The sequence below is a fragment of the Bartonella sp. LJL80 genome (assembly GCF_054871565.1).
The window spans coordinates 56,704-114,374 of the sequence record NZ_JBTXLM010000006.1 but is presented as its reverse complement, the minus strand read 5'-3'; the positions used below and the strand labels follow the sequence as shown (position 1 = coordinate 114,374).

Below are 57,671 nucleotides of genomic sequence, written 5' to 3'. Positions count from 1 at the left end.
AACGGCAAAAGCAGCGTCATGCCAACAATGGTTGTAAAAGCCCCAAATGCCGAGACAGCTAAATTACGGCGCCAATGGTCAGACGTTTCGTCCCGACCTTGCGTCATTTACGCTTTAAATGACACACCTGCGTTTTGCGGCCGGTCAACTTTCCATGCTTGTCTCTCTCATGCACCCACCGGCAACCTTCTTTTTTAGGTTTTCCCTCGTGCAGATAAATACGTGCCTTTTTATCTTTATTGTATGTGCGGTTTGAAAAATCGTGGCCGCCTACCCGCACATTATTGCCCAACCTCACCTCGGAAAAACTGGCAGTCGGTTGCAGAACGAATGCGGCTAAGCCAAATAACAATGCTATGCGGATCATTTCGATTTTACCCTAAGATTGAACGATGGAAACACTTAACATGAGAAACCCGGACAGCACATCTTAATTTCTGGTCTATAGGCTTCAAATAACTGTTTCTTGACAAATGCGTAGTGTGCTTGCCAAATCAATTTGTCTTAGGGTGGATAGAGCCAATTCGCCTATTATATAACCTGCATGTGACCACAGCTTAGAAAGCTTCGATTCTTTGGATATTTTTCGGATTATTATCATTCTGGCAGTTATTTTTGCGGCAGCATCGATGCTGGCAGTCTATGCTTATGGTCGTTTTGCAAAAAGTGCCCGTGGCGACGAATCCTATGCGCTGGATGTGGCAACCTCACAGACACCCCTTGATCAAAAGCTGACAGTGCTTGCGCAAAGACAAAACGGCCTCGGAATTGATCAGGACGGCCTATCCCTTATTATCAGTAATCTTGATGCTTTCGCAGCCCGCGCGGTCAGCACGGCTATGGCCGGGCGTAGTCTCGATCTGATGTATTACATTTGGGATGACGATCTAACGGGGCGTTTATTACTCAATGAAGTTGTCGAAGCGGCAGACCGCGGCGTGAGAGTACGCATGTTGCTGGATGATATCAACGCGCAAGGGAGGGATCCTGCCTACGTGGCGCTGGACAAGCATGCCAATATTGAAGTTCGTATGTTTAATCCCGGGCGCGCGCGCAACGGCGGTCTAAGGCGTGGCCTTGAAATGATGCTTCGTGCACTGACTGTCACACGTCGCATGCACAATAAAGCCTTTATCGTCGATGGAAGAGTGGCTTTCGTTGGTGGACGCAATATAGCCGATGCTTATTTCGACGCAGGTGAAGCTTCAAACTTTCGTGATCTGGATGTCATGTTGGTCGGGCCTTCAGTCAAAAAAGTCGAAATCATCTTCGACAATTTTTGGAACAGTGCTGTTGCCCTACCGATCCATGCTTTGACCGTCCCCAAAAAGGCACGCGACCTTGACCATTGGAAAGGTGTTTTGCATGAATTTCGCAATTCTGAAAAAGCCAAACCTTATCTTGACTATATCCACAAACACATAAGTTTTGAGCATTTCATCAAACCAGAACGGCGGCTATTTCCCGCATTGAAAATTGACGTTCTTTCCGATCCCCCTGAAAAAGCACTAGGCAGAAAACCCGAAAACTGGCTGATGGCGTATTTTGCGCCGCTTATCTATGGTGCGCAAACGCAGGTGCAAATCACATCGCCCTATTTTGTACCAGGAAAAACCGGAACACAGCACCTTTGCGCATTAGTGGATAGGGGCGCAGAAGTGCGCATTTTGACAAACTCTTTGGCCGCAACCGATGTTGCTGCTGTGCATGGCGGATATGCCCCTTATCGCAAGCCGTTGCTCAAAGGTGGTGCCAAACTGTTTGAACTGAAGCCGGATGGCGGAACGCATCGTCTCCGTCTTTTTGGTTCGGGGCGCGCAAGCCTGCATACCAAAGCATTTTTGATCGACAGAAAAACCGCTTTTGTGGGATCTTTCAATTTCGATCCCCGTTCCGCATCATTGAATACTGAAATGGGCATTCTTTTCGATTGTCCGCAGATTGCCAGCCGGATGGACATGCTTTTTGCCGAGGAAACAACAGGCGAGATGAGCTATGAAGTCCGCCTTTCCGACAAAGGGGCTATACAATGGGATTACATTGAAAATGAAGAGCCTTTGATCGCAAAAAAAGAGCCCGAAAGCCCCCTGTGGCGCCGCGCGTTTGCAAAAATTATCAGTTGGCTGCCGATAGAATCACAACTATAATTGGTCGCAATTCATCTTAATTGCCTAGTGTTTATAAAAAATCTCACTGCAATCCAGCCGTTACAGAACCGATAAACGGTGCACGGATCAAAAATGTGATCGGACGGCTCTTTTCAATTCCTTGAGGGCGTGGTACGAACCACCGCCAATCCATAAGACGTATTTCAAGTTCACTGCTGCATTTACCGCTGCAGTGGTTTTGTTTTTTTAAAGGACATTGGCCATGGCAAAAATCATTGAAACAGCAACCGGTTTGTTAGCGCTCACTTTCGATGACGTGCTTCTACAGCCCGCTCACTCTGAAGTTATGCCTGGGCAAGTTGATCTCAAAACGCGTATCGCCGCAGATATTGAATTGAATTTGCCATTACTTTCAGCGGCTATGGATACGGTGACTGAATCCCGACTGGCGATTGCTATGGCGCAAGCAGGCGGTATCGGTGTTATTCATCGTAACATGACGCCTTCAGAACAGGCCGAAGAAGTGCGGCAAGTCAAGAAATTCGAGTCCGGTATGGTTGTCAATCCTGTCACAATTGGCCCAGAGGCTGCATTGGAAGACGCTAAAGCCTTGATGGTGGCGCACGGTATTTCTGGCATTCCTGTCGTTGAAAATGGCGAAAAGGGACCGGGCCGGTTGGTTGGTATACTGACCAACCGCGATGTGCGTTTCGCGTCTGATCCCAAACAAAAGATATATGAATTGATGACGCGTGAAAATCTCGTTACTGTGCGGGAAAACGTACAGCAAGAAGAAGCCAAAAGGCTCTTGCACCAACATCGCATCGAGAAACTGCTCGTGATCGATGATCAAGGTCGTTGTGTCGGCCTGATTACCGTCAAGGACATCGAAAAGTCCCGTTTGAATCCAAACGCATCGAAGGATGCGCAAGGCCGTTTACGGGCCGCCGCCGCAAGTACCGTTGGTGATGATGGTATAGAACGGGCTGAACGGCTTATTGATGCGGGCGTTGACATCCTTGTCATTGATACAGCGCACGGGCATTCGCAACGCGTCCTCGATGCTGTAAAACGCATCAAGAAGATGGCGGGTTCTACAGCAGTCATTGCGGGCAATGTTGCAACTGGCGATGCAACACAAGCATTGATTGATAGTGGCGCGGATGCTGTCAAAGTCGGCATTGGACCAGGCTCTATTTGTACAACACGCATCGTAGCAGGTGTTGGTGTTCCACAGCTATCTGCCATTATGGGGGCGGTGGAAGTCGCCGATAAGGCAGGAATTCCGATTATTGCAGATGGTGGAATTAAGTATTCAGGTGATTTTGCAAAGGCATTGGCCGCCGGTGCCAGAGCTGCGATGGTCGGCTCGCTTCTGGCAGGAACAGAAGAAAGCCCTGGCGAAGTTTATCTTTATCAAGGCCGGTCTTTCAAGGCCTATCGCGGAATGGGATCGGTCGGTGCAATGGCACGTGGGTCGGCCGACCGCTATTTTCAGGCAGAAGTGCGCGATGAATTGAAACTTGTTCCGGAAGGTATCGAAGGTCAGGTCGCTTATAAGGGGCCGATTTCCGCTGTGTTGCATCAATTAGCCGGTGGGCTTCGCGCTTCCATGGGCTATGTCGGTGCCAAAACGCTTGATGAATTCCGTGAAAAAGCTACATTTGTGCGCATCACAAATGCCGGTCTTCATGAAAGCCACACCCACAATGTGGCCATTACGCGAGAAAGCCCGAATTATCCGGGTTCGCTTTAAATATTTAGCGCTCTGCTGACAGAAACTGACAGCAGGGCCGTTTAGATGGTCATATCAGAACCATGAAGGAGATTCTTATGACTGATTTGACACTCTATACCCATCCGCGTTCCCGTGGCCGCACGGTACGCTGGATGCTTGAGGAATGCGGTGCTGATTACGATGTGCGTTACCTGACATATAATGGCACGATGAAAGCGCCCGAATATCTCAAGATTAACCCCATGGGTAAAGTACCTGCTTTGGTCCATGGTCACCACGTGATCACCGAAACATCGGCCATTATTACCTATCTTGCAGACATTTATCCAGATGCGGAATTAGCTCCGCAAAATCGTGCAGATTATTATCGCTGGTTGTTTTTTATTTCGGGCCCCTTGGAAGCAGCCTTAATGGATGCGGCATTGAAAATCGACGTACCAGCTGAAATGCAATTGACATTGGGTTATGGCTCCTTGGGACTGGCAATAAAGACGCTTGAAAACTGGTTGCAAGACCGCCGTTTCATCGCCGGAGACACTTTTAGTGCCGCAGACATCTATGCTGTCGCCGCCCTTCATTATGGGACGAAATCCGGCCTTCTCCAAAGCGCTATTTTTGACAGCTACTGTCGGGAGCATTTGGAGCGTGCGGCGTTTCTCAAAGCCTCTCAAATCGATGATGCCAAGCTGGAAGAAATGACCGAGTGAATTGACCCGTTCTGAACGCTTATTGCAATTGATTGCCATTTTACGGCGTCATCGCTATCCGGTGAGCGGGCGCGAGTTGAGTCAGGAACTTGATATCAGCCTGCGCACGCTTTACCGTGATATCGCGACGTTGCAGTTGCAAGGTGCAGAGATAGATGGCGAGGCCGGTGTGGGCTATGTACTCAAGCCTGGTTTCATGCTGCCGCCGCTCATGTTTTCCATTGAGGAGTTAGAGGCTTTAGTTCTCGGCTCGCGCTTTGTTGCAAGCCGTACCGACAGTCCCTTAGCCAATGCTGCCTATTCTGCTTTGGCAAAAATCACCGCGGTACTCCCGACAGATTTAAAACGTGTATGCGATGATACCGCGCTGCTTATGGCACCTTCTGCCATAGAGTTGAAAAGTCAGCATCTACCCGATTTACGGCTGGCGATAAGGAGCGAGGTCAAGATTATGATGGACTATCAAGATCTCCGTGAAAACATCACAACGCGAAAGATATGGCCTTTTGGCATAGCCTTCTTTGATCATGTCCGGGTGGTATTGGCTTATTGCGAAAAGCGGCAAGCCTACCGGCATTTCCGCCTCGACCGCATTTTGAAGATGGATCTGACCGATGAGCGTTATCCGCGCCGTCGAAGGGCACTCTTGAAAGATTGGCGTGACGAACTATCCCACGCAAATGATCCTGCTCCTACTGCCAAGAATTGACATTCCAATGAGGTAAACATTGTCCCTGTTATACAGGAGATACATATGTTCAAACCGTCAACGATCATTCTTTATGTTGAAGATGTCGAAAAAAGCACCGAATTCTACCAAAACTTTCTTGCTCGTGCTCCAGTGGAGCGATTTGAGGGATTTTCTGTCTTTGCGCTTACAGATGACTTTTCATTAGGCTTGCAAGACCGGTATTCCATTGACCCACAGCCAACAATGCATAATGGCGGAACGGAAATCAGCATGAGCTATGCAACGAATACAGAGGTGGATGACCTCTACCGCCAATGTTGTCACGATAATACCACAATTGCTTTGCCACCCACAAAACTTGAATTTGGTTACACTTTCGTAGCCCTTGACCCGGATGGCCATCGGCTTCGTGTATGCGCGACCGACACCACCAATGTGAAATAAATGAAAATAATTATTGCAAAACAATAATTATTTATTGTATTAAAGTCTTCCTCAACAGGAGACAACATATGATGAATACATCCCCTTCAACGGCGTCAATCAAATGGTCACTCAGACTGATTGACGCCATTCTATTCTTTTACCTGCTCTTTTTAGTTGGCTACTGGCTTTTGACGCCGCTAAACCAGATAGCGCTGGACTGGTTTCCACAGTCCATAATTGCATTCGGAGATGCCCAACCCGTTGTCATTAAAGGCAATGAAAGCCTGGTGCGCATGATTGGCTTTTGTATTGGCTTTATCATGGCGTTGCCGATCTTCTTTGGATTATCGCAACTGCGGAAAATGTTCCAACTCTACGCGCAAGGGCAGCTATTTACCTTGAAACATTGCGACATCGTCAAAAACATTTCATGGTGCTTTATTGTTTACGGGTTGCTGATACTATTGCAGGATTCCGTCATGAGTATCGGATTGACAATCCTTAACCCTGCGGGTGAACGTATCATGTCTTTGGGTTTCGGCTCTTCATCCATTTTCGCTATTTTGATAGGTGTGGTGCTGCTTCCGCTTTCCCACGTTATGAAAGTGGCCTATCAAATGGCTGAAGAGCAGGAGTTTATAGTTTAAATGCCGATTATTGTCAGATTAGACGTCGTCATGGCGCAAAACAAAATGCGATCGAACGAATTGGCAAAAACGATCGGAATCACTGAGGCTAACCTTTCGCTTTTAAAATCAGGAAAGGTCAAAGCTATCCGCTTTTCAACGTTAGAAGCCATTTGTAAAGCGCTTGACTGCCAACCCGGGGATTTGCTGGAATACCAGCCAGAATAGAAAGAAACCGGAATCATTCTGATTCCGGTTTCTTTCCTATTGATAGATATTAGAAAAGCGGTTTAATTTTTTCCGCCCTTACGTCCGGCTTCCGAGGCACGTTGGCGATCGTTAGCGAAATTGCCCTTGCCCGATTTCTGCCCGCTGCCTGCGGACATAGAGTGGTCGCCGCTTTTGGATCCAGTTGTTTTCCCATTGTTCTGAGTGGCCATGTTTTTTCTCCTTTGTTGGTTAACTGGCTTGTGCCAGTGGAAGAAAAACGACCTCCCCGAATAGTGGTTCCAACAAATGTTAAAAATTATGCAATATGGTGTTCAGCCTGCTGCAAAATTGGGCAGGATAGCGTTTTTAAGAGATCCGCAAACATTTTAAAATCTTCGCCCCGTCTGCTGCGTCTGCGCCAAAACAACCTGATATCACGACAGGGTGAGGGTGCACTAAAGGCAATGATGTCGATATTATCGTGGCGGCCTTCTGTACTTACAGCAATCTGCGGTAAAACCGTCGTGCCGATACCGTTGGCGACCAGTTGCATCAATGTTGTCAAGGAAGAGGCTGTAATATCATGGCGATACTGTTTTGTATGGCAGGCTTGCAGCGTTTGATCGCGCAGGCAATGCCCCTCCTCCAAGAGCAACAAACGCTGCGTGTCAATATCATGTTGATCGACAGTTCCGTAATGTGCGCGTGCATCGCCTTTTGGCACAGCAAGATAAAAGGCGTCCTGAAATAAGGCTTCCGACACAAACTCATCGGCTGACACCGGCGCAGCCGCAACCACCGCGTCCAGAACACCACTTCTTAAAAGCTCGGCCAAACGGTCTGTTTTTGCTTCCTGTATCTCAAGCGACAAAGCCGGATAGGCTTGACGCACTGCAGGAAGAACAACAGGCAATAGATAAGGAGCAAGTGTCGGGATAATGCCGAGCTTCAAAGGATAGCTCAACGGAGCGTCATAAGCCGTTACGATATCTCCCAACGCGCCCATACGCTCCAGTATATCGTTTATATGGGGAAGAAAATTTCGCCCCAACGGCGTTAGAATAATGCGTTTTGACGTTCTCTCAAACAGAGGTGCCCCGGCGGTTTTTTCCATCTCGCTAATTTGAACCGACAGTGCCGGTTGTGAAATACCCAATTTATCAGAGGCTTCACCAAAATGGCCTACATTCGCGAGCACTTGAAAATAGCGGAGTTGTCTGACGGTAAACATGATAGGTTTTTCTTATCGCATATAAAATAAAATGCAATTGGATATTATATTCAAGCCGAGCTATTCATAAATTGTTCCGTGAGGAAACAGGCTGGCCGCCTTGCCGGAAGGTTGGTCTGCCATCAATCGAGATTGGGGGCTCATCAATTCAGCATTTTGCACGATAGGTTCTATCGGATTGTGCCTAGACGAATTGATGGGCGCTCAATCTGGAAATAAAACCAAGAATTCTATTTTTGATCATAATCGGAATGTTTACCACCGAAAATGATCTGTGGAAGCCGAAGTGTCCCCGCAATTTCGGCTTCCAACCTTGGTTTGTTTTTCTATCCGATCGCTATTAGACTTCCCGCATAACCAAAACAGGCACTTTCGCCTTTAAAATAATCGATTGACTGACAGAGCCGAAAAATAATTTTCGCAGCTTGGAATGGCTGAAAGCGCCCATAACCAACATATCGATGTTTTGATCGACCACTTCCTCTTGCAACATTTGCTCGGGATTTTTGTCAGTTGTATAGGATAACACATCAAACCCGGCTGATCGCAGTTTCGCAATCGAACGTTCAAAGCTTCCCTGTGTTTCCTTTGAAACCCTGCCTGCCATTGCAACAATACATGTCGCATCAGAAAAAAGATGATGGCCGCAAATATAATCGATAGCGCGCTGGATAAGGAGGCCGCCATCAAAGGCTATCATCACTCTGCGTATCGGTCTTAATATTTGCGAGGCGACAAGAATAGGTTTTTCTGACGAGCGCACTACGCTTTCGAAATTCGTTCCGAGGCGTTTCACGTCCGCAGATGTGTCTTCTCCACGTTTGCCCATAATGATAATGGAAGATTTTGCCGCATAAACGTCGAGTGCATCGAGCAATGTGTCGTGCCGCAGACGCGTTTCAACTTCAACAACACCATGTCGTTCCATATAACCTTTGGCTTCATCCAGTATCATCTGGCCAAGCTTTTGTGCCAATCGCGCTTTGGCCAAATCGATATCTTTCAGTTCCTTTATCAATTCGCTACGCATCGCAACATTGATGCCCGCTTCTGCGTCTTCAGGAAGAACGATCTGATCTTCCGACTTGTCCAACACATGCAGAAGGCATACCGGTGCATCCATTGCCTTTGCCGCCCAAACCGCCAACTCGCACACGGTTTTTCCATAGATGGATGAGTCAATAAGGGCTAATACGGGTTTTTTCATATCGTGCTCCCGAATGCGCCATATGCGCTAAATCAGACGCTATGCCTTATAACGGGCGCAGTCAATGCAGCCCGACGCCGCACCCACACCAACACATACTGTCATCGTATTTTGCATGAAAACCGACGCATGCCGACGGCGTGTGTATGGAGTTCAGCCTATAACCTCGTGCCCTTCAGCGGATTACCAAAACGGGTATGGGTGCTTTTGCAATAATTTCGCGTGTCGTTGAACCAACGATCCAACGGCGCAACGTCGAATGACCAAAAGCACCCATGATAAGCAGCTCAAAATCTTTTGCCATCAAATAGTCGGTAATTGCATCTGAAGCTTTGCCGTTGACCAATTTTGCGGTTGCATTTCTACCGCAAAGCCGCAACGCCTCTGCCACCCGCTCTGTTTGTGCCCGATGAGCCGCATTGTCTTCACCCACCATAAGTATCGTATATAGAGCATCTTTGAATATGTCCGCTTGCTTTACATACGCAACTATATTGTCCGCATTCTGCGAACCATCATAAGCGATAAGTATATTATTGATGGGTTTTACTTCGCGAGAGGCAATGAGAACCGGCTTGTTGTTCTGTTGCAGCACCTCCTCAAAATGGCGTCCCAGCGAGGTTTGCTTCGCTTCACTATATGTGCCGCGTTTTCCAAGAATGATAATATCAGCGCTGGTGACGTTGTCCTGCAATGCATCGAGCAATGTACCATGTTGCAAAAGGGGTGTTACGTTCATCACGTCATGATCGTGCAACTTCTGCACGGTTCGAGACAATAGAGAACGTGCATTCGCCAGTTCATTCCGCGCAGTATTTTCGTCTTGCCGGCTCAGTTCGTCCAGAAGGGTGCTGCGCGCACCGAGACCGATTGCTCCGCTCAAATCCTGCGGAACAGAAACAGCATTTCTTTCCAAGACATGTAAAAGCGTCACTTGGATGGACGTCTGTCGAGAAAGCGAAATAAGCAATGCGCAGACACTTGATGAATAGGCTGAATCATCGACCAATGCGAGGACAGTTTTCATAGGAATGCCTTTCAATGGTTGGATAATTTATCGAGTGCATCAGGCTTTTCATGCAGAGCCAGACGATCAACAATAGTTTCGCTGGCTTCGTTCAATCCGATGACTTCAACATCCGCACCTTCACGCCGAAATTTCAATACGATCATATCCAGCGCTGCCACGCTTGAGACATCCCAAATATGCGCCGCACTGACATCAATGACTACCTTATCCAATACTTCACGAAAATCGAAACTTTTATTGAAGGCTTCAACCGAAGCAAAAAATAGCTGCCCCTCAACCCTATAACGACGGCAGTTGCCATCTGGCGACAATGTTGATGTCACACGAAAAAGCTGGGCTATCTTCCAAGCAAAGAAAAATGCCGAGAGCAGCACGCCGGCTAGAACTCCAATAGCAAGATTATGTGTTGCAACCACACAGGCAACAACCACAAGCATTACCAGTGATGAGGATTTGGGATGTGTTCCAAGGTTTTTAATCGATGACCAGGAAAACGTACCGATTGAAACCATAATCATGATAGCAACAAGCGCCGCCATGGGGATTTTACTGACCCAATCATTCAATGCCAGCATCAAGACGAGCAGGACACAACCTGCCATAAAAGTCGAAAGGCGACCGCGACCACCGGACTTTATATTTATCATTGATTGCCCGATCATCGCACAGCCGGCCATGCCACCGAAAAAACCTGTTATGGAATTTGCAATTCCCTGACCAATACATTCACGGTTTTTATTGCTGTTTGTATCTGTCAGATCGTCAATCAATGTTGCCGTCATGAGCGATTCCAAAAGGCCTACCGCCGCAACTGCTATCGAATAGGGGAAAATTATCTTCAACGTTTCAAACGTCAACGGCACGTGCGGGATAAAAAACTCCGGTAGACGATTGGGCAGTTCCCCCATATCGCCCACTGTGCGTAGCCCTAAATTGAAGTAGATGGCAACAGGCGTTAAAACCAATATACAGATGAGAGGAGAAGGGACCGCACGAGTAATAAAAGGAAACAGATAGATAATGGCCAGTCCCGCCGCCACCATAGCATAAGTGAGCAAGGGTACGTTCGCACCTGTCAATTCCGGCAATTGCGCCATGAAGATCAAAATCGCCAAAGCATTGACAAAGCCCGTCATAACCGACCGGGATACGAACCGCATCAAAGCGCCAACCTTGATCATGCCGAGGATCATCTGCAAGATACCGGCCAATATGGTTGCAGCCAGCAAATAGTCCAAACCATGCTCGCGGACCAACGTACCCATCAAGACAGCGGTCGCTGCCGTTGCTGCAGAAATCATTCCCGTACGCCCACCGGCAAAGGAAATTACAATGGCAATCAAAACGGAAGCGTAAAGCCCAACTTTTGGATCCACACCGGCTATAATTGAAAAACCGATTGCTTCAGGGATCAATGCAAGTGCCACGACGATACCTGATAGAATATCGCCACGTATATTGCCAAACCACTCCTGGCGGAGCGTTGCAAAATTCAAAGTTTTCAAGTTAGATTCTTTCTATCGGGATACAGAACAACAGAATTGAAGATGTTTGTTATTTCATGTGTTTGGTTGCCGGGGGATAGGCGCCCGGAAGAGCCACCTGCATGAACAGGTCCGATGACAAAGCTTTTTAGCCACAAACCAATGCAGATTTCAACCCGCTTTTTCCTCGATCAGATGAAAGTGAAATTGATTTTAATGCGACACGAGATTGAAAGAACGAAAATTGGAGTACCGTTATAACTTTTTCTTATTAAAAATAGAAAAAATTAAAATTAGAAATTATCTAAACTTGCTCTATCTTACATTAAGTGCAACAATTTGTACGTGCAACAACAAATAGACGCAACTATGGAGAACGTCATGACAGAGCGGGTAACTTTAACAACCACCGCCGGCGCCCCGGTACCAGATAATCAGAACACCATCACAGCTGGACCACGCGGACCGGTTTTGCTGCAAGACTATCAGCTTCTGGAAAAGCTTGCACATCAAAATCGCGAACGTATTCCAGAACGAACCGTACATGCAAAAGGCTGGGGTGCCCATGGCGTTCTAACCATCACCGGTGATATATCGCGCTATACGAAAGCAGCGATTTTCCAACCCGGCATAAAGACACCGATGCTGGCACGGTTTTCAACCGTGGCAGGTGAGATGGGCGCCGCAGACGCTGAGCGTGACGTGCGCGGTTTCGCGTTGAAATTCTATACACCTGAAGGCAATTGGGACTTGGTCGGCAACAACACGCCGGTGTTTTTTGTCCGTGATCCTTATAAATTTCCGGATTTCATCCACACACAGAAGCGTCATCCACGGACGCATATGCGTTCCAACACAGCGATGTGGGACTTCTGGTCGCTTTCGCCCGAAAGCCTGCATCAGGTAACAATTTTGATGTCCGACCGCGGGCTCCCTGTCGATCCGATGCATATGAATGGCTACGGTTCACACACTTATTCCCTTTGGAATGATGCAGGTGAGCGTTTCTGGGTCAAGTTCCACTTCAAAACAATGCAGGGGCATAAGCATTTTACCAATGCCGAAGCAACTGAAGTCGTTGGAAAATCGCGTGAGAGCTATCAAGAAGCGCTGTTTGGTACGATCGAGAATAAGCAGTTTCCACGTTGGAAGGTGCAAATCCAGATTATGCCGGAAGCCGATGCAGAAAAGACATCTTACAATCCGTTTGACCTAACCAAAGTTTGGCCGCATGCAGACTATCCTCCGATTGATATTGGCATCATGGAACTGAACCGAAATGCGGATGACTATTTTGCCGAAATCGAGCAAGCTGCTTTCTCGCCATCAAACATTATTCCCGGCATCAGCTATTCGCCCGATAAAATGTTGCAGGCTCGTTTATTTTCCTATGCCGATGCCCATCGTCATCGGCTAGGTACACATTATGAACAGATTCCGGTCAACAAACCGCAATGTCCAGTTCATCATTATCATCGCGATGGCCAGATGAATACATATGGCGGTATCGCTACCAGTAATCCTGATGCGTATTACGAGCCAAACTCCTTTAATGGACCGGTTGAAGATCATACAGCCCAAGAACCTGCACTGAAAATATCAGGTGACGCAGCACGTTATGATCATCGTGAGGGTAATGACGACTATGGGCAGGTTACCGCCCTGTTCAATCTTTTCAGTCAGGATGAGAAGAATCGTCTGTTCTCTAACGTTGCAGATGCAATGGCAGGAGTTCCCGAGTTCATTATTGAACGCCAACTTGGCCATTTCGAGAAAGTTCACCCAGATTATGCCGCCGGCGTGCGTGCGGCTATAAATCTTAAAAACGCCTAGAGGCGCAAAGCGGGCTTTAGGGCCCGCTTTTTCTTCTTCCATAGATTCCAATACCTGTTTTATTGCTATTTTCTCCATGCCATCAGACCGGCGAAAAGCGCTCAAACCACATGAATATGATCAAACAAATAAATATGCTGCTACCAACGGCTTTCTTTGCAGCATAATGTATTCACCTGCTTTTTTCTGTGACACAAATTTACAGGATAAAACACGAAGACATGTGAATCATAGCAGCGAGCTGACCAGCATCGCCAAGGCATGGATCTATGTTAAGGTTACAACCTACACAGGCGAAAGATAAAAGCAGGCGCGACCTTATGCTGCGCCGATGCGCAACAGATCATGAAAGTGGACGATACCTACCGGGCGAGAATTTTCCACAACCAATAATGCACCGATTTTGTGATCATTGATAAATGCTGTCGCAGCACCAGCCATCATATCCGGACCTACTGTCTTAGGATTTTTTGTCATAACTTCATCAACCGTCATACCGGATAGGTCACGGCTTATATTGCGCGCCAAATCACCATCCGTGATAATGCCAATAAGGTTTCCATTCTCTGCGACGACAGCGACGCAGCCAAAATGCTTTTCGACCAGAACACGCATAGCGTCAGCCATGTTTGTGCCGCTCGCCACAATCGGAACACTTTCGCCATGATGCATGATATCGCGGATGTATTTCAGACTGGCACCTAAAGAGCCGCCCGGATGATAAACTTTGAAATCACTTGCGGTGAAACCACGCATTTCCAAAAGAGCAACAGCCAGAGCATCCCCCATTGCCAATTGCATAGCAGTGGATGTCGTGGGGGCAAGACCATGCGGGCAAGCCTCTTCAACTTTCGGTAAGAGTAGCAATATGTTCGCTGCACTGCCCAATGAGGACTGCGCACCTGAAGTCAAGGCGATTAATGGAATACGAAAACGCGCAGCGTGATTGAGAATCCCGCCAAGTTCGGCCGTTTCACCTGACCAAGACAATGCCAAGATGACATCATCTGTACCGATCATGCCAAGATCGCCATGATTGGCTTCTGCTGCATGGACGAAGAACGCAGATGTTCCGGTAGAGGCCAGTGTTGCGGCAATTTTCGTGCCGATATGGCCGCTTTTACCAAGCCCTGTGACAATGACGCGGCCTTTGGCTTGCAGTATTTGATCAACGGCCTGAGAGAATGGCTCTGCCAGATTGCTTTCAAGTGCCGAGACAAGTGCCGACATACCGTCTATCTCGATGGACACGGTGCGAAGCGCCGAGGAAACGGCTTTATCCATTGAAGAATTTATGTTGCTAAGCGTTTTCATGACCCGAATTGATAAATCAAATCGGGTCATAGGTCTATATCAGTTTTGTACTTTCACCGTTTGTAAAAGCTTGGCCAAAGGTGCAGCAACCTTGTCATGCATATCCGCACGCGAAAGAGCAAAAGCCACATTGGCTTCAATGAAGCCGGTTTTTGAGCCACAATCGAAAGTCTGCCCCTCGAAACGGAAGCCATAAAACTTCTGTTGATCGGCCAATCGAAGCATACCGTCGGTTAACTGTATTTCGTTGCCCGCGCCTTTTTCCTGACGCGCCAGAATATCGAATATTTCTGGCTGAAGAATGTAGCGACCGTTAATGTAAAGATTGGAAGGTGCAGTGCCTTTTGCGGGTTTTTCAACCATCTGGGTGATTTCAAAACCATGCGCGACATCACTGCCTTTGCCAACAATACCATATTTATGGGCCTCTTCGGGATCACATTCCTGAACAGCAATAATGTTGCCGCCATTTGTCGCCTCATAAAGGCGCACCATCTCGGCCAAACAGCCCTTACGGGATTGCATCACCATATCCGGCAATAGAAGTGCGAAAGGCTCATCGCCTACAAGCTCGCGCGCGCACCATACCGCATGGCCAAGTCCCATTGGCTGCTGCTGTCTTGTAAAGGATGTCGAGCCCGGTTGTGGCTGCAAATCCTGCAGGTGCTCTAATTCTTCCTTTTTTCCACGCTCAGCCAATGTCGTATAAAGCTCGACTTGGGCGTCGAAATAATCTTCAATGACTGCTTTATTGCGCCCTGTCACAAAGATCAGATGCTCAATACCTGCCTCACGGGCTTCATCGACGACATATTGGATGACCGGCTTATCTACGACAGTCAGCATTTCCTTTGGTACTGTCTTGGTCGCGGGAAGAAAACGGGTTCCAAGCCCCGCTACGGGAAATACTGCTTTCCGGATTTTACGCAAGTCCACTCTCCTGATGTTGCTCGTATTGTTTATATAGCGTTACAATCTGCTTTAACATCCTGCTGCGTCAAAATGTGACGAATAGACTTAATTTTTCATCATCTTTTTTCGCAAAATGCAATCTTGTGTGAATGCAATAGAAAAGCTGCCATAAATCGTAAATATATAGAAAATGCACTTAGTTTTCCGGAAAAATACCGACATCCTGTGAAATGCAACGAATTCATAACCATATAGGGAACATATTCATCGGGTAAATCTTTGAACAAGCAAGGATGCGGAGATCGTGAATGGAAAGACAATTGAAGCAAGCAACAGATAATAAGCATATGCCTATATCAAGACGCTTTGCCTTGTTGGGTACGGCCAGCCTATTCTTTTCGTCGTCGCTCTTTTCCAGTTCCCTTGCTTATGCGGATAGCGGGTTCACGCGTTGGATTGCACAATTCCGCAAAACAGCGTTGAATGCCGGTATCTCGGGCACCACTTTTGACAAAGCCTTCAAAGGCGTCAATGCACCAGACCCTGAAGTGTTGCAAAAGGCCGCCTATCAACCGGAGTTCACTGACCCAACCTGGAATTATTTTGATAACCGCGTGCAAGAAAACGCTATCGCCACAGGACGGGCACATGCTAAAAAATGGGGTAAATGGCTAGCGGCCATAGAGAAGCGTTTCGGTGTTGACCGTAATGTGCTTCTTGCAATCTGGTCGATGGAATCGAATTACGGCGAAGCCATGAAACGCGATGATGTCATGCGTGATGCCATCCGCTCTCTGGCGACACTCGCATATGGCGATAAGCGACGGGCGAAATACGCCCAAAGGCAGCTAATTGCAGCGATGAAAATACTGCAAACGGGTGATATTGATCGTTCACACCTTACCGGTTCTTGGGCGGGTGCGCTTGGACACACTCAGTTTATTCCAACAAGCTATCTGGCTTATGCGGTCGATATGGACGGCGATGGACGGCGTGATATCTGGACATCGGTACCAGACGCCTTGGCAACTGCAGCCAATCTTTTACAAAAAAATGGCTGGCAGACTGGCCGGACATGGGGTTACGAAGTGGTGCTGCCAGCAAGTGGGAAATTCCCTGCCGGTTCGCTTTCCCTCTCAGAGTGGTCGAAGTTGGGACTTCGCCGCGCCAATGGCAAACCTTTTACTTACCCCTCCGATAAAGCGACTTTGAAACTGCCCGACGGAAGGCAGGGGCCGGCTTTCTTGGTGACCAAGAATTTCTTCGTTATCAAACGTTACAATAACGCCGACCGGTATGCGTTCGCTGTTGGGTTGCTTGCCGACCGAATAGCCGGTTATCCCGGCTTGGTGCAAGACTGGAGCAGGCCTTTTACGCCTATTACCATGCAGGAACGCCAAGAACTTCAATCGCATTTGATGGAGCTAGGCTATTATAACGGTAAGATTGATGGTAAGATTGGCGAAGCCTCTAAAACAGCCATTGAAGCCTTTCAGAAGCGTAATGGGTTGCAACCTGACGGACACCCCAGCCGCGAGGTTCTCTCCATCCTGAGAGGTCGTTGAATTCGGAGTCCTTTGGATTATGCCTAAAGCCGTTCGGCTCATTATATTGGCTCTGCCGATCTTTGCTCTGGTTGCATTACAACCGGAGGCAGGAGAAGCGCGCAATCTTTTCGACATCCTTTTCGGACGAAAACAAGTCGAGCCGCCCCCCCCTCCTGTCCCCAAAAAACGTGTCATTAAGAAGAAACCAAAAGTTGCTGCACAGCCAAAGAGCAATCCTAAAGCCGCCGATGCAAAACGTGTGTTGGTGCTAGGAGATTTCGTCGGCAGTGCCGTTGTTGACGGTTTGAACCAAATTTATGCCAATAATACCGATGTCGTTATCACAAGCGCAACCAATGGCTCGTCAGGATTGGTGCGGACCGACTTCTATAATTGGCAAACAAGTCTCGCCAAAATAGTGGCGAAAGAAAAACCTGATATCGTTATTGTTTCATTAGGCGCCAATGATAACCAGATCATGAAAATCGGCGAAGCGTCCTATAGTTTGGATCAAAAAGAATGGAATGACAACTATCGCCAACGTGTTGCGAGCTTCGCAACGGCTTTGAAAGATACCGGCAAACCATGGATATGGATGGGTCAACCATCCTTTAAAGACGAGGATCTAAGCCGAACCATGGTTGGCTTGAACAGTATCTTCAAGCAGGCTTCAGAAACCGCGGGCGGGCGTTTTGTCGATGTATGGGACGGTTTTGTGGATGACCAAGGAAATTTTGCCCTTTCAGGCTATGATGTAAACGGTCAAACCGCACGTTTGCGCGCAAATGATGGGGTTAATTTCACGACTGCCGGTAAAAGAAAGCTCGCCTTCTATCTTGAAAAACCACTTGAGGCCGTTTTCAATTTGCAAGGTACAGAGAGCCCTGAAACGATCGCTGCTGACCCCAATGGCCCGGTCATTTCCATGTTACCGCGTGATGTCGACAGGATTGCACCCATTAGTTTCTACGATATGGCGCGTCAAAACAACGGATTGCTTGGAGACCTGAAAGATCCGGCAAATCCCGAGACAGTTGAAACTTGGACGCCGAAAAACCGTGAACATGCCGGTCGTGCAGACAATTTCTCAGCGGTACAATAATGGTAAAACGCGATAAAACTATAGTGGAATGCACATCGCCAACTTGTTATGCGGCAGAGGTCGATCCCGAATATATGGGTTTAGAGCGCCCTGCCGAAACTTTATCTGCTAAAAAGCGTCGGCGCACAGAAGATAGTCAAACCGTTGAACAAGCTTGCTGCAGGAAACATCGCTAACGTTCAGCGAATGCATACTTAAGCTTTGACATTCCTTTAGTGTCATCGGCCTATTCGGCGGCTTCTTCAATTTTATCCATGTCATCATCCGAAAGGCCGAAATGGTGGCCAATTTCATGAATAAGCACATGATTGATGATATCGCCTAATGCTTCGTCATTTTCAGCCCAATAATCCAATATTGGTCGACGATACAAGGATATGCGGTTGGCCTGATCGCCCGTTTCCATCGAAAATCGTTCGCCAATGCCGGTTCCCTCAAACAGTCCAAGCAGCTCGAATGGGGACTCTAGCCCCATATCATCCATCACTTGGTCATCCGGAAAGTCTTCAATCTGAATGATGAGATCCGCGCATAAAGCGCGAAACTTATCCGGCAGATGAGCAAAAGCGTCGCGCGCAAGCGATTCAACCTCGTCTAACGAGGGCGAAAGGCGAGTTGCCCAGTCACGACTTTGATCGGGTCTCGCCATCTATTTCATCCGTTTCATCGGTTCTGTTCGTTTTCTTTTCTGCACACCGCAGTGGTGGTTCCATCCAATGATCTGATTTTCAGAACTGACGAGATACCGCGAATGGGCTAATGACTGCATTATGCCCAAGGGTGTTCTTTAGCGTTTTCCTGTTCAAACGCATCGATCGTGGATGATTTTTCCATGGTTAGCCCGATATCGTCTAAGCCATTCAACAGACAGTGACGACGAAATTCATCAAGGTCGAATTTCAGCGTTCCACCATCCGGACCGGAAATTTCCATATTCTCAAGATCAATTGTCAACGTGGCATTGGCACCACGCTCAGCATCATCCATCAACTTCTCTAAATCTTCCGGGCTTACTTTTATGGGCAAGATACCGTTTTTAAAGCAGTTATTATAGAAAATATCGGCAAACGACGTTGATATGACACAGCGAATGCCAAAATCTGCCAAGGCCCACGGCGCATGTTCACGCGAAGACCCGCAGCCAAAATTATCACCTGCAACGATAATTTTCGCATGCCGATAGGCTGGCTTATTCAGGATAAAATCCGGATTTTCCGATCCATCATCAAGATAGCGCATATCGGCAAAAAGACCTTTGCCCAAGCCTGTGCGCTTGATCGTTTTGAGATAATTCTTCGGAATGATCATGTCCGTATCAATATTGACGACCGGCATGGGGGCAGCGACCCCCGTCAACTTTGTAAACTTTTCCATTTATTTCAATCCGAATTCATTGGTTTTGTGCTTTGTCTTACTACCGTGTTGAACAGGTGTCAAAAGCCCGCACGGTTTTTTGCTTGTGGCGTGTTCATAAATATAAGAAACTGGTGTGCGGGAATGCAATAGGAGCCATGATGCAAACCGAAAAACAGAAAATGATTGCGGGAGCGCTTTATCATGCCGGTGATGATGAACTGGTGCGTGATCGTGCAAAAGCGTTTGCATGGATGAACGACCTTAATGCTGCTTTCGCTGCGGATATGCAAACGCGACGTGCTCTACTTCTGAAAGGTTTGGGCTCCCTTGGTGAAAATGTCGATGTTCGATCGCCATTCTATTGTGACTATGGCTACAATATTGAATTGGGCGATAATGTCTTTATCAATTTCAACTGCACCATTCTTGACGGTTGCAAGGTCATAATCGGAGCCGATACGGAAATCGGCCCGAATGTACAAATCCTGACCGCAACGCACCCGAATGACCCCGCCTTGCGCGCGCAAAAGCTTGAATTCAGCAAACCTATTTCCATTGGCAAAACGGTTTGGATTGGCGGTGGTGCGATCATACTTCCCGGAGTGACGATCGGTGATGGTGCCGTGGTAGGAGCGGGCTCGGTTGTTACAAAGGATGTTCCAGCGGGTGCTATCGTTGTTGGCAATCCGGCACGTTTATTGCGATATCAAACAATGGAAGCTCATTCATGATCCTTTATCGTTTTCTTACCGGCCCCGATGATGCCACTTTCTGTCACAAGGTGACAGCCGCTCTGAACAAAGGCTGGCAGTTGCATGGAAGCCCCAGTTACAGCTTCAATATAAAAGAGGGAAAAATGCAATGTGGCCAAGCGGTGACGAAGACAATCGTCGGAGGTGAATACCACCCCGACCTAAAACTCTCGGAGCAGTAACCGATATCAATCTGTCTCGACGACAATGCGCTTTATGCTTGCGCAAAATCCTATACTCTTTCGATCTGTTATAGGCTGACAGCCGTGCGTGTGGCTTGGTCATAATGCCCGGAAAGAGTATGGATGAATGAGGCAATATTACTGATATTCTGTTCATCCCACTTCATATCGTGCAGTGGTTTTATCAATATCTGTTCTCTCACCTTGAAATATCTTTGGCAGGCTTCGGCGCCTTTTTCCGTTATGCCGAGAATCTTTTCCTTACCGCGACGGCTGGTTTTTATAAGACCGAGTCCCTCAAGCTTTTTAGAAGCGTAGGAAATAATATGCGTATCTTCGATATTGAACAGCAACGCCAACTCGGCCATCGACTTCTCGCGACCACGGTGGTTGACGGTGTGTAAAATTTGAACGTCAATCGCCTGCAGTCCGCTTACGCCCGCCGCGTTCATGCAATGTACCATCCAGCGGTAGAAACCATTATGATAGACAGTCAACGCATATTCCAATTCTGACAAAGCAGGAATAGCCCCTTCCGCCAAATGGGCAGAAGAAACAACGGGCCCGATCGTTTTCATATAAACCTCCCTTATCGACAATTTGTAGATGTTTTATCGATGTATTGTTGACGAATTGCGCGTTTTATGTTTGTACTCTTATTCAGAGCAGAGGTAAATATAGCCGTTTTGGGGAAAACCTGCCGTGTTACAGAAAGTAGCATTGTTACTGATACATTGGGTTTAAAGTGGTTATTGACGAACTGAGCAGGATGAAACCTGTGAACGGTCGTCGAGAATCCAACAAATCGGCACTGAGGAGATGCACGATCAATGGTAAAAGCGAAACAATCGCTGGGGAGCAACAAACAATCCAATCGACTGCTTTGTGTTGAAGGCCTCGATGTTTCCTTTGGAAATACCCATGCCGTTAAAGGTATCGACCTGCAGGTTGACGCTGGCCGAACTTTGGCCATTGTCGGAGAGTCTGGTTCAGGAAAGTCGGTCAGTGCTCTATCCATCCTCGGCCTGATGGGGGCCGCAGGTGGTACCGTCAATGCGGGTAAGATTTTATTCAATTCGTCCAATGGCACTCATGATTTGTTGCAACTTTCCCAAAAACAGTTGCGCAAAATCCGTGGCAATGAAATCGCCATGATTTTTCAGGAACCTATGACATCGCTCGATCCGGTTTTCACTATTGCCGACCAGATCGGCGAAGTGTTGATGCTGCATCAAGGTTTGAGTAAAAAAGAGGCCTATAGCGAGGCAAAAGGACTACTCGAACGGGTACGGCTACCGGATGCACAGGAGATGTTGACCCGCTACCCTCATCAATTATCGGGCGGTATGCGCCAACGTGTAATGATTGCCATGGCGCTTGCCTGTCGGCCTTCGCTTTTGATTGCCGATGAGCCGACAACAGCACTTGATGTAACGATTCAGGCTCAGATTTTGACGCTGATCCGCGACTTGCAGCAAGAAACCGGAATGGGAATTCTTTTCATCACCCACGACATGGGTGTGGTTGCCGAGATTGCCGACGATGTTGTCGTCATGCTCAAGGGAGAAAAGGTCGAAGACGGATCGGTTGAGACAATTTTTTCCAATCCGAAGACCCCTTACACAAAAGCACTTCTAGCGGCTGTCCCCAAGTTGGGAAGTATGCGCGGCATGACCGTTCCACAACCGATGCCGATCCTTGATGCAAGCGAGGGAAGTATTCTGAAAGTGGCTGAGGAAGTGGTAAAGAGCACAGCCCGCTACGACGAACCACCGTTGATATCAGTCGACAATTTGTCTGTCCGCTTCGACTTGAAAGGTGGATTGTTAGGGCGGGTTGTCGGCAGTGTCCACGCCGTCGAAAATGTCAGCTTTCCGATCTTCGCTGGTGAAACAGTCGCTCTTGTCGGCGAGTCCGGCTCAGGTAAATCCACAATAGGCCGCACAATTCAGCAATTACAGGCGATATCGGAAGGTGATATTGTCTTTGCCGGACAATCCTATAGCAAAATGTCCCGCCGCGAACGTTTAGCGCTGCGCCGGCGGGTCCAATATGTGTTTCAAGACCCCTTTGCCTCACTTGATCCGCGAAAAACGGTAGGTTTTTCCATTGCGGAGCCGATCCGCACCCATGGCTTAATGCACGGCCAGAAAGAAATCGACGCGCGCGTTGCATCATTGCTTGAGCGTGTCGGTTTGCCAGCCGCCTATGCAGATCGCTATCCCCACGAATTCTCCGGTGGTCAGCGTCAACGTATCTGTATTGCGCGGGCATTATCAGTCAAACCGGAACTGATTATTGCCGATGAAGCGTTATCAGCGCTTGATGTATCGGTGCAAGCCCAGATCATCAATCTATTGATGGAATTGCAGCAGAGTGAAAATCTGGCATTTCTTTTCATCAGCCACGATATGGCTGTGGTGGAGCGGATGAGCCACCGCGTTGCGGTGCTCTATCTTGGACAGATCGTCGAAATCGGAACACGCCAACAGATTTTTGAAAATCCTCAACATCCTTACACGAAGCGCTTGTTGGACGCAGTGCCGATCGCCGACCCATTACAAAGGCGCGATGTGGCGATTGAAACATCACAACCGATCAGCCGCATCCGTCGAAAGGGTGTAGAGCCACGCCATCTGATTTACACCGAGCTCGAACCGGGCCACCTTATCGGTCGCACAATCAATGAAATCGCACAAACAGAAAAAGCCATTCAGGCTTAAGGAGGGGTATTATGAAAAAATCATTCTATACACTTTTAGCAACGACCGTTGCCCTCGGCGCTGCAACACTTGTCACGACATCTTCTTTTGCGGCAGGAAAACTTACGGTGTCTTCTCCGCAGGATCCGGGCAGCCTCGATCCTGTTGATACGTTTCTGGTCAATTGGGCATCAATCGGCACCAATATTTTTGACGGTCTGACATGGCGCGGACCGGACATGAAGCTACAGCCCGGACTAGCAACCTCTTGGGAAGAATTTGACAACGGGCTTCGTATTCGCTTCCATCTACGCAAAGGTGTTAAATTCCACGATGGCGAGGATTTCAATGCCAAGTCTGTGCAGTTCACTTTCGAAAGACTGCTTGGAGAAATTGGCGCCAAAGGCCCGCAACAGTCAAACTATAATTCTATCGACAAGGTGGAAGTGATTGATGATTACACGGTTGATTTCCATTTAAAAGCCCATGATCCGGTTTTGCTCACCAAGCTTGCCGGTTACGGCGCAATGATTGTGCCGCCGCAATATATCAAGGAAAAAGGCGAAGAAAATTTTAACATGCATCCGGTCGGCACCGGTGCCTTTAAAGTTGTCGATTATAAACCGCGTATCAGCGTGTCGATGGAGGCAAATACAGCTTACTGGGCCGGCGCACCAAAAGTGTCGGAACTGGAATATCGTTTCATCAGCGAGCCTGCTACTGCGGTTGCTGAACTGCAATCTGGCCGCGTCGACATCGTCATTCCACCAACGATTCCGATTGGTATGATCGATACGATAAAAAATAATCCTAAACTTGAATTAAAAACAGCCACAAGTCCGACCGTGGTTGCATTGCGATTTAATACACGAGATGGCATCACCAAAGATATCAGGGTGCGAAAAGCGTTGATCATGGCCGTCGATCGCGACGCAATCATCGAGTCCATTCTGGCAGGGCAAGCAGACGCCATTAGCAGTTTCCAGAGCGCTCTGTCTTTCGGCAACGACCCCGAATTGAAGCCCTATCCGTATGATCCAGAAAAAGCCCAGGCGTTGTTGAAAGAAGCTGGCGTCAAGAATGGTGCACAGGTCCAGATCGACGTGCGAGGAAATGACGCGACATTTGGCGAGGTTGCACAGGCCGTTGCAGCCTATCTGCAAATGGTTGGAGTTAACGCATCGATCAAACCTTACGAAACAAATGTTCTTCTTAACGACATCATTCCTGCTGGAAAAACGGGCACAATGTTTCAACAATCATGGGGCGGATGGACGTTTGATTATGACAATACAGCCATTGCCATGTATCGGACCGGAGAAAAGTGGAATCCCTATAGTAGCGATCCCGAACTCGACAAAATGCTGCTCGCACAGCGTTCAATAGTCGACAAAGTTGAGCGTGAAAAGGCATTGCAAGCCATAGCGCGTTACACTGTCGAGCAGGCTTACGAGATGGAGCTCTATAATGCGAAAGCGCTTTACGGCGTGAACAAACGTGTCAAAAACTTTGATCCCGCACCGGACAATCGCTTGCGTTTGAACGATGTAGAAATCATCGAATAGGTCAAAGCAATGGCAATATTTCTGATAAAAAGGTTGCTCCAGTCGATATTCGTTTTTCTGGTCGTTACACTTCTGGTGGCATGGGCGATCCGATTGACGGGCGATCCTGCATTGATGCTGTCTCAAGGTGCAGGAAGCGTTACAGAAGCTGATCTGGTACGTATCCGTGAGGCACTTGGGCTTAACCAGCCGTTTTTTGTGCAGTATTTTGCCTTCCTTAAAGGCCTGGTTACTTTTGACCTCGGAAATAGTTTCGTCGGCGGAACACCGGTATCACTTCTCATCAAGCAGGCTTTGCCTTCGACTTTAGGTCTTGCAATCACTTCGATGATCGTGTCGATTGTTTTGTCAGTGCCGTTCGGTATCATGGCGGCTGTACACAAAGGCAAAATGGCCGACCAGATTATCCGTATTGTGTCGCTTGTGGGGCTTTCTGTACCCAATTTCTGGCTTGGCACCATGTTAATGTTGCTCTTTTCAATCTTCCTGCAATGGCTGCCGCCAAGTGGCCTTTCCGGCCCCACAAGCTACATTCTGCCATCTTTGACTATGGGGATTATCCTGACGGCCACCAATATCCGCCTTGTACGTACCACGATGTTGGAAGTATTGCGGTCGCAATACATCATGGTAACACGCGCCAAAGGTTTAAGCGAAACCAAAGTGCTTTATAAACATGCATTGCGCAATTGCTCCATACCTTTGATTACCTATATCGGATTGCAATTTGGAGGGCTTCTTGGCGGGATCGTCGTCATTGAAAAAGTATTCAGCTGGCCAGGACTCGGCACCATGGCTTTCGATGCGGTATCGGCGCGCGATTACCCCTCATTGCAAGCCGTTATTGCCATACTCGCCTTGTCCATCATTCTCATCAATCTGTTGATTGACATTGCCTATGGTCTTGTTGATCCGCGTATAAGGGTGAAATAAGTCATGGAAAATGTGGTTCGCTCAAATCGCTTTGCAGCACTGCGCTCGCTAGAGTTTATTTTAGGTATTGTGCTTATTGGCGGCATCATTCTTGCGGTTGTTTTTGCCTGTTTATTTATGCAGGATCAGGCGGGAAAACTGAACCTGACAAGCCGTCTGTTTGCCCCTTTTGAACAGGCCAAACACATATTGGGCACTGACGCCATCGGGCGCGACGTACTTGCCCGCGTTCTCGTCGGCGGGTCGATATCGTTACAGATCGGTTTTTATTCGGTCATAGCATCATTGGCGCTGGGTGTCTTTTTTGGGCTTATTGCAGGATATTATCGCGGATTTTGCGATATGTTTGTCATGCGGTTTGCCGATGTACAATTAGCCCTGCCCTTCATATTGCTGGCGATTACATTCATGGCGATCATTGGCGGCGGCTTTTGGCAGACAATCATCCTTTTGGTTGTTTCGCAGTGGGTGCAGTATGCACGGCTCGTGCGCGGCTCGGTTCTTGCTCTCAATGATCAGGAATTCATCCTTTCAGCGCGCGCTATCGGCGTTTCAAATGTAAGGATTATCCTCCATCATATATTACCGAATTTACTTGGTCCGGTTATTGTTTTGATGACTTTGAATGTGGCCAATAATATCCTTCTGGAAAGCAGCCTCACATTCCTCGGTATGGGGGTTGATCTCAAAACGGCAAGCTGGGGCGGAATGCTTGCCGATGGGCGCACCTACCTACAAACAGCTTGGTGGATCAGTGTATTTCCCGGTCTGGCAATTCTCCTGACGGTATTGGGATTAAATCTTCTCGGTGACTGGCTCCGCGATATTCTCGACCCGCGTGGAAGGACACGCTGATGCGCCATGTTTTGCAGAAAGCCTATGCCCGCAGTCTCGATGAATGGTGTGCAACCATTGAGCAGCACTATGACCGCTCGCAATCGATTGCTCTGTGGTTGTTTGACGACGAAAAAAGCCGGAAAAAAGCGCAGGAAACAATGCGTGACAAAGGATTTGACGTTACGTTTCTCAGTGCGATCAAACCTCTTGTGCAGTTTTTTCGTGAGCAATGTGACATTGGCACTCTATCTCAAGTGAAGGTCAAATATCCAGTACACCCCGATGCCGTTGAAAATCGCTTTCGATTGGAAGCCTATCCCTTAACGGCACTCTTGGACGGTATTGCATTGGATTTTGAGGCTGGCCGAAACAATTTGGATTATGAGATAGAGCTGCACGAGAAAGATGGCAGCATCAGCCACCATACAGTGTTTTGCCCCAACAAGATCATCAAAGATTGGGGCGGCCAAACCGCTCTAACGCCATGCGGTTGGTTGCGTGTGATTGATAAGGGATTAGTGAAGGAAGACAGGGCTATCCAAACCGAGTTCGAACAGATGTTTCAAGATGGTATGCAGGCAATTACCGCTCTGCCGCTCCCAGATCATCTGCCTTACTTTGAAGAACTGCGCATTGAAGCTTATCTGCCGCAGTGCGAAGTACCGCTTGGCTACGGCCACGAGGTCGTAAGCTTTCAAGAAATGCTGCATGAAGAATTCTATTTTTCATTGCTTGAATACTTTCAAAGCGTCAGCGATCTTCCCTCCGGCGATAGAAGCATCCAGCCCGGCCAAATTGCGCCATTCATCAAAAAATCAACGGACGGCGAGTGTCACATAACAATCGCGTTGCACGGTTTGGATAGGCGGCCCGCCAACATCGTTTCATCGCAATGTTCTGACACAATAGGCCCGCTAGACCAAGCCTTTATCAGTGCAACATTGGCTTCAATTGGCGGCATAAGGTTGGAAGCACAAAGTCGCTGTGGCCGCGACGTTGAAGCACGTTATATAAAAGGCAGCAACCATGCCGTTGTCATCAGTGGCTGCCAACATGGCAATGAAACGACCGGTACCGCCGGGGCCTTGTCAGCAGCAAATACTCTCCTTAAAAAGGACGATGCGCATTTTGTCATTTCACCGTTGGAAAACCCTGATGGGAATGCCCTTTATCTGCGTTTGCTTGCAGATAATCCTCACCATATGCACCATGCGGCCCGTTACACAGCCTATGGCAATGATTTACAGAATACCCCTGACAGCGCTCCAGCAGAACGCGCCATTCGCATAAAAGCCAAAGACATCTCCTCAGCTGCGCTTCACGTCAATTTGCACGGCTATCCATGCCATGAATGGATAAGACCGTTGTCAGGCTATATTCCGCGAAATTTTGCGTTATGGACATTACCGAAAGGTTTTTTTGTTGTCTTTCGGTTTAAACAGGGTTGGGAAGATGCATCCCGCGAACTGGCGCACGAAGTGACGCAAGCATTGAATAGTGTCGATGGCGCCGCCGCTTTGAACGAAGAGCAGGTTGCGCTTTATCGTAAACATGCTGGCGAACTCGATTTTGAAATTATCAACGGTATACCTTGCAGCTTTACATGCTATCCCAACGCAGATTTTTGTGTGGAATTGATCACCGAACATCCCGATGAAACGATCTATGACGGGGATTTCCGTTTGGGACAAGAGCTTCAAAAAATCACAGTAGTTTCAGCCTACACGGCTTGGCAGAGTATCTACGGTAAAAAATTGCAAAAAGACGTCATTGTTTGATGACGTGAGCGCAAGCCGAAGACAAGCTTTGGTTTCATGACAGAGGATTCTGTTAAATTATTGACATTCCACTGTCATTTATCCGCGTTAAACGATTGGGAAGTACTTTCATACAATTGTTAAAGCGGTGAAAAAATTGGTAGCGTACGCAAAACTACAAGAAACCTTTATTGATTCAAGCGTGAAAATGCGCGAATGCGCGATCGGTCAACAATGCGAAATATTGGCGCATACGAAATTAGAATACAGCCAACTAGGAGATTTTTCTTACATTGGTGAATATTGCAATGTAGCGGATGCCGAAATAGGAAAATTTACTGCAATTGCCAATCAGGTGCGCATTGGTGCGCCCAACCATCCGATGCAGCGCCTATCGCAACACCGTTTTACCTATTGCCCGGAATATTATGACACGGAAGCTGAACGTGACCATGCTTTCTTTTCAAAGCGTCGACAAGCGAAAGTCTTCATCGGCAATGATGTGTGGATAGGGCATGGCGTTACCGTTTTGCCGGGTGTAACGGTTGGCGACGGAGCCGTTTTGGCAGCAGGCGCCGTCGTTACGAAATCTGTTGCCCCTTATACGATTGTCGGGGGCGTGCCCGCAAAATTGATCCGTCAGCGTTTTCCCTTAGGGATAGCAGACAATCTGCAAAAAATTGCATGGTGGGATTGGCCGTTAAAAAAGCTTATGGACAATATCACGGATTTCCAATCAGAAGATATGGACGCATTCTGTAGCAAATGGGGTTAGGCACACCGCATTTTCGCCGTTATGGTTTATAACGCGCCGTCATATTTTATATGCAAGCGGTCACTGGACAAAGAATTGCCCAGTGACGGTTTTGGTAAAAATCAGAACGTACCTCTTACGCCGACGCCAAACGAACGCGGCATTGTCATGCTGGCTTCAATGCCACCAAGCCCGCGATTCATCTGCTTGTAGGTCGGCACTTTTTCATCAAAGACATTTTTGACAAAACCGTAAAGCTGGAATGCTTCGGTAAAGTCATAACTCATCCGCAGGTCCGATATGGTATATGCATCAATGACAAATGATGGTGTATTGGCTACATCCGAATAATATTTATCCAAATGCCTTACATCACCAGAAATGCTGAACTTGTCGGTCACGTCCCAGTTTAAACCTGCCGTGAACATATAGCCCGGTGACTTCGCGAATTCATTTCCTTCATAGGCGACATTGCTTGCAATCTCTTCAATCTCTGTCCGTAAGATACCGGCGCTTGTTTTCAGCAAAAGATTGTACAATATCTCATAATCCAATCCGAGTTCGAGGCCGTAGGAGTGCGCCTTTTCAGCATTGATAGTATAGGATTGGGCAACACCGGGTGATATGACAACCGGAATATTATACTGGTTATTTTTGAAATCCATGTAGAAGATGTTGCTGTTGAGCGTCAGCTTGTTATCAAGAAATGAAGCGCGGGTGAAAAGCTCATAATTCCATACCGTTTCTTCCTCGAACTTCATCCAACTGCGCGAATTCAGATTGAGAGAAACACCACCCGGATTATATCCGCGGCTGACCAATGCGCCAACCGTCCAGTCCGGATTGATAGCATATGCCAGAGAGACTTTCGGCAGAAATGCTGAAAAGGTTTCGTCATAATCAAGAGGTGTCGGTGCAAGTGCGGATTTACCGACGCGCTGAACCTGATCTTGCTGGTAGCGCAAACCACCTGTGAGCGTCCAAAGCTCTGTCAGCCGATAGCTCATCTCACCGAAAATGCCGAAATTACGCTTGGTGTCATCGAATTCGGTCGTGCCCGATAAAAGCAGCAATTCGTCGGACTTTGTGTTGTTGTAAAATAGACCCGTAACGCCGCTGATTATATCTTCCTGTGTTCCGAATGTCATGCGGGTTTCATTAGAGATATTATTCTGCGTAACATCCGAATAGCCACTATTGGGCGTACCGGTATTACGCGTAATATTGAAATGCGAATATTGCACCGTATTGTAAAGTTTGCTGCCATTGTCAAACTCGTAGCTGACATCCAATATTCCAGTATCGGTATTCTGCTTCCATGATGGCATGGCGTTGCTGGTATGTTCAAGTTTATCAAACGGCATGGAAGCCGCTTCCTGCGTTGGTCGATTGCTGTCGGTGCGCGAATAGGTCAACTTTGCTTCCAACTCCGGTATTTCAGCCGGTTGCCACAGAAGCTTGCCGCGGGCGTTCAGATAACGCAGATTCTGGTTGGTGCCCTGATCAAGAAAATTGGGATTGACGTAATCAATAAACGTATCACGCGCCGAATAGTCCAAAGTGATACGGCCCGCCAATTCATTTTTGTAAATTGGGCCAGACGCCATCAACGATGTTCGTTTCTGGCTATAATTTCCAATTTCTGCCTGGTAGGCTGCTTCCGGCGTAAATGTCGGATCCTTCGTGTTGATGATGACAGCGCCGGCTATGGCATTGGCACCCTGAGATGTCGTCTGCGGGCCTTTGAAAACTTCAATACTCTTGACGTCCCAGATACCGGTACCACCAAAGAAAAGCTCGTAGTAATTGGCATAATGGCCATCAATGTTCATAGAAGCGCGGGGTACCGTACCACCCCAGAATACATTCTGACCATTGTTTGGCCCTTGTGTATCTTGCCCACGGATGATTGGAGCGGAAACAGTATCGGTATAGATGACATTGGGTGTCCCGTTAATCACCTCGTGAACCGAGGAGTCACCCGTATTCCAAGTCCGGATATCTTCATCGGAAATCACCGTCACGGACGAGGCTGTATTGCGGATATCGCGGTTAATCTTTTCCCCAGTAATGATAACCGGTGCCAAAACATTCTGTGCCGTTTTATTATCGTTTGAATCCTGAGCCTTCAATGGTGAAAGCCCCATTGTGACTAGCGTAAAAATACTCGCGCCAGCCATAAGTCCCCAATGATGATGTCGTTTCATGATCCCTCTCACTAAACATGACAAATTAAATCAAGTTATTCATTAGTGAGTCTTTTTAGATTCTGCAATATGAAATTAATATCTTTATGCAGAATATTTAGCCAAACAAGTTTATGCCATGCGGAATCTTGTCGATTATTCCATCAGGCTTTGCGGGCAAGCAGCCACAATAGGTAAGCGCCTCCAAGGAACCCGGTTATCAGCCCTATCGGCATTTTAAAGTTGAACGGCATATTAAGAGCCAGAAGGTCTGCCCCAACCAGTAGGAAGGCCCCCATAAGCGCACTGACAAAAAGCGGCGTTGACGATACGCGTGTGAGCCTTTTGGTCAATTGTGGCGCAGCAAGCGCTACAAAGGCGATAGGTCCTGCCACGGCGGTCGCACCGGCAGTCAATATGATGGCACCGATAATGGCAATCATGCGGGTACGCTGTAAACGAGCGCCCAGTTGCCGTGCGATATCATCTCCCATTTCCATGAGTGAAAGCGTATGTTGCTGGCTGAGTATGATCGGGGCAATCAGAATGAAAACAAAACTGATAAGCAGCGCATGCTGTACTGTCCTGACATTCAGCGAACCTGAAAGCCACAATTGAGCATTGGCAGCTTGATCAAGATCACCCATCACCAGCAATATGGTGTTGATGCCGGCGAGCGTTGCACCAACACCGATGCCTGTCAGAATAAAACGGTAGATATTTCCAGCTTCACCTCGTTTTAATGACAAAAGAAAAATGATCACCGATGTCATCAAGCCGCTTAAGATAGCAGCGGCCACAGTTTGCCAAGGTCCAGCGTTCAACACGATGATCTGCAGGATAGCACCGGTAGCGGCGCCTGTCGTGAATCCAAGGATATCGGGTGAGCCAAGGGGATTGCGTGATACTGACTGAAAAACAGCACCTGCCAACCCAAGGCAGGCGCCAACAAACACCGCCGTGATGACGCGTGGCAGCCTTAGCCGCCATAATATCCTCTCCAAAACAGGATCCATTTCCGCACCGGTAAAAGACGCCCACATATCTGCATAAGAGAGATTTAATGTTCCGCTTTTCAGATGCACCAGCATTGCCACAACAACACACGCCGATAGAATCAAGCCCACGGCAAGACAGCGGCCATCAATACGTAAAGATAAACGACGATAACGCCACGTCATAACATAAGCGCGCCTCATTGTTTCCCCGCATGATAATGCCTGACGACAAAAACAAAAAACGGCCCTCCAAGCAGTAAAGCGACAATACCTGCCGGTACCTCATTGGGCAGCGCTATGAACCGTCCGATCATGTCCGCCAATAATAAAAGAATCCCGGCCAGCACAGCTGAGACCGGCAAAAGCCATCGGTAGTCGCCGCCGCAAAGCATTCTTGCCAAATGTGGTGCGACGAGCCCAACAAAGCTGATAGGTCCCACTGCTGCCGTCGCGCTGCCTGCTTGCAAAACAATAATACCAAATGCCAATACCCATACAAATCGCGGATTAAGGCCAAGCGATTGTGCGACATCATCCCCCAATGCGATCATATTCAACTGGCGGCCAAGCGGTCCACTGGCCAATAGACCAAGGACTGTACACGGTATGAGGCCCCAAAGAACATCATAGCCGCGACCATCGACACTTCCAGCGGACCAATAGCGGAACTGGTCCAATATAATGGGTGAACTATTGATCAAGAGAAGACCGGTGAGCGATGACAATACAATTGTTACGCCTATGCCAGACAAGATAAGATGTAACGGACTACGATAGCGCCCAATCGAACGGCTGAGCAAAAGCACAGTCAACGCCGCAAGCCCCGCCCCCAAAAAACCAAACCATAGATAGATTGTAATCGATGCGACTTGGAAAACAGACACTGCAATCAGCACGCACAATGCTGCGCCCGCATTGATGCCTATGATGCCGGGCTCGGCCAATGGATTGCGTGTCATCGCCTGAATGACAACACCGGCAATACCCAGTGCCATACCTGCCAATACTGCGATAAATGTGCGCGGTAAACGCAACTCCATAATCACAAGATGTGCGTTGTTGGTTCTGTCCGTATGAAAAAACGCGCTGATCGTTTCCATGAATGATATAGCGCGCGAACCGATAAAAAGGCTCGAGATACATAGCAACATTAACAGCAAAACCAAAGACGCCGCCACGATAGGCAAACGAAAAGTACGCGTTGTCGTTATCTCGGTCGCCGATGCCATGTGCTTATTGCTCTTGATAATGCGCCAAGATCTCATAAATCATCTGCAGCCCCGAGTAATAATCGATGCGGAATGAGGACAGACCAAGCGGATAAACGTGTTTGCTTTTGACCGCGGGTAGATTTTGCAAAACCGGATCAGCAAGGAAAGAAGCAACATCGTTATTTGTGCCACGCATGAGAAAAACGCTCTTGCCATCAATGGCGGAGGAAAGGTTTTCATGCGAGATGAAATCAAAATCCGAACTTCGTGAAACGGTATTTTTCATCGATTGCGGCAAACCCAGAACGTTAAAACCCAGACCAGTCAGGATCTCAGCCTGCGGGCTTTCCGGTTTACCGATGGAATAACTGCCCCCAATATTGTATCCTACAATGGTGACGTCGCTTTTATGCACATTCAGTTTCTGTGCTGCCTGCACCATTGTCTGATCGAATTGTGTTATTGCGGCTTCAGCGTGTTTTTCAAGCCCGGTTGCTCTTCCAAGCATACGCGCAAGATCCTGCCAGCCGCCTTGGGCATAATTGATGACAATGGTTGGTATCTGCTGGGCTTGGAGTTCCCCATAAAAGTCCAGGATGCTATCGGCACCCGTTGATGAACCAATGACAAGATCGGGTTGCAATGCAATGATCGCCTCGAGATCGAATTGCAAATTGCTATAGAGAATTTCAACGTGCCTTTCATCGGCCACCTTGGCCCATTGGGTAAAAAAACCTTTGCTATCGGTCAACGCGCTTGGAGTCGTAGCCGCCGTGGCAATGAGCGGCGCGTCTATAGCCAAGAGAACGCCAGTCAGACTGGGAGAGGTCGAGACGATCCGCAAGGGTTTGGCTTTTATGGTCAATGCACCTTTTTGATGCGAGATCGTGCGAGGCCAGCCCTCTGCGGCGGCCTGCGTAGTGGCGGAAAAAAGATAGATAAAAGTGATGGATGATAGAACGACTAAAATGTTGCTAAAGGCACGAGACATTTTTAAAACTCTTTTTCGAAGCTATCAGATGGGCAAATCGAATTCGTCGAATTCTTTCAAACCTTCGCCTTTAGCACGCAAATTGTTGTAATATTCAAGCCGCACCACATCGATTTCACTGCTCGTGACACCATAACGCCAATATCCTATGGCTTTGATGTCATTCTTGGAAACACCGCAATCTTTCATAAAGTGCTTTCGGATAGCCCGTGTTTCATCACGCTCACAAGCAACCCAAATTTGATAGTCGGCTGCATCATTTACAGATTGTGCAGCTCGGACCAACGACCCGGTTTGGCCAGCATGTTCATTCGGCTGGCGGATATAAATGTTTTTTTCCACCCCGCTTATATCGGGCAATTCTCGTGCACAGGACGGTTCGGAACATTCAATATGGATAATGCCTTTCGCACTATCAGGCCATTGTTGAAGAATGGAGTAAATAGCAGGTATTGCTGTATCATCTGCAAAAAATAAAGCTTTCTTGCCAAGCGCATAATCTGGAACGAAATGCGGACGCGGTCCGACCATCATAATTGTACTGCCGGGTGTCGCCTGCCCTAACCACCGCATAGCAGGACTTGTTCCCTCATGGAGAACGAAATCAATTTCGACGATATTCTTCGAAACATCGTAGCTTCTGATGGTATAAACTCGAGAGATTGGCCGTTTTCCAGTGACTTCTTCGACCTCCAGCCTGACCGCAACATTCGGCTTCTGCCATAGTTCGGGTTGACGTGGATGAATCTTGCCCTTAACGCGCGCAATGCCGGGAAATGGTCGGACAATGTCAAGCACCGTCAATTCGAGACGTTCCATTCCGTCCATATGATCGTCTTGTTCCAGAACATCTGAAGCATCCCGCTCGATATCCACGTTGGACATATTCGGCTTTTCTTGATCCATCGCAATGGCTCCATCATTTTCAAAAGGAATATTATAGGTGTAAACACTATAATATGATTATAATAATCATGTTTTATAAAATTCATATTGCAGAATGCGTTTCTCAATGCAATACGAATTATCTCAGAGAGACGATAATGATGACAAGCCGCCTTTACGCCAAGAATCTCGAAGTCCATTATGGCCCACAAGAGATCTTTAAAAACCTTTCCGTGACCATCCCCGATGGTAGCTTTACCGCAATTATCGGCCCCAATGGCTGCGGGAAATCGACTTTATTGCGAACACTTTCCCGTTTATTGAAACCACAATCCGGTCAAGTTGTTCTCGACGGACGATCAATATCTGTACAACCGTCCATCGAGGTTGCCAAAACCCTTGGTCTTTTGCCGCAAAGGTCGATGGCACCGGAAGGAATAAGCGTACGCGCATTGGTCGAAAGGGGCCGCTTTCCTTATCAAAGCTTTTTTAGACAATGGTCTGAGGAAGACGAAAATGCCGTCAATAGAGCACTTGATGACGCCAATATCAGTAATCTTGCGGCAAGATCTATCAATGAATTATCGGGCGGACAGAGCCAGCGTGTCTGGATTGCCATGGTGTTGGCACAGGATACGCCGCTTCTACTGCTCGATGAGCCAACAACATTTCTTGATCTGGCGCACCAGATCGAATTGATGGATCTATTCAGTAAACTCAACAAGAAGGGACGCACTGTTGTAGCAGTTCTCCACGACCTCAATCAGGCAAGCCGTTATACTAACCACATCATTGCCATGCGTGAGGGTAAAATAGAAGCGAGCGGAAAACCTGCCAATATCATCACTGCCGATCTTATCAAAAGGGTTTTCGCACTTGATGCGACAATCATGGAAGACCCCGTCTCGAGCAGTCCCTTGGTCATTCCGGGGTTGGTAAAAGCATCCAAGACAGGCAAGCAAGCAAGCTAAAAAGATTGTCCGGTTGTCTGTTGGTTGACCTTAAGCGCTTCATTATAAAGCATATGGCGTTCCTGCTCGCTATGCATTTTTCCCAGATCGGCAACATTCGTCATAACGCAGATGATTTCGCCCTGCGCATCAAAAACGGGGGCGGCCTGTCCCGTTACATTTTTCAACAAATGGCTCGTCAGTTCCATCCAGCCATCTGTTCTGATCTGCTCGAGGATAGCCGTACAGGGCTTTTGTCCGCGAAAGTGCGCGGGTTGCAGCTTGCGCACCAGATCAACTTTTGTAGCGGAGAGATAGGACTGGAACACGAGGCCGCAGGCTGTATTGTCAAGCGGAAGCACATCGCCCAGCGCCAAAGAATTTACGGAAAAAAAAGCACTTCGATACCACCGCACGAGTGTAGGGCCGCGATCCGTCCATATCGCTATGCCGCCACTCATCGTCGTCTCCTCGGCGAGCTGTTTCATATGGCGTGCTGCTATCTCGACACCGTCAACTTGCTTCAAAGCGCTGATACCGATACTCAAAGCCGTTGGCCCTAAGCTATATCGGCCACTGAGCCTATCCTGCTTGGCAAGCCCCTCTTTGATAAGACTTTGCAAATAGCGATGCGCCTTTGAACCCGTCGTATGAGCACGTTTTGCCACTTCGCCTAGCGCAAGCTCGCGTTCAGCATTGGCAAGAACTTTCATGAAGACTGCGGCGATCGACACGGATTGTATTGTCGCCGAACGCTTTTCATTGGTTTCTTCTGCGTCTTCCAACTGAAATATGTCCAAATCGTCCAATATAGTTTCCTCGTCGCCATTTTTTTCTGTCTAACACGACCATCGCTGACTGTCATCGGCGAATGCCGAACTTACCAGCATTCAGTTTTTAAGATGTCCAATGAAGGTGGAAGCGGTATAGTCGCGACGAAGTAGGTTGGCATCAACAAGAGCAGGCATTAACTGATCCAATGCGATATCAAGCGAATTGACAGACCCGCCCGGTGTACAAATAAAACCATCTATCGCACCATGTTGATGCCAATCACGTATAACATCCACTGCATCTTCGACGGTTCCTATCACTTGCCAATGTGAAGCAGACGTAACTTCCGGCCGCATGAGAAGTTCGGCGACGGTCGGTTTATGTCGATCAATCAGCCTCTTCAATAACATAGTATGGGTCTGACTGAACACCTGACCTTCCGCTTCTGGTAAATCCGCAAGGGTGACAGGTTTGTCCGCCGGCCAATCGGTGAGATCGATACCAACTGTTTTCTTGATGTAAGCGAGCTTTCGCGAATTGTCAGATGTTCTAAACGTTTCCTCGAATAAGTCCTGAGCTTCCCGCCGCGTATCCGCCAGATAGAGATTGAGGGCTGGCAAAAGAAGGATATCATCGGGGGATCGTCCATGCGTAACAGCACGTCTACGCAAATCATTTCGGAGTTCTATCGCCATCTCTCTATCAGGTGTAGCGGCAAACACCGCGTCGGCCACCGATGCTGCAAAATCTTTCCCGGCGTCCGATGCGCCCGCCTGTATTAAAGGAATCTGCGTTCCACTCGCGGGGAGGTTCAGCGGCCCCATAATCTGGTGATATTTGCCCTTATGCTGGATCGGTTTGATTCTATCCACATCAGCAAACTGACCCGATCGTCTATCCCCGATCAAAGCATCTTCAGGAAAACTCGCCCAGAGTTTTTTGACAATATCCGTGACCTCGGCGGCGTGCTCGTAGCGATCAGTCGACGCAGGCATTCTATCAAGACTGAAATTTTCGTTGCCACCGAGTGCCGTTACTATGTTCCAACCGGCACGTCCGCGGCTCAACTGATGCATTGATTGGATCTGCCGCGCCAGCACATAGGGAGGAACGAACGTGGTTGAGACAGTTGTCAAAAGACCGATATGCTTTGTTTCCCTAATAAGGGCAGCAAGAAGCACTGTAGCATCAAAGCTCATAAAAGATGGACCGCTGGCAACCCCTTGTTCTGGCAGAAAAAGAGCATCTGCCCTGAAAAGGAAGTCAAGATGGGCTTTTTCTGCTCTTCGGGCTATATCCGTGTAGAAGTCCAACGAAAACATCGCTTCGACATTGCTATCATCGCGCCGCCAACCAGAACCGTTGAACCAGGTCGGCGTTAAAGACATGCCAATATGCAGTTGCTTCATGTTATTTCCCGTCGTCTCACGGTTTGATCCCGTGTGCTTCATTAAATTGTCACCGCGGCCTAGCATTCACTTCCACTTTGTATCAAGCAAAAGTGAATATGTCGGTCTTTGAATCGCGCAATTTCAAGAATTTACTGCATCGGCAGTTTGCTGCAAGTTGGACCGATTCTATCAAGCGTTCGCAATTTTTTACACATATGACCAATCGTCGCAGCAGTGTTATTAGCAGCCTGTTTTCAACACCGATCAGCGCATTATGCGTTCAGGTGTCAAAAAACTGAAATAATAACTGTTTAGTTGGGTCGCGTGACTGATGAAGAATTGAAAGATTCATACAATATGCTGATGACAAGATCGCTTTTTTCACCCAATGCCTTCCGTTCAACAATTACGTCCTGTGCTATTGTGCTGAGTGCAATCGCTTTGCCTCTAACGCCGGCGTCGGCTCAAGACAGCATGGCCGATTATAAACTGGACAAAGTCGTCGTTTTGATGCGCCACGGTGTACGCCCGCAAACCGAAACAGCCAAATTGAATGAAAGCACAGGTAAAAAATGGCCTGAGTGGATCGTACCGGACGGCAACCTTACGGGCCACGGATATGCCGGTATTATACAGCAATCAGCCTATATGTTGAAAAAATGGCGGGCCGAAGGTCTGTCCCTTTCCAATACCTGCCCACAAACTAAAGACGCGTTTGTTTGGGCGAGCCCGGTACAGCGGACGGTTGCTACCGCGCAAGCAGTGACCGATGGCATGTTTCCTGGTTGTGGCGTCAACGTAGGGCACTTAGCACTCGAAAAAGATGACCCGCTTTTTCAAGCCATTGATCTGGAAATGTCACAACCAGACCCTAAAAAAGTTGAAATTGAAGTTTTAACCGCGATGGGCGGCTCGCCTGAAGAAGCGGCAAAAAAATACGCTCCTGACGTGGCACTGATGCGCCAGACCGTTTGTGGTGATGGCCCGGAAGATTGTAAATTCCTCGATGAAAAGTGGGGTTTCAAAAACACCAAACCCGGGAAATATAAATTGAGCGGCCCTGTTTCGGTTGGAAGTTCGATCGCAGAAACCATCCGCTTGCAATATAGCGAAGGTTTGCCGCTTTCACAGGTTGCGTTCGGTCATGTCAAAAATGCCGATGATGTTGCGAAACTCATGGCTTTGCATGCAGCCAAATACGATATTATCAACAATACGCAGGAAATCGCCATTAATGGTGGCAGTATTCTAATGCGTGAAATATTGGATAGCCTGGTTGCAGGTACACCGCTTTCGCCAGTTCAGAAATACCCCGAGCTATCGGCACCGCTCGTTGTGTTTGTTGGTCATGACACGAATATTTCCCAAGTGCAAACCATATCCGATTTTCGTTGGAAACTTGGAAATTATCCGGCTGATGACATTCCACCCGGTGGCATGTTGATATTCAAGCGCTATAAAAACCTAAAGAATGGCCGCTATGCTTTGCAATTATCGTTTGCGGCACGTTCACTGGACCAATGGCGTTCATTGACACCCCTATCTCCAGAAAGCCCGATACTTTCACAAAATTATACCAATAGCATCTGCACCTTATCCGATAAGGCAGATCTGTGTGATCTAGCTACCTACGAAAATACCTATCGAAATAAACTTGCTGATAAAGCCGACAGCGTGGTGCTTTTTAAATAACCCGACGCTTTCCCGTAAAAAAACTGTAACAAGAAAATGATATGAATACAGATAGATAGGAAGCGAAATCAAGCGACCTATCTATCGTTTCTCCCATCTCATTTTCATGAGACTTCCACCACCGGCTGACTGCTTCAGCTGGATTGGATTTGTGCTGCCCAAATTCGGGTCAATGACAGCTATTCAGAATAAACTGGAGTCCTCCATGATTTTTCAACGTTCCCTTTTAGGATCGATTGCCTTTTTGTGTTCGTCATCAACGCTTTTTGCTGCCAATAGCGTTTTGGACGCCGAACCTGTTGAATATGTGCGTGTCTGTGAAGCCTATGGCAAAGGCTACTTCTATATTCCGGGCACTGAGACGTGTATGAACATGTCGGGATATGTACGCCACGAAATCGGCGTTGGCGATGATGTCAGCGGGCAAACCGTCGACGATGTATTTGGCAAAAAAACCGATTCCTATCGTTCAAAAACAAGAGCTGAATTGAAGTTCCATACCAAAGCAGAAACCGATCTCGGAACGATGACCACGTTGATCACCCTGCGCTCTGAATGGAAAAACGGCAAGGATGGTTCAAGCGGCCAAATCAGGCGGGGTTATGTCGAGCTCGAGGGTTTTCGCGTTGGGCTTGTCGAAACATCTTTTTATGAGTGGACCGATAAATATGGCGAAGTGCTTAATGACGATATATTGGGCCCCGCCAGCCATCGCACAAACGCAGTCAGCTACACCTATAGCGGTGACCATGGCATATCCGGTATCATTGCTCTTGAGCAAGGTATTGGCGACGAAGGCGAAGGCTATCACTACAAGTTAGATGATAATGGCTCACCTTGGGTCAGCAAGGCCTATCACCTCCGACAGCGTATAGACAATTACGTTCCTAATATTGTTGCGGGCCTGAAATACGAAGGTAGTTGGGGTTCTATTGCTACCGTTGCAGCCTATGATTCATATTACGAAGAATGGGCCGCACGTCTTAGATTGAATATGAATGTGACTGACAAGTTGTCATTGTGGCTGATGGGTGCTTATAAGTCAGCTGAGGATTATTACGCTGTGGACGAAAGCTATGGCAATAAAGGACTGAAAATTCATTCTGATGGGCGTAGAAGCTTTGGCATTTATCGCCAAATTAACAGCATGTATGGTGATTGGGGGGGCGACTGGGCTGTTTGGGGCGGTGGAACCTTGGACCTCAACAAAAAATCATCTTTTAATTTTCAGCTCGCATATGAAGATGCCGGCACAATGATGGCGGCAGCGAACGTGAAGTACAAAATCGCGTCCGGTTTGGTACTTACTCCCGAAATCGCCTATATGTCTTGGGATGATGATTATGGCTATAAAACAGCTGATGGCAGCTATGAAGTGCGCCAATCTTTAAAAGGCCGTGATGCATTCACCGGAATGGTTCGTCTACAACGCTCTTTCTGAAGCGATGCCACCCAGAATTGCTCATGATTTTGGGTGGCATTTGATCGAATATTTATAAGCCGCGTTTTCTCATCATCGCATCAGGCGATGGCATACGTCCCCTGAAGGCTTGATAAAGCTGTTCTGGATCACGGCTACCACCGGCAGAATAGATATTATCTTTCAACCGCTGCGCCATGTTTTCGTCGAACGCATTTCCTGTTTCGGTAAAAGCTTCAAATGCATCGGCATCGAGAACTTCCGACCACATATAGGAATAATAGCCGGCAGAGTAACCATCGCCCGAAAAGACATGCGTGAAATGCGTTGGACGATGGCGCATGATGATTGCTTCAGGCATGTGCAGTTTTTCCAATTCGGATTTCTCGAATGCTGTCGGATCGTCTATGGTTTCCCCACGATGGAAGGCCATATCCAATAAGGCAGAGGAGGTAAATTCCACCGCATCAAAACCAGCATTGAAGGTGCGGGCTGCAAGCACTTTATCCAATAGAGACTGCGGCATCGGCTTTCCTGTCTCGACATGCAGCGCAAATGTTTGCAAGGTTTCGGGAACAGTCAACCAATGTTCGTATAATTGCGACGGAAGCTCGACGAAATCTCGCGATACTGATGTACCAGAAATAGAAGGCCATCTAACATCGGAAAGCAACCCATGCAAAGCATGGCCAAATTCATGAAAAAGCGTACGGGCATCATCAAGGGATAGAAGCGCGGGAACGCCCTTGGGCGGTTTGGCGAAATTGCATACATTATAAATGATAGGCTTTTGCCCATCGCCCAGTCCATGTTGCGATTGCAGCGCACTCATCCAAGCACCTGACCGTTTTGACGGGCGAGCAAAATAATCGCCAATGAACAAGCCGCGTAACGTTCCATCGACATTTTTGACTTCGAATAAACGCGCGTCCTCATGCCAAAGCGGTACGCCGGTTTTCTCCGAAAATGTTATGCCGAATAACCGCGTTGCCGTAGCAAACGCCGCTTCTATCATCCGATCAAGCTGGAAATAGGGTTTAACTTCAGCCTCATCAAATGCAAAACGGTCGGCACGCAACTTCTCTGCATAATAACGCCAATCCCAAGCCGCCAACGCTTCATTGCTGCCTGATGCGGCCACAACCTGCTGCAAATCTTGCTGTTCAAGTTCTGCCTTCTTGACCGCGCGCGTCCAGACAGGCATCAGCAACTCCATGACGGCATCTGGTGTTTTCGCCATCGTACTATCAAGTTTGAATGCTGCAAAAGATGCATAGCCAAGAAGCTTGGCTTTTTCATCACGAAGTGCCAGAGTTTCGCTGATCAGTGCCTTATTGTCGTTTTCGTTATCATTCTCGCCGCGCCTTGACCAAGCGTCAAAAGCTTTTTCACGTAAGTCGCGCCGGTCGGAAAATGTCAGAAAGGGTTCCACAATCGAGCGGGCAAGTGTTAGAGCGTAAGAATCGGGTTTGCCGCGTTCAGATGCTGTTTCCCTCATGGTTGCAATCAGATCAGCAGGCAATCCGGCCAAATCTTCTTCTTTGAGAAAAAGTACCCATTCCGCTTCATCTTTCAAAACATGTTGCCCGAAGGTTGCGCCAAGCAAGGCAAGACGTTCGTTGATTTTCGCCAAACGTGCTTTGCCTTCATCATCCAGGCGGGCACCATTGCGCACAAAACCTTTCCAAGCCAATTCAATAACGCGGCTCGTCTCGCTATCAAAAACCTGTTTTTGCGCTTCCTGATAGAGCGTATCCATTTTAGCAAATAACCGCGGATCCATCATCAATTTTGAAGAATAGCGCGACAATTTTGGCACAAATTCCTGTTCCAATGTTTGAATAAGCGCGTTGCTATAGGCACCCGAGCGCAGAAAAAAGACCGAGCAGACACGGTCTAACCCTTGTCCTGCCAATTCGAGTGGCTTGAGGAAGTTATCGAGAGTTGCGGTTTGCGGAGCCGCAGCAATTGCTTCCACCTCGATTTCAGCATCCTGGAGAACCTGTTCAAATGCCGGCTTGAAATCTTCATCTTTAATCGCCGAAAAATCGGGAAGTCCGTCGAAACCGGTCCAGTCCAGCAAGGCTATTTTCGTCATAATGCTTATATCTCCGATCAGTATCAGCCATGTTTCAACATAGCTTGATTAAAGAAGAGATGTAGTGATTCTGCTGCCGAATTCCAGTTCTATTCAACCGCCTCAAGCACAAAATGCTGATCTCCCACCTGTCGGTAATGTTGCGCCGGTGGCTCGTAGCCATTTGGGCGGATCGGGCTTTTGAGTTCCTCTATTGCCGCATTGCGGCGCAAACCTCGACGTGAAGGATCGGGCACGGGCACAGCTTCAATGAGCTTTCTGGTATATTCATGAGAAGGATTGGAGAAAATGGCCTCGCGCGGCCCTATCTCGACGATTTGGCCTAACCGCATTACTGCAATACGGTGACTGAGCCGCTCGACCACGGCCATATCGTGCGATATGAACAAATAGGCTATGCCAAATTCTTCCTGCAGCTGCATAAGCAGATTACACACTTGTGCTTTCACCGAGACATCAAGGGCTGAAACGCTTTCATCGGCAACAACAACTTTCGGATTTAAGCCCAGAACACGGGCAATTGCTATGCGTTGACGCTGACCGCCGGAAAACTCATGCGGATAGCGCGTCATCATATCTGCATTCAAGCCAACCTGTTCCAAAAGCAGTGCTGCTTTATCAGTTGCATCCTTTCGCGTCGCAAGCCCATGGGTTAACAACGGCTCTTTGACAGCCGCTCCCACCGTCATCCGCGGGTTAAGGCTGGAAAATGGATCTTGAAACACCATTTGCGCACTTTCACGCATCTTTTGAAGTTCTCTTTGTCCAAGTTGCAACACGTTGTAGCCATCAAGTGTCACCTCACCCCGGGTCGGCTCTATCAACCGAATGACAGAGCGTCCAGTGGTTGACTTTCCGCATCCCGACTCTCCGACAAGAGAAAGGGTTTCGCCCGCGAAAACATCGAATGAGATATTCTCAACCGCATGCACTTGCGACGTTACCCGACTGAGTATACCGCTACGGATGGGAAACCGTGTGACGAGATTTTTAACCGATAAGATTGGCGGCTTTTCTCTATGAACGGTATTTTTTGCAATCCGGCCCTGCGAAACGGCACCGGTATGCATGTCAACCTGCGGAAAATATTCCGGTTCTGCTTTTCCTTTCATGGAACCCAGCATAGGGACCGCCGCTAAAAGCGAGCGTGTATAAGGTTGCTTGCTATGGGCGAAGATATCTGCAGTTGCACCTTCTTCGATGGCGTCGCCACGAAACATGACAACCGTGCGATCGGCAATTTCTGCAACCACCCCCATATCGTGGGTGATGAATAATACACCCATACCCTCTTCTTCCTGGATTTCTTTTATCAAATCCAGAATTTGCCCTTGGATTGTCACGTCCAATGCAGTGGTCGGTTCATCGGCTATGAGTAATTTAGGGCGCGCGGCCAAAGCCATCGCAATCATGATACGCTGACGCATACCGCCTGAAAATTGATGCGGATAATCATCGAAGCGGTTTGCTGCATTCGGTATACGCACCCTGTCCATCAACATGATTGTTTGCGATCGCGCTTCCATTGCAGACATCTGTTTATGCACCTGCAAGATCTCGGCAATCTGGCGCCCGACCGTGTAGACAGGATTAAGTGACGTCATCGGCTCTTGGAAAATCATCGCCATATCGTTGCCGCGAATGTCGCGCATTTGCTTTTCATTCAACGCTAGAAGATTGCGGCCCAACAGATCGACGACCCCTTCTATCCGACTGGATAAAGGATCGAGCAACCGCATAATTGAAAGGGAGGTTACGCTTTTTCCCGAACCTGATTCACCAACAATAGCTACAGTTTCACCGGCATGAACGTTGAACGACATATTGCGCACAACCGATTTCCAGATATCATCGACGATAAAAGACGTGGTAAGGTTTCGAACAGATAAGACAGGCTCTGTCGAATTGCGACCTACTGCTTGTGACACAATCTTATCCCCTTTGGTTCATCCAAAACAATTTGAAATGGTTTTATTGTGTTGCCCTGATTGTGCTAGACCGCCACGTCCGTCATCGACCAATTGCATAGGCTTGCATCATTCGAGGCGTTGCAGCTGCCTTGAGCAAACCATCCTTGTCTCTTGAGGCCGCGGTCAAACGTCCTACTGTCCATTCATCGGCAACGTCCAGCACATGGCCGCGGCGTTTCAAGTCTGAAATGACCGTGTCGCCAAAACTGCGCTCCAGCATCAGACCTCCCGGCTTGCGCGTGCGCGGAAAAAACGATCCCGGAAAATGAGTTGAATGGAATAGTGGCTTGTCTATAGCGGCCTGCAGATTCATGCCGTAATGCACATGGCGCAGGAAGAAAGACAATTGCCATTGGTCCTGTTGATCTCCACCCGGTGTGCCGAAAGAAAGGCATGGACGCCCCTCAAATAGTGCCAATGAGGGCGTCAATGTTGTCCGCGGTCGCTTTCCCGGCACAAGAGAGCTTGGCAATCCGGGATGAAGCCAAAACATCTGCGCACGGGAGTTCAAACAAAAGCCGAGATCCGGTATGACAGGTGAGGATTGCAGCCAGCCCCCCGAAGGGGTGACCGAGACCATATTACCCTCTCGGTCAATAACATCAATATGAACGGTATCACCCTTCTTTTCGGAAAGATGCGTCATGGTTGGTTCGTAAACAACGCCGGAACCACTCATTTCGTCCAGCATAGCCACGGTCAACTCATACTGATCGATAAAACCTGGCAGCTTTCCCGGGCGAAGTTCCAGCGATGCTTGATCGCCGATAAGTTTACGTCGCTCATCGTTGTAACCTTCAGAAAGCAAGGTATCGATGGGCACTTCGTGAAAATCCGGATCGCCATAATAGATCTCGCGGTCGGCATAGGCCAATTTCATGGCTTCGGTTACCGTATGGACAAACTCTGCTCCGAGCGGATTCATCTGAGCAAAATCAAAGCCTTTGAGTAGAGCCAAGGATTGTAAAAGAACCGGCCCCTGCCCCCATGGCTTGGTCTTTGCAACGGTCCAGCCATGGTAGTCATAGGTCTGCGGTTCTTCAATAGTGGCACTGTAAGTTGCAAGATCCTGCGCTGTAATTACTCCTTTATGGCGCTGGCCGCTTGCATCCATCACTTCCGCATGTGCGAGATATTTGCCGATACTTTCTGCGACAAAACCACGATAAAACGCATTACGGGCAGCTTCAATCCCCGCTTCTCGTCCTTTGGCTGTTTCAGCTTCGGCAACAATTCTTTTCCATGTATCAGCGAGGACAGGATTTTTAAAATTCCCGCCCGCCTGCGGCAATGTCCCGTTTGGCATCCACGTTTTATAGGAAGACGGCCATTCTTTTTCGAAAAAATCTGCCAAACCGGCAATGGTATTGACCACCCGCGGCAAAATGGGATGACCATTTTCAAGGTAAAAAATCGCCGGTTCCAGCACATCACGCACGCTCATCGTGCCATAATCACGCAGCATCAACATCCAGCCGTCAAATGCACCGGGAATAACGGTGGCCAATAGGCCGTCACCTGGAATGAGGTTTAAACCTTCTTGCCTGTAATGCTCAATCGTCGCTGCTTTTGGAGCGGGTCCTTGAGCACAGATGACTTCAACCTTATCGTTTTTACGCGAATAAAAAATAGCAGGCAAATCGCCACCCGGACCATTGAGGTGCGGTTCGACAACTTGCAGCACAAACCCAGTCGCTACCGCCGCATCAAACGCATTGCCGCCCTTTTCCAATATACTCATACCGACAGCGGAAGCTATCCAATGCGTCGAAGTGACGACACCGAAATATCCAGAAATTTCCGGTCGCGTTGTAAAATCTGACATGGTCATGCCTTCCCGAATTAGTGTTCACGCGGATCAAGCGCATCGCGCAGACCATCGCCCAATAGGTTGAAACCGATAACGATAAGAAAGATTGCAAGCCCGGGCCAAATTGCCATCCATGGTGCCTGTGTCATAAAATTCTTGGCAACATTAAGCATGGACCCCCAGCTTGGTGCTGGCGGCTGCTGGCCGAGCCCCAAAAATGAAAGACTGGCTTCGGCAATAATAGCAGTAGCGATCGTCAGACTTGCCTGTACGATCAAAGGCGGCAATATGTTTGGAAAAATATATCTTAGCATAATGATCACTTTGCCCAATCCTATTGATCGTGCGCCTTCAATATAATCTTCCATTTTAACCGCCAGCACTTGCCCGCGTGTTATACGGATAAAAATCGGCATTGCAGAAAGTCCGATAGCAATCATCGCATTGGTCAGGCTGGGTCCGAGGAAAGCGGCAAGAGCAATTGCCATAATCAGAAATGGCAGAGACAAAAGTGCATCAGTAATACGTGAGATAAGCTGATCTACCCAACCACCCAGATAACCCGCCAATATACCAAGAGGAACGCCGGTACATGTGGCTATGGCCACCGAAATGATCCCCGCTAAAAGTGACGCCTGCGCGCCCCACACCATTCGAGACAGAATATCACGGCCGAGATCATCCGTGCCGAGCCAATGAGCCATTGAAGGCGCTTTCCGAATGGCAGTCCAGCTATTTGCCAGTGGATCTGCAAGTGGCAAAAGTGGTGCAACCAAAGCCAGTATAACGAAAAATGCCACGATGAATGCGCCAGCCAATGCCGCTTTATTCCGCTTGAATTTTCGCCACACACGGTTGCGTTGACGTATTGGCTTATCAACCGCCGTTTCTGTTGCCACATCGGTCATAGCGCGTTCCTCAGGCGGGGATTTAGCAGGGCATAAAGAACATCTGCCACAAGATTGATGAGAATGAAGCCCACCGCCGTACACATTACTACACCCTGCACCACCGCATAATCACGGGTGAAAACTGCATCGACAATCAACTTTCCAAAACCCGGTATTGTAAAGATCTGCTCTGTCAGCACGGCTCCGGCGAGCAGTTCGCCGAAAAGCAGCGCGCAAAGTGTAACAACCGGCAACAGGGCATTGCGGAACGAATGCCCCCAGATAATTTGCTTTTCCGGCAGCCCCTTGGCGCGTGCTGTACGGATATAGTCTGACTTTAAAACACCGAGCATCGCCGAACGTGTATGCCGCATCATGGAAGCGGCAAGACCTGTCCCCAATACGAAAGCCGGCATGATCGTGGTTTGCAGCGACCGGACCGGATCAGAAAAGAAGGGCTCGTAGCCTGAAGCTGGCAAGAGCTGCCATGTACCCGCAACAACCATCATCAACATGATACCAAGCCAGAAATTTGGAATGGATAAGCCAGTCAAGGCAAGAAAATTTGTGAGATAGTCCGGCCACCGATTACGTTTCACGGCGGCGAGAATGCCCATCGGAATTCCAAATACCATGCCGAAAAACATTGCCATGATGGCCAACTGGATCGTGACCGGCAATTTCTGCGCAATGAGTTCGAGAACCGGTTGCTTGGTGCGCAGCGAAATACCCAGATCGCCTTGAACCGCTCCGCCTAACCAACGCAAATATTGCGCCAGAAAAGGATCATTCAGGTGATATTGTTCTCGCAACATTTCCAGCGTGGCGGGATCTCGCTCTTCACCCGCCAATGCCAAAACGGGATCGCCTGGAAGAAGCTTTTGCAAGGAAAAGACAAAGAGTGAAATAATCAATAAAGTGGGTATGGCCACCAAAAGTCTTTTTACAATATAGGCAGTCATCTGACGAGCCTTTCCTGTTTCAGCCGACTTCCAAACCGTTTGTTGCTGTCATACATTGTCGATTTATACCCGCCTATTTGATCCTGACACCCTGCAAACGGATAAGACCATCCGGGTAAGGTGTAAAGCCTTCGACATTTTTTCTTATGCCGAAAATATAGGCGGTATGCCCAAGATAAATGACCGGCAGCTCATCCATATAAACATCTGAGGCGGCGTTATATTCCGCTATCCGCGCGGGTTCATCCAGCAGGCGTCGGCCCTGATCAAGATGTTCATCCACCGCCGAATTGCAGTAATGGCCGATATTGTTGCCCCCATTGCAGGTGATAAACCAGTGGATATTGCCATCCGGATCAATACGGCCCGACCAATCTTTTGCCAGAACTTCAAAATTTCCGGTCTCACCCTGATCAAGCAATGTCGCATATTCCGTTGCCCGCAAGGTGACCCTGAAACCAGCTTCAGCTGCCATTGACTGTATGATCTGCATCATTTGTGTGACGACAGAACTGTTGGAATGAGTAATTTCGACATCAATGGGTTTACCAGCAACACCTGCCTGTTCCAAAAGCGCTTTAGCCTTGTCTATATCACGCGGTTGCACCGGAAAATGCGGATTATACCATTTGCTATGCGCCGACCATGGCTGATTGCCAATATCAATCCCACCCTCGAAAACCACCTGACGAATAATGTCCCGATCAATGGAGAGTGAAAAAGCCTGCCGCACAAGTTTGTTGGAATTTATAGCCGTCTTGGAACGCGCGCCATTATCGATATTGAAATACAGACCCATATATCCAAGACCAACCGCCTTTTCTGCGTCGAGCGCATTATCGCCCTTTACACTCGCCACATCGGTTGCTGCCATACGCTCAATCATATCCAGACTGCCAGAACGCAAATTGGCAAAACGTACTGTACTGTCAGGAATAGGCAGATACGTGACACGATCGATAGAGATTTTATCCTTATCCCAATAGTCGTCAAATTTTTCCAGAACAATCCGATCCTGTGAAACGCGTTCTGAAAATTTGAAAGGCCCGGCACAAACTGGCTTGCGGCCAAAATCTGCCCCCATCGCCTCTGCGGCTTTAGGTGACACCATCATACCCGAACGATCGGTGAGCTGCGCGAGGAAAGAAGCATCCGGTTGCTTGAGTTTGAAAGTAACCTCAAATGCGCCGTCTGATGTAACATCCGCGACAGATGATAATTCACTTTTGCGCACAGATACGGGTAAACTTATGGAGCGCTTGATATTGTAAACTACCGCATCGGCGTTGAAAGGTTCACCATCATGAAACTTAACATCATGACGCAACTGCATTTTGAGGATGGTACCCCCATCACTATACTGCCACGACTGCGCCAATTGCGGGACGATATCAAGCGAAGGTGAAATGTCTACGAGCTTATCGCAGAGAGCGGCAAACACGATACGACCGGTTAGAGTACGTGATTGTGCCGGATCCAGAACATCTGGATCATCCTGCAGCCCGATACGCAATCCTTTTGCACCTGCCGGCGCCAAGCTCAATCCAAGCAATATAATAAGTATCAGTAACCGTAATTGTCGCATTATTTTCCCCTTTTTTGTTCGGCTGTTTGCGCCGTTGTTTTCACGTCAGTCCCTATTGTGGCGATTTAGAGCAAATCTACTAAATGTTGAACCAATGGTTTGCTCTAACTCTCTGTTTTATCGCAATTCATATCCGATAGTAGTGGGATTAAGAAAACGATCCTGTGAATCGTTTTCCCCACGGATGCGTTTCACACTTTTCGGGAATTGCTCTAGATAATCCATGGCTGTTTGACGAAGCAGGATCTGTTGCAATTGTAGCAAATGTTCTCGCATCGCCTCTCCTGCGCGAGCGGGGTCATGGTCTGCAATCGCATCTATGATGGCACGATGTTCGCAAAAAATCTTACCGGATAAATGCGATTTTTCCGGCATAAATTGACGCGCAAACTCACGTACCGTTTGCCAAGCCGGATCCTGACGCACCTTATTTACGAGATCAAAAAGTGAAAGAAAAAGCCTGTTGCCTGCTGCCTCGGCAATGGCGCGGTGAAATAATCCATCGTACCACTCTCTCGACTGCGTCGTCTCGCATTCCTGTAAACGTGCAGCCATATCGCGCATATGGGATATGGCTGTATTGTCAGCTCTCAAGGCCGCCAGTTGTGCCAGTTGCGGTTCAATGCGCAACCGTACCTCCATAACCTCTTGATAATCAGTTTCTTCCACCAAATGGGTTATCTGCCTATCCCAAATGTCCGGTTTGGGTCCAAGAAACGTCCCAGCCCCTTGTCGACGCCAAATGAGCCCCTCTTTTTCCAATACATCAAGTGCTCGACGAATAGCCGTACGGCTTTGCCCAAGACTGGCGGCCAAAACGCGCTCGGTCGGCAAACGCTGTGCCTCAACCGACGCTCTGTCATGCAACGCTTCCCGCAAAAGCAGCAGGGCACGATCTGCATTCTGACTTTTCAAACATGCCACCATTCAACGAATGATCCCAACCAATGTGCAATTGGTCAGAGGATGCCTTCAGTAAGACCGGGAGTCAATTAAATATTAGTCAAAAATATGAAATGCTCAAAAATAAGGCATTCACTATGTTTTGTTTTGATAAACAGATCAATCTTTAGCAAAAAAGCCTCCATCCGCTTACGATGAGCATGATGGAGGCTATGCCTTATTGTTCTAATCTCGGGGAGCTTGGCATGGATGCAAAAATTGGCTGTATAACTCCAGAGCGCTTTTTGACCTGATGCTATCCGGCCGGCGCGTCTAAAGCTTTTGAATTGTCGCAGTATCTTATCCGATTAATGTTTCACATCAATCGGGAACCGCTCTAGTCCTTAGTCATACCCGGAAATCTGATCATGCCATCGGGATAAGGTACGAAGCCATGTAATTTGTTGGTATAGGCATAGATGTAACTTGGGTGTCCAAGGTAAATAACCGGCATTTCATCCATCAGGATGGACGTCGCATCGTGATAGATTTTGATACGGGCTGCAGGATCAAGCGTTTGGCGCCCAAGCTCCAACAGTCGGTCGACCTCCGGGTTGCAATATTTTCCGATATTACTTCCGCCATTACAGCTGACGAACCAGTGTATGTTGCCATCGGGATCTACCCGGCCGCTCCAATCCTCGCGAGATACCTCAAAATTTCCTTTCGTATCCTCAGCGAGAAGCGTGGCATATTCCGTGGAACGCAGGCTGACATTGAAGCCGGCTTCTGCGACCATGGCTTGGATCATCTGCATGGTCTGCGAAACAACGGGGTTGTTGGCGTGAGAAACGAGCACATCAATCTGCTTGCCTTCATAACCAGCCTGTTTGACGAGTTGCTTTGCCTTTTCGATGTCACGTGGAAGCACGGGATAGGCCGGATCAAACCAAAGCGTTTCTGACGACCATGGCTGGTTGCCAACCAGCATTGTGCCATCATAGACAACATCGCGGATAGCTTCGCGATCAATTGCCAGCGAAAAAGCTTGCCGCAGCAATTTATCCTTGCCGATGGGGGTATCGGCTTGTGGCCCATTGGCGATATTGACATGCATGCTCAGGTAACCAACGCCGGTGATGATATCTGTTTTAAGGTTCTGATCTTGTTTAGCCTGTGCTAGATCCGTTGCTGACAAACGATCAATCATGTCCACACTACCAGCACGCAGATTGGCAAAACGTACCGTTGTATCGGCAATAGGCAGAAATGTCAGACGCTCTAACTTGATAGCATCGCGGTTCCAATAATCGTCGAATTTCTCCAAAACAATCCGATCCTGCGCGACACGTTCGACAAAACGAAATGCGCCGGCACAAACAGGCTTCAAGCCGAAATCGCTGCCCATTTCACGCGCAGCCTTAGGCGACACCATCATACCGGCGCGGTCGGTAAGCTGTGCCAGAAAGGCAGCATCGGGATGCTTCATATGGATGGTCAGTTCAAACGGGCCAGTAGCCTCTACGCTGGCGACAGAAGATAGTTCGCTTTTGCGTGCCGATTCAGGCAAAGTCATTGCACGTTGCAAGGAATAGACGGCTGCATCGGCGTTAAAAGGCGTGCCATCGTGAAACTTCACATCGTCCCGCAACGTCATTTTCAACACCAGACCGTCGTCGGAATAGGCCCAGCTTTTTGCAAGTTGCGGCACAATCGCCATATCCTTGGATATGTCGACCAGTTTATCACACATTGCCGTATAAACGAGACGGCCGACAAATGTCTTTGACATAGCAGGATCAAGCACATCAGGGTCATCCTGTAAAGCGATGCGCAATTCCGATGCTCCCGCCTGCGCGACCATGGTGAGGCCGAGGCCAATGAGAGCCGCACGAACACTCCGCGCCCTCCAGTGCCTCCCTATGAGATAGATCAGAGCCTGTTTGGGAGCTGAAAATATTCTGTAATGTTTCATTCGTACCTCTTCATAGGCGCTCGAGCCTGCATTTCATATTATAATGCTACCGTCCCTGACAATTTCACAGGATTACACGATCGGATTATTGTTTTTCTACGCCTGACAACCGGATAATACCGTCGGGATAGGCTTTGAAACCATTTATATTTTTTTGATAAGCGTAAAGCCATGAATTGTGTCCAAGATAGATCATCGGTGCATCATCCATTATAATGGCAACGGCCGCATCATAGTCCTTCTTACGTTCTTCAGGTTCCATGACGCTGCGGGCATGATCAAGCAGTTGGTCGACTTGAGGATTGCAATAACGTGTATCGTTATTACCGCCCTTGCAGGTTAAAAACAGGTGGATATTGGCATCGGGATCAATGCGACCCGACCAATCCAACCGTGCCAACTGATAGTTGCCTTGCGACATTTCCGATATCAGGGAGGCAAACTCCGTAGCGCGGAGCGACACGTCAAATCCTGCTTCCGCCACCATGGACTGGATGACCTGCATTGCCTGCATCGTCACAGTTGCATTGGCATGGATGATCTCGATGGGAATACGCTTGCCCCCAAAACCCGCCTGCTTAATCAGTTCTTTCGCCTTTTCGATATTACGAGGCTGTACGGGATAATCTTTATTATACCAATAGCTTTCAGGCGACCAAGGTTGATTGCCCACGCGGATAACGCCTTCGTAAACAACATCACGTAATACTTCCCGATCAATAGCAAGAGAAAATGCCTGACGTAGAAGTTTTTCTTTTCCCACGGGATTATCGGCGCGGCTTCCATTGCCAACATTGAAGTAAAGCCCGAACCAGCCTAGACTGACGACTGTACTGGTTTGCAGCTTGCTATCATTTTTTGCCGTTTGATAATCGGTCGGCGCGATGCGTTCAATCATATCAAGATCACCGGAGCGGAGATTGGCAAAACGGACTGCGGCATCGGGAATAGGAAGATAGGTGACCTTATCGAAATGGATATTGGCAGCATCCCAGTATCGATCGAATTTTGCCAACACAATGCGGTCTTGAGCAACCCGTTCAACAAATTTGAACGGTCCTGCACAAACCGGCGCCCGTGCCAAATCCGCCCCTAGTTTTTCAGCCGCGGTCGGCGAAACCATCATGCCGGAATAATCGGCCAATTGCGCTATAAATGCAGAATCGCGCTTTTTCAACGTGATCTTTACCGTATTTGGCCCTAGAGCCTCAACATTTTCGACTGATGACAATTCACTTTTGCGGATAGATTGCGGCATGGTCATAGCACGTTTGATATTATAAACCACGGCATCAGCATTGAACCCGGTTCCGTCATGGAAAACCACACCCTGACGCAAATTCATCGTCAGGACTTTTCCATCCTCATCGTAGTGCCAATCCAATGCGAGTTTCGGCACAAGTTTGAGATCAGGGGAAATATCGACAAGCTTGTCGCAAAGGGATGCATAGACAATTCTGCTGACAAATGCACGAGACTGCGCAGGATCAAGCACATCGATATCGTCCTGCAAGCCAATCTTTATTTCGCTGCCCAATGCCGGCAAGGCTAAACCGACCGATATGACGCAAGCGGACAGTATGGATTTCAACATCGGCATCCCTCCCCGAGAAAACATGTACAAACAATATGCAAGCCTAACAAATATTTCAGCGACAGTTAAGTCAAGCACGCCTAAAAGAGACACAGTCGACAGAAAAAAGTTTTCTGACGTAAAAGAAAGATACCGGCTTGTTATTCAATGCTTGACTTTGAACGCAAACACAACAATTGAAACAACAGCATAACACTATGCCTTCCCATAGACTTTCACTGTTTATTTCGCCTGTAACAAGACAGGTTTAATACAAGATCACAAACCATCCGTAAGGAGCTTGATGATGACCGAACAGACACCCTCAGTCTTTGATGTCAAAACGCTGTCTGCTGAGGCGCTTGCCGAGCGCTTGAGCAGTCTGCATTTTGCCGACGCTATCGACATGATCAACGACCTCGACATTGTTGAGCGTGTTAATGTTTTTACGTTCCTGCCGATTGATTACGCAATTGAACTCTTTGATAAACCGGAATTGGAACATCCGGGCGAAATTCTCGAGCTGCTGCCGACTGAACGCGCGGTTGTCATCCTCGATGGCATGTCGGCGGATGAGGCAGCCGATGTTTTTCAGGAAATGGACGAGGATACGCGTACCAAGCTTTATCCTTTGCTGAAACCATTGACACGCGCAGAATTAAAAAAACTATCAAGCTACCCGGAAGACAGCGCCGGCGCACTGATGACAACAGAGTTCATTGCCGTACCTTCAACCTGGACCGTTCGCCAGACATTGGATCATATCCGTGATGTCGAGCGCACCCGCGAAACCGTTTATGCAAGCTATGTCATTGACGCGAAAACCAGCGTTTTGATCAAAGCGGTTTCTCTACGAAATCTCATTCTGGCAAATCCCGACGAAACTATACTAGAGGCCGCAAAGAGCGGCGAGCCAATTACGATCTCGCCTTTAACAGACCAGGAAGACGTTGCACGCCTATTCCGTCGTCATGACTTGCTATCCGTTCCGGTTGTCGATGAAAGCAACCATGTGATCGGCATTGTTACCGTAGATGACGTGCTTGACGCGATGACCGAAGAAATGAGCGAAGACGCTTACAAATTCGGTGGTATGGAGGCGCTTGATAAGCCTTACATGAAAATCGGCTTCTGGGATATGATGAAAAAACGCGGCGGCTGGCTGGCTGTGTTGTTTTTAGGCGAAATGTTGACAGCCAGTGCCATGCAGCATTTTGAAGAAGAACTGGAAAAAGCAATTGTTCTCACCTTGTTTATCCCGCTGATTATGAGTTCGGGCGGCAATTCGGGTTCTCAGGCGACATCGCTCATCATCCGTGCCTTGGCATTGCGCGAGCTTGAGTTGAAGGACTGGTGGAAGGTTGCACTGCGTGAACTTCCGGCAGGCTTGTCATTGGGTGCCATGCTGGGTCTGATCGGTATCGTGCGAATTATCATTTGGCAACAAGCCGGTATTTATGATTACGGCGAACATTGGATTCTTGTTGCCGCCACCGTGGGCGCTGCTCTCGTCGGAATCGTCACCTTCGGCTCGCTTACAGGCTCGATGTTGCCTTTCTTGCTGAAACGTCTGGGGTTTGATCCGGCAAGTGCTTCGGCGCCATTTGTTGCAACACTTGTCGATGTGACCGGTATTGTCATCTATTTTTCCGTCGCCGCTCTGATTTTAAGTGGAACACTGCTCTGACACATTATGGTTAGCATCTCACTTCAATATGATTGGAAAAGAAATCCTCAAGCGCATAATTAACACCTTGAAGCGACCGTGTACCGCACATAGACGCGCTAAGGTTCAAGGTTTTGCGCGCATGTGCAACGTTCCCAGATATTAAAATCTATACAAAGAACGCAATAGGCTGGGTGAAATGCATGATAACGCGCCGCTGATCTAAGAAAAAGGATTTGAAAAAATGATGCGCGATTGGAGCTATGCCTATGACAATCTTATCCACATTCCGGATGTGGATAAAATCATGGCTGATTGGGCCGAAAAGGCCGCAAAATATCGCAAGGAGATTTCCGCTAAGGGCCTTGCAAAACTCGACCAATCGTATGGTCAAAAACCGCAAGAAACCTATGATGTCTTTCTGCCGCAAGAGCAAGCAAAAGGCATTGCTATCTACATACATGGCGGCTATTGGAAAGCGGGCGACAAGTCATCTTATTCCCATATGATGCAGGCATTTACGGCCCATGGATTTGTAGGTATCACGGTCAACTATCCGCTTTGTCCGGATGTCACAATTCCCAAGATCGCACATTCTGTCGCCAAAGCCGTCAATCACATCGCCGATACATTTGACGGTCCAATCTATCTCATAGGGCATTCAGCCGGCGGCCACCTGATCACGCGAATGGTCTGCGGCGATGAACTATTGGATCAAAACGCCGCAAAGCGCATCAAGCGCTTACTGGGTATCTCCG

At 48.2% G+C, this 57,671-nt stretch carries 50 protein-coding genes, 1 pseudogene and 1 other annotated feature (2 of these 52 only partly in view); of the genes and pseudogenes, 23 read left to right on the top strand and 28 right to left on the bottom strand.

Features of this window, described 5'->3' with window-relative positions:
* Both ACYSNS_RS10830 and ACYSNS_RS10825 read right to left on the bottom strand, forming a co-directional pair.
* Positions 1–107, bottom strand: partial view of an MFS transporter gene (locus ACYSNS_RS10830; protein WP_461723172.1) — the 5' portion only. It extends 1,096 nt beyond the left edge of the window; the window shows 107 of its 1,203 coding nt (coding positions 1–107); it begins with the start codon at positions 105–107; its stop codon lies beyond the left edge, outside the window.
* Positions 104–367 (bottom strand): hypothetical protein, encoded by a 264-nt coding sequence (locus ACYSNS_RS10825; protein ID WP_461723171.1) that lies wholly within the window; start codon positions 365–367, stop codon positions 104–106. The genes ACYSNS_RS10830 and ACYSNS_RS10825 overlap by 4 nt, the downstream gene beginning before the upstream one ends.
* A gap of 208 nt (positions 368–575) precedes the next feature.
* Between ACYSNS_RS10825 and ACYSNS_RS10820 the strand changes: the two genes are divergently transcribed.
* From ACYSNS_RS10820 to ACYSNS_RS10790, 7 genes are all read left to right on the top strand, one after another.
* The gene (locus tag ACYSNS_RS10820) at positions 576–2,147 is read left to right on the top strand and encodes a phospholipase D-like domain-containing protein (RefSeq protein ID WP_461723170.1); all 1,572 of its coding nucleotides are present in this window, start codon (positions 576–578) and stop codon (positions 2,145–2,147) included.
* A gap of 223 nt (positions 2,148–2,370) precedes the next feature.
* On the top strand, positions 2,371–3,864 hold the full coding sequence (gene guaB / locus ACYSNS_RS10815; RefSeq protein ID WP_461723169.1) for an IMP dehydrogenase: 1,494 nt from the start codon (positions 2,371–2,373) through the stop codon (positions 3,862–3,864).
* 77 nt (positions 3,865–3,941) lie between these two features.
* Entirely contained in the window at positions 3,942–4,553 is a 612-nt protein-coding gene (locus ACYSNS_RS10810) for a glutathione S-transferase family protein (RefSeq protein ID WP_461723168.1), read from the top strand.
* 1 nt (position 4,554) lies between these two features.
* The gene (locus ACYSNS_RS10805) at positions 4,555–5,262 is read left to right on the top strand and encodes a helix-turn-helix transcriptional regulator (protein WP_461723167.1); all 708 of its coding nucleotides are present in this window, start codon (positions 4,555–4,557) and stop codon (positions 5,260–5,262) included.
* A gap of 45 nt (positions 5,263–5,307) precedes the next feature.
* Positions 5,308–5,688: a VOC family protein gene (locus ACYSNS_RS10800; protein WP_461723166.1), complete on the top strand. Its 381-nt coding sequence runs from the start codon at positions 5,308–5,310 to the stop codon at positions 5,686–5,688.
* 68 nt (positions 5,689–5,756) lie between these two features.
* Entirely contained in the window at positions 5,757–6,317 is a 561-nt protein-coding gene (locus ACYSNS_RS10795) for a DUF2975 domain-containing protein (RefSeq protein WP_461723165.1), read from the top strand.
* Positions 6,318–6,524, top strand: a complete 207-nt coding sequence (locus ACYSNS_RS10790) for a helix-turn-helix domain-containing protein (protein WP_461723164.1) — start codon at positions 6,318–6,320, stop codon at positions 6,522–6,524.
* A 62-nt stretch (positions 6,525–6,586) separates the two neighbouring features.
* On the opposite strand, the gene ACYSNS_RS10785 is transcribed toward ACYSNS_RS10790, so the two are convergent.
* The 5 genes from ACYSNS_RS10785 to ACYSNS_RS10765 form a co-directional block, all read right to left on the bottom strand.
* Positions 6,587–6,736 (bottom strand): KGG domain-containing protein, encoded by a 150-nt coding sequence (locus ACYSNS_RS10785; RefSeq protein ID WP_461723163.1) that lies wholly within the window; start codon positions 6,734–6,736, stop codon positions 6,587–6,589.
* Positions 6,737–6,822: 86 nt separating this feature from the next.
* Positions 6,823–7,737 carry a hydrogen peroxide-inducible genes activator gene (locus tag ACYSNS_RS10780; RefSeq protein WP_461723162.1) on the bottom strand — a complete coding sequence of 305 codons (915 nt, stop codon included), beginning with the start codon at positions 7,735–7,737 and terminating at the stop codon, positions 6,823–6,825.
* Between the two features lie 340 nt (positions 7,738–8,077).
* The gene (locus tag ACYSNS_RS10775; RefSeq protein ID WP_461723161.1) at positions 8,078–8,944 is read right to left on the bottom strand and encodes a universal stress protein; all 867 of its coding nucleotides are present in this window, start codon (positions 8,942–8,944) and stop codon (positions 8,078–8,080) included.
* A 175-nt stretch (positions 8,945–9,119) separates the two neighbouring features.
* Positions 9,120–9,971, bottom strand: coding sequence for a universal stress protein (locus tag ACYSNS_RS10770; protein ID WP_461723160.1), 852 nt, complete (start codon positions 9,969–9,971; stop codon positions 9,120–9,122).
* Positions 9,972–9,982: 11 nt separating this feature from the next.
* The gene (locus ACYSNS_RS10765; RefSeq protein WP_461723159.1) at positions 9,983–11,479 is read right to left on the bottom strand and encodes a SulP family inorganic anion transporter; all 1,497 of its coding nucleotides are present in this window, start codon (positions 11,477–11,479) and stop codon (positions 9,983–9,985) included.
* A 63-nt stretch (positions 11,480–11,542) separates the two neighbouring features.
* Positions 11,543–11,595, bottom strand: a sequence feature (sul1 is cis-regulatory element that is thought to sense ions involved in sulfur or methionine metabolism; They are found in Alphaproteobacteria).
* Positions 11,596–11,839: 244 nt separating this feature from the next.
* On the opposite strand from ACYSNS_RS10765, the gene ACYSNS_RS10760 reads away from it, so the two are divergent.
* Positions 11,840–13,291 (top strand): catalase, encoded by a 1,452-nt coding sequence (locus ACYSNS_RS10760; protein ID WP_461723158.1) that lies wholly within the window; start codon positions 11,840–11,842, stop codon positions 13,289–13,291.
* Positions 13,292–13,609: 318 nt separating this feature from the next.
* Here the strand turns inward: ACYSNS_RS10760 and ACYSNS_RS10755 are convergent, their stop codons facing one another.
* Entirely contained in the window at positions 13,610–14,575 is a 966-nt protein-coding gene (locus tag ACYSNS_RS10755) for a KpsF/GutQ family sugar-phosphate isomerase (RefSeq protein ID WP_461723157.1), read from the bottom strand.
* Positions 14,576–14,644: 69 nt separating this feature from the next.
* Positions 14,645–15,535: a UTP--glucose-1-phosphate uridylyltransferase GalU gene (gene galU, locus ACYSNS_RS10750; protein ID WP_461723156.1), complete on the bottom strand. Its 891-nt coding sequence runs from the start codon at positions 15,533–15,535 to the stop codon at positions 14,645–14,647.
* A 404-nt stretch (positions 15,536–15,939) separates the two neighbouring features.
* Between galU and ACYSNS_RS10745 the strand changes: the two are divergent.
* Positions 15,940–17,082, top strand: a pseudogene (locus tag ACYSNS_RS10745) (lytic murein transglycosylase); the annotation flags it as partial.
* A 19-nt stretch (positions 17,083–17,101) separates the two neighbouring features.
* Positions 17,102–18,166 carry an SGNH/GDSL hydrolase family protein gene (locus ACYSNS_RS10740; protein WP_461723155.1) on the top strand — a complete coding sequence of 355 codons (1,065 nt, stop codon included), beginning with the start codon at positions 17,102–17,104 and terminating at the stop codon, positions 18,164–18,166.
* A 226-nt stretch (positions 18,167–18,392) separates the two neighbouring features.
* Here the strand turns inward: ACYSNS_RS10740 and ACYSNS_RS10735 are convergent, their stop codons facing one another.
* Entirely contained in the window at positions 18,393–18,815 is a 423-nt protein-coding gene (locus ACYSNS_RS10735; RefSeq protein ID WP_461723154.1) for a metallopeptidase family protein, read from the bottom strand.
* 119 nt (positions 18,816–18,934) lie between these two features.
* Positions 18,935–19,540 (bottom strand): 3-isopropylmalate dehydratase small subunit, encoded by a 606-nt coding sequence (gene leuD / locus ACYSNS_RS10730; RefSeq protein WP_461723153.1) that lies wholly within the window; start codon positions 19,538–19,540, stop codon positions 18,935–18,937.
* Positions 19,541–19,677: 137 nt separating this feature from the next.
* Here leuD and ACYSNS_RS10725 point away from each other — a divergent pair, with 137 nt between their 5' ends.
* Both ACYSNS_RS10725 and ACYSNS_RS10720 read left to right on the top strand, forming a co-directional pair.
* Positions 19,678–20,253, top strand: a complete 576-nt coding sequence (locus ACYSNS_RS10725; RefSeq protein WP_461723152.1) for a sugar O-acetyltransferase — start codon at positions 19,678–19,680, stop codon at positions 20,251–20,253.
* Positions 20,250–20,456, top strand: a complete 207-nt coding sequence (locus tag ACYSNS_RS10720; protein WP_461723151.1) for a DUF1737 domain-containing protein — start codon at positions 20,250–20,252, stop codon at positions 20,454–20,456. The genes ACYSNS_RS10725 and ACYSNS_RS10720 overlap by 4 nt, the downstream gene beginning before the upstream one ends.
* A gap of 68 nt (positions 20,457–20,524) precedes the next feature.
* Here the strand turns inward: ACYSNS_RS10720 and ACYSNS_RS10715 are convergent, their stop codons facing one another.
* Positions 20,525–21,034 (bottom strand): winged helix DNA-binding protein, encoded by a 510-nt coding sequence (locus ACYSNS_RS10715; RefSeq protein WP_461723150.1) that lies wholly within the window; start codon positions 21,032–21,034, stop codon positions 20,525–20,527.
* Between the two features lie 252 nt (positions 21,035–21,286).
* Here ACYSNS_RS10715 and ACYSNS_RS10710 point away from each other — a divergent pair, with 252 nt between their 5' ends.
* The 6 genes from ACYSNS_RS10710 to ACYSNS_RS10685 all read left to right on the top strand — a co-directional run bounded on the left by ACYSNS_RS10710 (position 21,287) and on the right by ACYSNS_RS10685 (position 29,025).
* Positions 21,287–23,179 (top strand): ABC transporter ATP-binding protein, encoded by a 1,893-nt coding sequence (locus ACYSNS_RS10710; protein ID WP_461723149.1) that lies wholly within the window; start codon positions 21,287–21,289, stop codon positions 23,177–23,179.
* An 11-nt stretch (positions 23,180–23,190) separates the two neighbouring features.
* Positions 23,191–24,723, top strand: coding sequence for an ABC transporter substrate-binding protein (locus ACYSNS_RS10705; protein WP_461723148.1), 1,533 nt, complete (start codon positions 23,191–23,193; stop codon positions 24,721–24,723).
* A gap of 9 nt (positions 24,724–24,732) precedes the next feature.
* Complete coding sequence (locus tag ACYSNS_RS10700; RefSeq protein WP_461723147.1) at positions 24,733–25,656, top strand: ABC transporter permease; 924 nt, start codon at positions 24,733–24,735, stop codon at positions 25,654–25,656.
* A 3-nt stretch (positions 25,657–25,659) separates the two neighbouring features.
* The gene (locus tag ACYSNS_RS10695; RefSeq protein WP_461723146.1) at positions 25,660–26,511 is read left to right on the top strand and encodes an ABC transporter permease; all 852 of its coding nucleotides are present in this window, start codon (positions 25,660–25,662) and stop codon (positions 26,509–26,511) included.
* Positions 26,511–28,271, top strand: coding sequence for a M14 family metallopeptidase (locus ACYSNS_RS10690; RefSeq protein WP_461723145.1), 1,761 nt, complete (start codon positions 26,511–26,513; stop codon positions 28,269–28,271). The genes ACYSNS_RS10695 and ACYSNS_RS10690 overlap by 1 nt, the downstream gene beginning before the upstream one ends.
* A 187-nt stretch (positions 28,272–28,458) precedes the next feature.
* On the top strand, positions 28,459–29,025 hold the full coding sequence (locus tag ACYSNS_RS10685; protein WP_461723144.1) for a DapH/DapD/GlmU-related protein: 567 nt from the start codon (positions 28,459–28,461) through the stop codon (positions 29,023–29,025).
* 101 nt (positions 29,026–29,126) lie between these two features.
* Here ACYSNS_RS10685 and ACYSNS_RS10680 read toward each other — a convergent pair whose 3' ends face one another.
* From ACYSNS_RS10680 to ACYSNS_RS10660, 5 genes are all read right to left on the bottom strand, one after another.
* Positions 29,127–31,151 (bottom strand): TonB-dependent receptor, encoded by a 2,025-nt coding sequence (locus ACYSNS_RS10680; RefSeq protein ID WP_461723241.1) that lies wholly within the window; start codon positions 31,149–31,151, stop codon positions 29,127–29,129.
* 203 nt (positions 31,152–31,354) lie between these two features.
* Positions 31,355–32,389 carry a FecCD family ABC transporter permease gene (locus ACYSNS_RS10675; protein ID WP_461723143.1) on the bottom strand — a complete coding sequence of 345 codons (1,035 nt, stop codon included), beginning with the start codon at positions 32,387–32,389 and terminating at the stop codon, positions 31,355–31,357.
* Complete coding sequence (locus ACYSNS_RS10670; RefSeq protein WP_461723142.1) at positions 32,386–33,417, bottom strand: FecCD family ABC transporter permease; 1,032 nt, start codon at positions 33,415–33,417, stop codon at positions 32,386–32,388. Before ACYSNS_RS10670 ends, ACYSNS_RS10675 begins: the two co-directional genes overlap by 4 nt.
* A gap of 4 nt (positions 33,418–33,421) precedes the next feature.
* Positions 33,422–34,390 carry a Fe2+-enterobactin ABC transporter substrate-binding protein gene (gene fepB, locus ACYSNS_RS10665; protein ID WP_461723141.1) on the bottom strand — a complete coding sequence of 323 codons (969 nt, stop codon included), beginning with the start codon at positions 34,388–34,390 and terminating at the stop codon, positions 33,422–33,424.
* Positions 34,391–34,414: 24 nt separating this feature from the next.
* Positions 34,415–35,296, bottom strand: coding sequence for a siderophore-interacting protein (locus ACYSNS_RS10660; protein ID WP_461723140.1), 882 nt, complete (start codon positions 35,294–35,296; stop codon positions 34,415–34,417).
* Between the two features lie 140 nt (positions 35,297–35,436).
* Between ACYSNS_RS10660 and ACYSNS_RS10655 the strand changes: the two genes are divergently transcribed.
* Entirely contained in the window at positions 35,437–36,246 is an 810-nt protein-coding gene (locus ACYSNS_RS10655; protein ID WP_461723240.1) for an ABC transporter ATP-binding protein, read from the top strand.
* Here the strand turns inward: ACYSNS_RS10655 and ACYSNS_RS10650 are convergent.
* On the bottom strand, positions 36,243–37,034 hold the full coding sequence (locus ACYSNS_RS10650; RefSeq protein ID WP_461723139.1) for an IclR family transcriptional regulator: 792 nt from the start codon (positions 37,032–37,034) through the stop codon (positions 36,243–36,245). The genes ACYSNS_RS10655 and ACYSNS_RS10650 overlap by 4 nt on opposite strands.
* Positions 37,035–37,115: 81 nt before the next feature.
* Entirely contained in the window at positions 37,116–38,408 is a 1,293-nt protein-coding gene (locus ACYSNS_RS10645) for an NtaA/DmoA family FMN-dependent monooxygenase (RefSeq protein ID WP_461723138.1), read from the bottom strand.
* Positions 38,409–38,753: 345 nt separating this feature from the next.
* On the opposite strand from ACYSNS_RS10645, the gene ACYSNS_RS10640 reads away from it, so the two are divergent.
* Entirely contained in the window at positions 38,754–40,082 is a 1,329-nt protein-coding gene (locus ACYSNS_RS10640; protein ID WP_461723137.1) for a histidine-type phosphatase, read from the top strand.
* 205 nt (positions 40,083–40,287) lie between these two features.
* Complete coding sequence (locus ACYSNS_RS10635) at positions 40,288–41,523, top strand: porin (RefSeq protein WP_461723136.1); 1,236 nt, start codon at positions 40,288–40,290, stop codon at positions 41,521–41,523.
* 52 nt (positions 41,524–41,575) lie between these two features.
* Here ACYSNS_RS10635 and ACYSNS_RS10630 read toward each other — a convergent pair whose 3' ends face one another.
* The 9 genes from ACYSNS_RS10630 to ACYSNS_RS10590 form a co-directional block, all read right to left on the bottom strand.
* Positions 41,576–43,600 carry a M3 family metallopeptidase gene (locus tag ACYSNS_RS10630; protein ID WP_461723135.1) on the bottom strand — a complete coding sequence of 675 codons (2,025 nt, stop codon included), beginning with the start codon at positions 43,598–43,600 and terminating at the stop codon, positions 41,576–41,578.
* Between the two features lie 89 nt (positions 43,601–43,689).
* On the bottom strand, positions 43,690–45,528 hold the full coding sequence (locus ACYSNS_RS10625; RefSeq protein WP_461723134.1) for an ABC transporter ATP-binding protein: 1,839 nt from the start codon (positions 45,526–45,528) through the stop codon (positions 43,690–43,692).
* Positions 45,529–45,610: 82 nt separating this feature from the next.
* Positions 45,611–47,395: a gamma-glutamyltransferase family protein gene (locus ACYSNS_RS10620; RefSeq protein WP_461723133.1), complete on the bottom strand. Its 1,785-nt coding sequence runs from the start codon at positions 47,393–47,395 to the stop codon at positions 45,611–45,613.
* Between the two features lie 17 nt (positions 47,396–47,412).
* Positions 47,413–48,288 carry an ABC transporter permease gene (locus ACYSNS_RS10615; RefSeq protein ID WP_461723132.1) on the bottom strand — a complete coding sequence of 292 codons (876 nt, stop codon included), beginning with the start codon at positions 48,286–48,288 and terminating at the stop codon, positions 47,413–47,415.
* On the bottom strand, positions 48,285–49,232 hold the full coding sequence (locus ACYSNS_RS10610; protein WP_461723131.1) for an ABC transporter permease: 948 nt from the start codon (positions 49,230–49,232) through the stop codon (positions 48,285–48,287). Before ACYSNS_RS10610 ends, ACYSNS_RS10615 begins: the two co-directional genes overlap by 4 nt.
* A 73-nt stretch (positions 49,233–49,305) precedes the next feature.
* The gene (locus ACYSNS_RS10605; protein ID WP_461723130.1) at positions 49,306–50,817 is read right to left on the bottom strand and encodes an ABC transporter substrate-binding protein; all 1,512 of its coding nucleotides are present in this window, start codon (positions 50,815–50,817) and stop codon (positions 49,306–49,308) included.
* Positions 50,818–50,934: 117 nt separating this feature from the next.
* A complete protein-coding gene (locus ACYSNS_RS10600) occupies positions 50,935–51,741 on the bottom strand; it encodes a FadR/GntR family transcriptional regulator (protein WP_461723239.1) in 807 nt (268 codons plus the stop codon).
* Between the two features lie 355 nt (positions 51,742–52,096).
* A complete protein-coding gene (locus tag ACYSNS_RS10595) occupies positions 52,097–53,563 on the bottom strand; it encodes an ABC transporter substrate-binding protein (RefSeq protein ID WP_461723238.1) in 1,467 nt (488 codons plus the stop codon).
* A 196-nt stretch (positions 53,564–53,759) separates the two neighbouring features.
* Entirely contained in the window at positions 53,760–55,274 is a 1,515-nt protein-coding gene (locus ACYSNS_RS10590; RefSeq protein WP_461723129.1) for an ABC transporter substrate-binding protein, read from the bottom strand.
* A gap of 280 nt (positions 55,275–55,554) precedes the next feature.
* Here ACYSNS_RS10590 and mgtE point away from each other — a divergent pair, with 280 nt between their 5' ends.
* Together mgtE and ACYSNS_RS10580 are read left to right on the top strand one after the other, a co-directional pair.
* On the top strand, positions 55,555–56,934 hold the full coding sequence (mgtE, locus tag ACYSNS_RS10585) for a magnesium transporter (RefSeq protein ID WP_461723128.1): 1,380 nt from the start codon (positions 55,555–55,557) through the stop codon (positions 56,932–56,934).
* 223 nt (positions 56,935–57,157) lie between these two features.
* Positions 57,158–57,671: the 5' portion of an alpha/beta hydrolase gene (locus tag ACYSNS_RS10580; RefSeq protein WP_461723127.1), read on the top strand. 302 nt of this gene lie beyond the right edge of the window; only the first 514 of its 816 coding nucleotides appear in the window; its start codon is at positions 57,158–57,160; its stop codon lies beyond the right edge, outside the window.

What these genes read in the sequence shown, in the direction of transcription:
- ACYSNS_RS10825 (WP_461723171.1), bottom strand. Translation starts at nt 367, where the DNA reads ATGATCCGCATAGCATTGTTATTTGGCTTAGCCGCATTCGTTCTGCAA.
- guaB (WP_461723169.1), top strand. Translation starts at nt 2,371, where the DNA reads ATGGCAAAAATCATTGAAACAGCAACCGGTTTGTTAGCGCTCACTTTC.
- ACYSNS_RS10810 (WP_461723168.1), top strand. Translation starts at nt 3,942, where the DNA reads ATGACTGATTTGACACTCTATACCCATCCGCGTTCCCGTGGCCGCACG.
- ACYSNS_RS10800 (WP_461723166.1), top strand. Translation starts at nt 5,308, where the DNA reads ATGTTCAAACCGTCAACGATCATTCTTTATGTTGAAGATGTCGAAAAA.
- ACYSNS_RS10795 (WP_461723165.1), top strand. Translation starts at nt 5,757, where the DNA reads ATGATGAATACATCCCCTTCAACGGCGTCAATCAAATGGTCACTCAGA.
- ACYSNS_RS10790 (WP_461723164.1), top strand. Translation starts at nt 6,318, where the DNA reads ATGCCGATTATTGTCAGATTAGACGTCGTCATGGCGCAAAACAAAATG.
- ACYSNS_RS10785 (WP_461723163.1), bottom strand. Translation starts at nt 6,736, where the DNA reads ATGGCCACTCAGAACAATGGGAAAACAACTGGATCCAAAAGCGGCGAC.
- ACYSNS_RS10780 (WP_461723162.1), bottom strand. Translation starts at nt 7,737, where the DNA reads ATGTTTACCGTCAGACAACTCCGCTATTTTCAAGTGCTCGCGAATGTA.
- ACYSNS_RS10775 (WP_461723161.1), bottom strand. Translation starts at nt 8,944, where the DNA reads ATGAAAAAACCCGTATTAGCCCTTATTGACTCATCCATCTATGGAAAA.
- ACYSNS_RS10770 (WP_461723160.1), bottom strand. Translation starts at nt 9,971, where the DNA reads ATGAAAACTGTCCTCGCATTGGTCGATGATTCAGCCTATTCATCAAGT.
- ACYSNS_RS10760 (WP_461723158.1), top strand. Translation starts at nt 11,840, where the DNA reads ATGACAGAGCGGGTAACTTTAACAACCACCGCCGGCGCCCCGGTACCA.
- ACYSNS_RS10755 (WP_461723157.1), bottom strand. Translation starts at nt 14,575, where the DNA reads ATGGATAAAGCCGTTTCCTCGGCGCTTCGCACCGTGTCCATCGAGATA.
- ACYSNS_RS10740 (WP_461723155.1), top strand. Translation starts at nt 17,102, where the DNA reads ATGCCTAAAGCCGTTCGGCTCATTATATTGGCTCTGCCGATCTTTGCT.
- ACYSNS_RS10735 (WP_461723154.1), bottom strand. Translation starts at nt 18,815, where the DNA reads ATGGCGAGACCCGATCAAAGTCGTGACTGGGCAACTCGCCTTTCGCCC.
- leuD (WP_461723153.1), bottom strand. Translation starts at nt 19,540, where the DNA reads ATGGAAAAGTTTACAAAGTTGACGGGGGTCGCTGCCCCCATGCCGGTC.
- ACYSNS_RS10725 (WP_461723152.1), top strand. Translation starts at nt 19,678, where the DNA reads ATGATGCAAACCGAAAAACAGAAAATGATTGCGGGAGCGCTTTATCAT.
- ACYSNS_RS10720 (WP_461723151.1), top strand. Translation starts at nt 20,250, where the DNA reads ATGATCCTTTATCGTTTTCTTACCGGCCCCGATGATGCCACTTTCTGT.
- ACYSNS_RS10715 (WP_461723150.1), bottom strand. Translation starts at nt 21,034, where the DNA reads ATGAAAACGATCGGGCCCGTTGTTTCTTCTGCCCATTTGGCGGAAGGG.
- ACYSNS_RS10710 (WP_461723149.1), top strand. Translation starts at nt 21,287, where the DNA reads ATGGTAAAAGCGAAACAATCGCTGGGGAGCAACAAACAATCCAATCGA.
- ACYSNS_RS10705 (WP_461723148.1), top strand. Translation starts at nt 23,191, where the DNA reads ATGAAAAAATCATTCTATACACTTTTAGCAACGACCGTTGCCCTCGGC.
- ACYSNS_RS10700 (WP_461723147.1), top strand. Translation starts at nt 24,733, where the DNA reads ATGGCAATATTTCTGATAAAAAGGTTGCTCCAGTCGATATTCGTTTTT.
- ACYSNS_RS10695 (WP_461723146.1), top strand. Translation starts at nt 25,660, where the DNA reads ATGGAAAATGTGGTTCGCTCAAATCGCTTTGCAGCACTGCGCTCGCTA.
- ACYSNS_RS10690 (WP_461723145.1), top strand. Translation starts at nt 26,511, where the DNA reads ATGCGCCATGTTTTGCAGAAAGCCTATGCCCGCAGTCTCGATGAATGG.
- ACYSNS_RS10685 (WP_461723144.1), top strand. Translation starts at nt 28,459, where the DNA reads ATGCGCGAATGCGCGATCGGTCAACAATGCGAAATATTGGCGCATACG.
- ACYSNS_RS10680 (WP_461723241.1), bottom strand. Translation starts at nt 31,151, where the DNA reads ATGGGGCTTTCACCATTGAAGGCTCAGGATTCAAACGATAATAAAACG.
- ACYSNS_RS10675 (WP_461723143.1), bottom strand. Translation starts at nt 32,389, where the DNA reads ATGAGGCGCGCTTATGTTATGACGTGGCGTTATCGTCGTTTATCTTTA.
- ACYSNS_RS10670 (WP_461723142.1), bottom strand. Translation starts at nt 33,417, where the DNA reads ATGGCATCGGCGACCGAGATAACGACAACGCGTACTTTTCGTTTGCCT.
- fepB (WP_461723141.1), bottom strand. Translation starts at nt 34,390, where the DNA reads ATGTCTCGTGCCTTTAGCAACATTTTAGTCGTTCTATCATCCATCACT.
- ACYSNS_RS10660 (WP_461723140.1), bottom strand. Translation starts at nt 35,296, where the DNA reads ATGGATCAAGAAAAGCCGAATATGTCCAACGTGGATATCGAGCGGGAT.
- ACYSNS_RS10655 (WP_461723240.1), top strand. Translation starts at nt 35,437, where the DNA reads ATGACAAGCCGCCTTTACGCCAAGAATCTCGAAGTCCATTATGGCCCA.
- ACYSNS_RS10645 (WP_461723138.1), bottom strand. Translation starts at nt 38,408, where the DNA reads ATGAAGCAACTGCATATTGGCATGTCTTTAACGCCGACCTGGTTCAAC.
- ACYSNS_RS10640 (WP_461723137.1), top strand. Translation starts at nt 38,754, where the DNA reads ATGACAAGATCGCTTTTTTCACCCAATGCCTTCCGTTCAACAATTACG.
- ACYSNS_RS10635 (WP_461723136.1), top strand. Translation starts at nt 40,288, where the DNA reads ATGATTTTTCAACGTTCCCTTTTAGGATCGATTGCCTTTTTGTGTTCG.
- ACYSNS_RS10630 (WP_461723135.1), bottom strand. Translation starts at nt 43,600, where the DNA reads ATGACGAAAATAGCCTTGCTGGACTGGACCGGTTTCGACGGACTTCCC.
- ACYSNS_RS10620 (WP_461723133.1), bottom strand. Translation starts at nt 47,395, where the DNA reads ATGTCAGATTTTACAACGCGACCGGAAATTTCTGGATATTTCGGTGTC.
- ACYSNS_RS10615 (WP_461723132.1), bottom strand. Translation starts at nt 48,288, where the DNA reads ATGACCGATGTGGCAACAGAAACGGCGGTTGATAAGCCAATACGTCAA.
- ACYSNS_RS10610 (WP_461723131.1), bottom strand. Translation starts at nt 49,232, where the DNA reads ATGACTGCCTATATTGTAAAAAGACTTTTGGTGGCCATACCCACTTTA.
- ACYSNS_RS10605 (WP_461723130.1), bottom strand. Translation starts at nt 50,817, where the DNA reads ATGCGACAATTACGGTTACTGATACTTATTATATTGCTTGGATTGAGC.
- ACYSNS_RS10595 (WP_461723238.1), bottom strand. Translation starts at nt 53,563, where the DNA reads ATGGTCGCGCAGGCGGGAGCATCGGAATTGCGCATCGCTTTACAGGAT.
- ACYSNS_RS10590 (WP_461723129.1), bottom strand. Translation starts at nt 55,274, where the DNA reads ATGCCGATGTTGAAATCCATACTGTCCGCTTGCGTCATATCGGTCGGT.
- mgtE (WP_461723128.1), top strand. Translation starts at nt 55,555, where the DNA reads ATGACCGAACAGACACCCTCAGTCTTTGATGTCAAAACGCTGTCTGCT.